This is a genomic window from Reyranella sp., from assembly GCF_030651995.1.
Lineage (GTDB): Bacteria > Pseudomonadota > Alphaproteobacteria > Reyranellales > Reyranellaceae > Reyranella.
On the sequence record NZ_JAUSBN010000018.1, the window covers coordinates 1 to 55,921 of the forward strand.

At 64.9% G+C, this 55,921-nt stretch carries 42 protein-coding genes and 2 pseudogenes; 18 read left to right on the forward strand and 26 right to left on the reverse strand.

Annotated features, from left to right (window positions below):
* Nucleotides 1-133: 133 nt before the first annotated feature.
* The 4 genes from Q7V45_RS04100 to Q7V45_RS04115 form a co-directional block, all read right to left on the reverse strand.
* Complete coding sequence (locus tag Q7V45_RS04100) at nucleotides 134-937, reverse strand: SDR family NAD(P)-dependent oxidoreductase (RefSeq protein WP_304847407.1); 804 nt, start codon at nucleotides 935-937, stop codon at nucleotides 134-136.
* Nucleotides 938-960: 23 nt separating this feature from the next.
* On the reverse strand, nucleotides 961-1,323 hold the full coding sequence (locus Q7V45_RS04105) for a hypothetical protein (protein ID WP_304847410.1): 363 nt from the start codon (nucleotides 1,321-1,323) through the stop codon (nucleotides 961-963).
* 137 nt (nucleotides 1,324-1,460) lie between these two features.
* Nucleotides 1,461-1,979 carry a DUF1993 family protein gene (locus tag Q7V45_RS04110; RefSeq protein ID WP_304847413.1) on the reverse strand — a complete coding sequence of 173 codons (519 nt, stop codon included), beginning with the start codon at nucleotides 1,977-1,979 and terminating at the stop codon, nucleotides 1,461-1,463.
* Between the two features lie 78 nt (nucleotides 1,980-2,057).
* Nucleotides 2,058-3,197 carry an aromatic ring-hydroxylating dioxygenase subunit alpha gene (locus Q7V45_RS04115; protein ID WP_304847416.1) on the reverse strand — a complete coding sequence of 380 codons (1,140 nt, stop codon included), beginning with the start codon at nucleotides 3,195-3,197 and terminating at the stop codon, nucleotides 2,058-2,060.
* Between the two features lie 196 nt (nucleotides 3,198-3,393).
* On the opposite strand from Q7V45_RS04115, the gene Q7V45_RS04120 reads away from it, so the two are divergent.
* The gene (locus tag Q7V45_RS04120) at nucleotides 3,394-3,627 is read left to right on the forward strand and encodes a hypothetical protein (RefSeq protein WP_304847420.1); all 234 of its coding nucleotides are present in this window, start codon (nucleotides 3,394-3,396) and stop codon (nucleotides 3,625-3,627) included.
* Between the two features lie 48 nt (nucleotides 3,628-3,675).
* Here Q7V45_RS04120 and Q7V45_RS04125 read toward each other — a convergent pair whose 3' ends face one another.
* Both Q7V45_RS04125 and Q7V45_RS04130 read right to left on the reverse strand, forming a co-directional pair.
* Nucleotides 3,676-4,362, reverse strand: coding sequence for an endonuclease/exonuclease/phosphatase family protein (locus Q7V45_RS04125; protein ID WP_304847424.1), 687 nt, complete (start codon nucleotides 4,360-4,362; stop codon nucleotides 3,676-3,678).
* Nucleotides 4,359-6,590, reverse strand: a complete 2,232-nt coding sequence (locus Q7V45_RS04130; RefSeq protein WP_304847427.1) for a VTT domain-containing protein — start codon at nucleotides 6,588-6,590, stop codon at nucleotides 4,359-4,361. The genes Q7V45_RS04125 and Q7V45_RS04130 overlap by 4 nt, the downstream gene beginning before the upstream one ends.
* 230 nt (nucleotides 6,591-6,820) lie before the next feature.
* On the opposite strand from Q7V45_RS04130, the gene Q7V45_RS04135 reads away from it, so the two are divergent.
* The gene (locus Q7V45_RS04135) at nucleotides 6,821-7,594 is read left to right on the forward strand and encodes a YggS family pyridoxal phosphate-dependent enzyme (protein WP_304847431.1); all 774 of its coding nucleotides are present in this window, start codon (nucleotides 6,821-6,823) and stop codon (nucleotides 7,592-7,594) included.
* 13 nt (nucleotides 7,595-7,607) lie between these two features.
* The gene (locus Q7V45_RS04140) at nucleotides 7,608-8,600 is read left to right on the forward strand and encodes a Gfo/Idh/MocA family protein (protein WP_304847434.1); all 993 of its coding nucleotides are present in this window, start codon (nucleotides 7,608-7,610) and stop codon (nucleotides 8,598-8,600) included.
* On the opposite strand, the gene Q7V45_RS04145 is transcribed toward Q7V45_RS04140, so the two are convergent.
* On the reverse strand, nucleotides 8,588-8,941 hold the full coding sequence (locus Q7V45_RS04145; protein WP_304847437.1) for an SET domain-containing protein: 354 nt from the start codon (nucleotides 8,939-8,941) through the stop codon (nucleotides 8,588-8,590). The two genes, Q7V45_RS04140 and Q7V45_RS04145, sit on opposite strands and share 13 nt — an antisense overlap.
* Nucleotides 8,942-9,229: 288 nt before the next feature.
* Here Q7V45_RS04145 and Q7V45_RS04150 point away from each other — a divergent pair, with 288 nt between their 5' ends.
* Both Q7V45_RS04150 and Q7V45_RS04155 read left to right on the forward strand, forming a co-directional pair.
* Entirely contained in the window at nucleotides 9,230-11,143 is a 1,914-nt protein-coding gene (locus tag Q7V45_RS04150) for a diguanylate cyclase domain-containing protein (RefSeq protein ID WP_304847440.1), read from the forward strand.
* 24 nt (nucleotides 11,144-11,167) lie between these two features.
* Nucleotides 11,168-12,322 carry a GGDEF domain-containing protein gene (locus Q7V45_RS04155; RefSeq protein ID WP_304847443.1) on the forward strand — a complete coding sequence of 385 codons (1,155 nt, stop codon included), beginning with the start codon at nucleotides 11,168-11,170 and terminating at the stop codon, nucleotides 12,320-12,322.
* Between the two features lie 32 nt (nucleotides 12,323-12,354).
* On the opposite strand, the gene Q7V45_RS04160 is transcribed toward Q7V45_RS04155, so the two are convergent.
* The 5 genes from Q7V45_RS04160 to Q7V45_RS04180 all read right to left on the reverse strand — a co-directional run bounded on the left by Q7V45_RS04160 (nucleotide 12,355) and on the right by Q7V45_RS04180 (nucleotide 21,513).
* Nucleotides 12,355-13,548: an EAL domain-containing protein gene (locus tag Q7V45_RS04160; RefSeq protein ID WP_304847446.1), complete on the reverse strand. Its 1,194-nt coding sequence runs from the start codon at nucleotides 13,546-13,548 to the stop codon at nucleotides 12,355-12,357.
* A 132-nt stretch (nucleotides 13,549-13,680) separates the two neighbouring features.
* Entirely contained in the window at nucleotides 13,681-14,742 is a 1,062-nt protein-coding gene (locus Q7V45_RS04165) for a glycosyl hydrolase family 8 (protein WP_304847450.1), read from the reverse strand.
* A 2-nt stretch (nucleotides 14,743-14,744) separates the two neighbouring features.
* The gene (locus tag Q7V45_RS04170) at nucleotides 14,745-15,233 is read right to left on the reverse strand and encodes a hypothetical protein (RefSeq protein ID WP_304847453.1); all 489 of its coding nucleotides are present in this window, start codon (nucleotides 15,231-15,233) and stop codon (nucleotides 14,745-14,747) included.
* Nucleotides 15,234-15,256: 23 nt separating this feature from the next.
* On the reverse strand, nucleotides 15,257-19,246 hold the full coding sequence (locus tag Q7V45_RS04175) for a cellulose biosynthesis protein BcsC (protein WP_304847456.1): 3,990 nt from the start codon (nucleotides 19,244-19,246) through the stop codon (nucleotides 15,257-15,259).
* Nucleotides 19,247-19,353: 107 nt separating this feature from the next.
* A complete protein-coding gene (locus tag Q7V45_RS04180; protein WP_304847459.1) occupies nucleotides 19,354-21,513 on the reverse strand; it encodes a cellulose biosynthesis cyclic di-GMP-binding regulatory protein BcsB in 2,160 nt (719 codons plus the stop codon).
* A 40-nt stretch (nucleotides 21,514-21,553) separates the two neighbouring features.
* Here Q7V45_RS04180 and Q7V45_RS04185 point away from each other — a divergent pair, with 40 nt between their 5' ends.
* On the forward strand, nucleotides 21,554-21,925 hold the full coding sequence (locus tag Q7V45_RS04185; protein ID WP_304847462.1) for a hypothetical protein: 372 nt from the start codon (nucleotides 21,554-21,556) through the stop codon (nucleotides 21,923-21,925).
* Between the two features lie 163 nt (nucleotides 21,926-22,088).
* On the opposite strand, the gene bcsA is transcribed toward Q7V45_RS04185, so the two are convergent.
* From bcsA to Q7V45_RS04205, 4 genes are all read right to left on the reverse strand, one after another.
* Nucleotides 22,089-24,254 carry a UDP-forming cellulose synthase catalytic subunit gene (gene bcsA / locus Q7V45_RS04190; RefSeq protein ID WP_304847465.1) on the reverse strand — a complete coding sequence of 722 codons (2,166 nt, stop codon included), beginning with the start codon at nucleotides 24,252-24,254 and terminating at the stop codon, nucleotides 22,089-22,091.
* Nucleotides 24,251-25,027 (reverse strand): cellulose synthase operon protein YhjQ/BcsQ, encoded by a 777-nt coding sequence (locus Q7V45_RS04195; protein WP_304847468.1) that lies wholly within the window; start codon nucleotides 25,025-25,027, stop codon nucleotides 24,251-24,253. The genes bcsA and Q7V45_RS04195 overlap by 4 nt, the downstream gene beginning before the upstream one ends.
* Complete coding sequence (locus Q7V45_RS04200; RefSeq protein ID WP_304847471.1) at nucleotides 25,027-25,467, reverse strand: hypothetical protein; 441 nt, start codon at nucleotides 25,465-25,467, stop codon at nucleotides 25,027-25,029. The genes Q7V45_RS04195 and Q7V45_RS04200 overlap by 1 nt, the downstream gene beginning before the upstream one ends.
* A 280-nt stretch (nucleotides 25,468-25,747) precedes the next feature.
* Nucleotides 25,748-27,070: an aspartate aminotransferase family protein gene (locus Q7V45_RS04205; RefSeq protein WP_304847475.1), complete on the reverse strand. Its 1,323-nt coding sequence runs from the start codon at nucleotides 27,068-27,070 to the stop codon at nucleotides 25,748-25,750.
* 142 nt (nucleotides 27,071-27,212) lie between these two features.
* Here Q7V45_RS04205 and Q7V45_RS04210 point away from each other — a divergent pair, with 142 nt between their 5' ends.
* The gene (locus Q7V45_RS04210; RefSeq protein ID WP_304847478.1) at nucleotides 27,213-27,761 is read left to right on the forward strand and encodes a cupin domain-containing protein; all 549 of its coding nucleotides are present in this window, start codon (nucleotides 27,213-27,215) and stop codon (nucleotides 27,759-27,761) included.
* A gap of 72 nt (nucleotides 27,762-27,833) precedes the next feature.
* Here Q7V45_RS04210 and Q7V45_RS04215 read toward each other — a convergent pair whose 3' ends face one another.
* From Q7V45_RS04215 to Q7V45_RS04225, 3 genes are all read right to left on the reverse strand, one after another.
* The gene (locus Q7V45_RS04215; RefSeq protein ID WP_304847481.1) at nucleotides 27,834-30,212 is read right to left on the reverse strand and encodes a molybdopterin-dependent oxidoreductase; all 2,379 of its coding nucleotides are present in this window, start codon (nucleotides 30,210-30,212) and stop codon (nucleotides 27,834-27,836) included.
* Nucleotides 30,213-30,493: 281 nt separating this feature from the next.
* The gene (locus tag Q7V45_RS04220; protein ID WP_304847484.1) at nucleotides 30,494-30,694 is read right to left on the reverse strand and encodes a cold-shock protein; all 201 of its coding nucleotides are present in this window, start codon (nucleotides 30,692-30,694) and stop codon (nucleotides 30,494-30,496) included.
* Nucleotides 30,695-30,894: 200 nt separating this feature from the next.
* The gene (locus tag Q7V45_RS04225; protein ID WP_304847487.1) at nucleotides 30,895-31,461 is read right to left on the reverse strand and encodes a hypothetical protein; all 567 of its coding nucleotides are present in this window, start codon (nucleotides 31,459-31,461) and stop codon (nucleotides 30,895-30,897) included.
* A 311-nt stretch (nucleotides 31,462-31,772) separates the two neighbouring features.
* Between Q7V45_RS04225 and Q7V45_RS04230 the strand changes: the two genes are divergently transcribed.
* Nucleotides 31,773-31,970, forward strand: a complete 198-nt coding sequence (locus Q7V45_RS04230; protein WP_304847491.1) for a hypothetical protein — start codon at nucleotides 31,773-31,775, stop codon at nucleotides 31,968-31,970.
* Nucleotides 31,971-32,017: 47 nt separating this feature from the next.
* On the opposite strand, the gene Q7V45_RS04235 is transcribed toward Q7V45_RS04230, so the two are convergent.
* The 3 genes from Q7V45_RS04235 to Q7V45_RS04245 form a co-directional block, all read right to left on the reverse strand.
* Nucleotides 32,018-33,481, reverse strand: a complete 1,464-nt coding sequence (locus Q7V45_RS04235; RefSeq protein ID WP_304847494.1) for a calcium-binding protein — start codon at nucleotides 33,479-33,481, stop codon at nucleotides 32,018-32,020.
* Nucleotides 33,482-34,100: 619 nt separating this feature from the next.
* A complete protein-coding gene (locus tag Q7V45_RS04240) occupies nucleotides 34,101-34,400 on the reverse strand; it encodes a hypothetical protein (RefSeq protein ID WP_304847497.1) in 300 nt (99 codons plus the stop codon).
* A 107-nt stretch (nucleotides 34,401-34,507) separates the two neighbouring features.
* On the reverse strand, nucleotides 34,508-39,265 hold the full coding sequence (locus Q7V45_RS04245) for a Calx-beta domain-containing protein (protein ID WP_304847500.1): 4,758 nt from the start codon (nucleotides 39,263-39,265) through the stop codon (nucleotides 34,508-34,510).
* A gap of 499 nt (nucleotides 39,266-39,764) precedes the next feature.
* On the opposite strand from Q7V45_RS04245, the gene Q7V45_RS04250 reads away from it, so the two are divergent.
* From Q7V45_RS04250 to Q7V45_RS04260, 3 genes are all read left to right on the forward strand, one after another.
* Nucleotides 39,765-40,910 (forward strand): TAXI family TRAP transporter solute-binding subunit, encoded by a 1,146-nt coding sequence (locus Q7V45_RS04250; RefSeq protein ID WP_304847503.1) that lies wholly within the window; start codon nucleotides 39,765-39,767, stop codon nucleotides 40,908-40,910.
* Between the two features lie 14 nt (nucleotides 40,911-40,924).
* The gene (locus Q7V45_RS04255; RefSeq protein ID WP_304847506.1) at nucleotides 40,925-43,156 is read left to right on the forward strand and encodes a TRAP transporter permease; all 2,232 of its coding nucleotides are present in this window, start codon (nucleotides 40,925-40,927) and stop codon (nucleotides 43,154-43,156) included.
* 701 nt (nucleotides 43,157-43,857) lie between these two features.
* Nucleotides 43,858-44,247 (forward strand): DUF262 domain-containing protein, encoded by a 390-nt coding sequence (locus tag Q7V45_RS04260; protein WP_304847509.1) that lies wholly within the window; start codon nucleotides 43,858-43,860, stop codon nucleotides 44,245-44,247.
* A gap of 524 nt (nucleotides 44,248-44,771) precedes the next feature.
* Here Q7V45_RS04260 and Q7V45_RS04265 read toward each other — a convergent pair.
* Genes Q7V45_RS04265 through Q7V45_RS04275 form a run of 3 tightly spaced genes read right to left on the reverse strand, consistent with a single transcriptional unit; the run spans nucleotide 44,772 to nucleotide 46,316 of the window.
* Nucleotides 44,772-45,056 carry a hypothetical protein gene (locus tag Q7V45_RS04265; protein ID WP_304847512.1) on the reverse strand — a complete coding sequence of 95 codons (285 nt, stop codon included), beginning with the start codon at nucleotides 45,054-45,056 and terminating at the stop codon, nucleotides 44,772-44,774.
* A 21-nt stretch (nucleotides 45,057-45,077) separates the two neighbouring features.
* Nucleotides 45,078-45,515 (reverse strand): FKBP-type peptidyl-prolyl cis-trans isomerase, encoded by a 438-nt coding sequence (locus tag Q7V45_RS04270; RefSeq protein WP_304847515.1) that lies wholly within the window; start codon nucleotides 45,513-45,515, stop codon nucleotides 45,078-45,080.
* 33 nt (nucleotides 45,516-45,548) lie between these two features.
* Nucleotides 45,549-46,316 (reverse strand): SDR family NAD(P)-dependent oxidoreductase, encoded by a 768-nt coding sequence (locus Q7V45_RS04275; protein ID WP_304847518.1) that lies wholly within the window; start codon nucleotides 46,314-46,316, stop codon nucleotides 45,549-45,551.
* Between the two features lie 420 nt (nucleotides 46,317-46,736).
* Here Q7V45_RS04275 and Q7V45_RS04280 point away from each other — a divergent pair, with 420 nt between their 5' ends.
* The 4 genes and pseudogenes from Q7V45_RS04280 to Q7V45_RS04295 form a co-directional block, all read left to right on the forward strand.
* Nucleotides 46,737-49,085: a DNA topoisomerase gene (locus tag Q7V45_RS04280; protein WP_304847521.1), complete on the forward strand. Its 2,349-nt coding sequence runs from the start codon at nucleotides 46,737-46,739 to the stop codon at nucleotides 49,083-49,085.
* A gap of 105 nt (nucleotides 49,086-49,190) precedes the next feature.
* A complete protein-coding gene (locus Q7V45_RS04285) occupies nucleotides 49,191-49,853 on the forward strand; it encodes a lipocalin family protein (protein ID WP_304847524.1) in 663 nt (220 codons plus the stop codon).
* Between the two features lie 253 nt (nucleotides 49,854-50,106).
* Nucleotides 50,107-51,714 carry a gamma-glutamyltransferase gene (gene ggt, locus Q7V45_RS04290; RefSeq protein WP_304847527.1) on the forward strand — a complete coding sequence of 536 codons (1,608 nt, stop codon included), beginning with the start codon at nucleotides 50,107-50,109 and terminating at the stop codon, nucleotides 51,712-51,714.
* Nucleotides 51,715-51,896: 182 nt separating this feature from the next.
* Nucleotides 51,897-52,046 (forward strand): annotated as a pseudogene (locus tag Q7V45_RS04295) (NAD(P)-dependent alcohol dehydrogenase); the annotation flags it as partial.
* Between the two features lie 18 nt (nucleotides 52,047-52,064).
* Here Q7V45_RS04295 and Q7V45_RS04300 read toward each other — a convergent pair.
* Nucleotides 52,065-53,285, reverse strand: a complete 1,221-nt coding sequence (locus tag Q7V45_RS04300; protein ID WP_304847530.1) for an MFS transporter — start codon at nucleotides 53,283-53,285, stop codon at nucleotides 52,065-52,067.
* Between the two features lie 375 nt (nucleotides 53,286-53,660).
* Between Q7V45_RS04300 and Q7V45_RS04305 the strand changes: the two genes are divergently transcribed.
* The 3 genes and pseudogenes from Q7V45_RS04305 to Q7V45_RS04315 all read left to right on the forward strand — a co-directional run.
* On the forward strand, nucleotides 53,661-53,999 hold the full coding sequence (locus tag Q7V45_RS04305; RefSeq protein WP_304847533.1) for a hypothetical protein: 339 nt from the start codon (nucleotides 53,661-53,663) through the stop codon (nucleotides 53,997-53,999).
* Nucleotides 54,000-54,260: 261 nt separating this feature from the next.
* Nucleotides 54,261-54,470 (forward strand): hypothetical protein, encoded by a 210-nt coding sequence (locus tag Q7V45_RS04310; RefSeq protein WP_304847536.1) that lies wholly within the window; start codon nucleotides 54,261-54,263, stop codon nucleotides 54,468-54,470.
* A 147-nt stretch (nucleotides 54,471-54,617) separates the two neighbouring features.
* Nucleotides 54,618-55,289: pseudogene (locus Q7V45_RS04315) on the forward strand (tyrosine-type recombinase/integrase); the annotation flags it as partial.
* Nucleotides 55,290-55,921 lie beyond the last annotated feature (632 nt).

A 55,921-nucleotide genomic window follows, 5' to 3' on the forward strand; every position in this document is an offset into this window, starting at 1 on the left:
CTGAGGAGCGTCCCATCGGGACGCGTCTCGAAGCATGGGCACGAGCACCGAGCCTGTTGCCGATCCTTCGAGACGCGGCCTGCGGCCGCTCCTCAGGATGAGGGCGTGCGGGTCGACTTGAAGCGGAAAGCCGCTACGCCAGCCCCAGCCCCATGCCGCCGTCGACGCGCAGGATCTCGCCGGTGATGAACTGCGCCTCGTCTGAGGCGAGGAACAGCGCGGCGTAGGCGGTGTCGTGGCCGGTGCCCATCTTGCCCCGCAGCGGCACCATGGCGTTGCGCTGGGCCCGGACTTCCGCCGTCGGGCGGCCGGTCGCCTGCGCGATGCCGGTGATGGCCATCGGCGTGTCCATGAAGCCCATCATGATGGCGTTGGCACGGATGCCGTAGCGGGCGTTGGACTGGGCTACATGGGTCGTGAGGCGGTTCACCGCCGCCTTCGACACTTCATAGGCCATCTGCGTCGCGCCGCTGGTGGCGGCGAGCGAGGAGATGTTGACGATCGAACCGGACTTCTGCGCCCGCATCACCGGGATGGCCGCCTTGATCGTATGCCACATGCCCTTGAGATTGACGTCGAGGATGCGGTCCAGCACCTGCTCCTCGATGCGGTGGGCGGGCGCATCGCCGCCGCCACCGATGCCGACATTGTTGATCAGGATGTCGACGCGGCCATAGCGCGTCACGGCGAGCTTGACGATGCGGGCGCAATCGTCGGCGACCGTGATGTCGGCCTCCATCGCCGAAACGACGGCCCCGGTGGACGAGATGTCCTTGGCCGTCTTCTCCGCGCGCTCGCCGCTCCGGTCGACGCAGAGCACCGTCGCGCCCTCGCGCGCGAGCAGGCCGGCGATGGCCGTTCCGTTACCGATCGTTTCGCCCGGTGTCTGTCCCGCGCCGACGACGACGGCGATCTTTCCTTCAACACGCTTTGACATGTCTTGCATCCTTTGGAGATAACCTAGAGCGGACGGCAGTTGACCGCGACGGTCTGCATGCCGCGGCCGGCCTTGCCGTCGCAACCCAGCCGCGCGCCGCGATTGTAGAACGGCGGATCGAGCGAATAGGAGAAGTCGTCGGTGTCCTGGAGATCGACGATCCGATAGAGCTTGTACGGACCGCTGTCGCAGATGAGCTGCCGTGCGTCGGCGAACAGCGATGCCGGCAGCACCAGCACGTGCTCTATCGTGGGATCGGCCGCGCAGAACTTCTCCTGGAGTTCGCCATGGCTGCTCGCCTCGATGATCGATGTCCGCTGGGCGACGGCCGCTTCCGCGAGCGCCAGCACGCTCACCATGACGATAGGAATGGTCGACCGCACCACCACCACGCTCCCCCGAGGCTCTGCCGTTCGCGAGTGTGACGGACGGACCGGTGCGGAGCCAGCCCCGGCAGCCCGAGGGCTCGGCCAATCGCGAGCAAGGTCCGCAGGGCAGACCGCTGCCCTGCGGACCGGGCCCGCTAGGCCGCTTCGCGATAGGGCATGTCGCCCAGATAGTTTCGCTTGCCGACCGGAACGCCGTTGTGGCGCAGGATCGCGTAGGTCGTCGTGACGTGGAAGTAGAAATTCGGAATGACGTGCTGGACGAGGAATTCCTCGCCCGAGAGCGACTTGCCGTTCCAGCGCGGCTGGGTGATGCGCCGCTCGGCCGCCCCGGCGAACGACTGGGCCGTGAAGCCCTTCAGATACGCGACGGTGCTTTCGATGCGCGCCTTGATCTCGCCCAGCGTCGCTTCGGTATCGGCCTGCGCGGGCGCGTCCTTCTCGGTACCCGCCAGACGCGCGGCGCCGAGCTTGGCGGTGTCGCAGGCGATCTGGACCTGCTTGATCAGGTTGAACTGATCGGGCGCCAGGCGCGCCTGCAGCAGGACGGCGACATCGAACTTCTTCTCGCCGGCATACTTCTCGGCCTCGTTCAGGATGGCCAGCAGGTTGCCCAGCATCTTGCTGAACTGGGAGACGACGAGCGTGTGGATCATGCGAACCTCGGAGGGGGTTGGTGGATGTGCGCGCAGGCCCTACGCGATTCCATCGGCTGCCGCCAGAGCTCGGGCTCTTTAGCTGCGTCCCGCCTTCAGCATCTCGACATGTTCCGTGAGGTGCTTGTGGAAGTGGCCGATCGCCTGTTCGTAATGGCCGAAGGTGAAATGGGTGTTGGCGCCAGATGCCAGGCCGGCCTGGATCTCGCGGGCGGCGTGGCGGTCTTCCAGGATGCCGCTTTCCTGCACGAAGTTCGCGTCCTTGCGCGCCTGCTCGATGTCGAGCGGCTTGCCGTTCTTGAGGCGCGGCGCGAGCTGGTAGACGACCCAGTGCGTCTCCGAAGGCGACACCGGTTCGAGGATGATCAGGATGGCGTGGCTCGACAGCACGCTGACATGGGTGTTGGGAAAGAGCTGGTGGACGTCGGTGATGCGCCCCTGTGTGCTCCACTGCTCGCGCGGCACGGTGCGCAGCTTCTCGATGCGGCGGAACGGGAAGACGATGCGCGAATTGCGGCCGTGCAACTCGACGACATTTAGGTTGTCGTAGCCGTAGGGAAAGAACGACTGATTGTGCAGCGCCTTGATGTGGTAGCCCTCCATCGAGGTCTCGCCCAGCACCTTCCAGTTGGCCTTGTCGTCGAACTCGATCTTGTTGAACAGGACGTAGTCGTCCGTCAGCACCTCGGGCAGGTCGCCCAGCGGTCCGTCCGACAGCGGCTCGTCCTGCGTCACGAAGACGATGCCGTTCCGCTCCTGCACCGCTGCCACCGGCACCAGCCCGTGCGCTTCCTTGTCGAGGCCGGGGAAGCCGTCCTCGCCCGGGATGTGCCGCAGCGAGCCGTCGAGACCGTAGGTCCAGGCGTGATAGGGACAGGCGAAGGCGCGCTTGCAGCCCTCGCCCTCCTCCAGCTTCATGCCGCGATGACGACAGGCGTTGCGGAACCCGCGCACCACGCCGTCGGTGCCACGCACCACCAGCAGCGGCGTGCCGACCGTCGTGCGCGCGATGTAGGAGCCGGGCTCGGGCAGCGCCGCCGACGGACAGAAAGCCATCGGCACGCGCCGCAGCACCTCGAGCTCGGCCGCGAAGCGCTCGGGCGAATGATAGTTCTCGACCGGCTCGCGCCAGACCACGCTGCCCTTGTCCGTCGTCTTGCCGTCGATGTGCGCCAGGATGCGATCGATCAGGTCGGTTTCGTTCAGCAGCGCGGCCATTCTTCGTCCTCTGCAAGCGGGCGGAGCGATACTATGGCCCGCGCCTTCGGCGACGCAACAAACCCAGCCGCGCAGCGAGACGGCGCAAGTGGATGGTGAATGCAGGCGGGCGCGCCCTGCCCCAGCGCCACCTCACCAAGGAGTCGGGCGCGGTGGTCAAGCTGGCGCCGGCGATCGTGGCGTCGCTGACCTCGCTGTGCTGGCCCTCATGCTGTCGGCGGCCAACGGGGCCTACTCGGTCAACGCCGGCACCGTGACCAAGCTCGGCGCCGACATCGTCCAGCTCGACCATCTGCTGCGCTCCTACGGGCCGGAGGCGACCGAAGCGCGCGCCAAGGGCAAGAAGGTGCCGGCGAAGAAGAAGACCGCCGCCAATAAGGAAACCAGCGCCAAGCGCAAGTCAGCGACAAGGGGCAAGAAGAAGGTCTGACGCACCCGGACCTGACGCCGAGCACAGGCGTTGCCGTTGCAGGCCACGCTAGACCGCTATATCGGCGATCACCGGCAGGTGATCCGACAAATCCCGCGCGCGGTAGTCGGTGCAGCTGCCGATCAGGGCCGAGGCTGGCGACAGATAGATTCGGTCGAGCTGGAAGAGCGGCAGTCGTGCGGGAAAGGTGCGATGCCGGCTGAAGCCCGGAAGGGCGCGCGCGAGGCCGCGGCGCACCGAGCCCGCCCACAGCCAGTCGTTGAAGTCGCCCAGCGCAACGGTCGGGCGGTCGAGCCGGCCCAGCATGCCCAGCAGCGCGATCGCCTGGCTTCGCCGCTCGCGCAACGTGAGACCGAGATGCGTGGCGATCACGCGCAGCGGCCCGAAGGGAGTCGCCACGTCGGTGCAGATGGCCCGCCGCGGCTCGCGCTCGGGATAGGAGAGATCGTGGATCTGCGTGTTCTCCAGCGGCCACCGGCTGATCAGCGCCTGGCCATATTCGCCGTCCGCCGTCACCACCGTCCTGGCGCCGATTCCGTGCGAGCCCAGAGCGGCCTGGAGCACATCGAAGGGATTGCCCATATGTGCCCGAACGCTTCGCGAGTCGATCTCCTGCAGGGCCACGATGTCGGGCGCGTGGCTCTTCACCAGGGCGATCACGCGATCCAGGTCGAAGCGCGGATTGCGACCGAACGCGCCGTGGATGTTCCAGGTCATCAGCCGGACGGAATTCAAGAGGTCCGTTCCCCGAGCCGTGACACGATGGCCTGTGCGCCGAAGGAGAGGCCGATCCAGCCGACGACGCAGAGCACCAGCACGCCGATCTGGCCGGCGCTGGGATTGGCCAGCAGCTTGGCGATGCGGTCGCCCATCAGCGCAATCGCCGCGATGCCCGGTCCCATGCCGATCAGGGTGCCGAGCCCGAAGTCGACGAAGCGGATCGAGCCTGCGCCCGCCGCAAGATTGACGAGAGAAAAAGGGGCCACCGGCACCACGCGCAGCGCGACCATCGCGAGCAGCCCGCGCCGCTGCAGACGGTCGCGCAGCCTGTCCCAGCGCTTGCCGAGCAGGCGCTTGGGCACCTCCTGCCCGAAGCGGGCGCCGACCGCGAACATCAGCCCCGCACTCGCCGCGACGCCCGCGCTGGCATAGAACATGCCCCACCACGGCCCGAATACCGCGGCCGTCGCCAGGATCAGAATGGTGACGGGAAACGCCACCGCGCCCCCCAGCAGGAACAGACCGACGACCAGGCCCAGCGCCCAGGGCTCGCCCTCGGCGCCCTCGAGTAGCTCACGGATCCGGTCGGGCTGCGCCAGCTCCTTCAGCCCGGTGAATTGCCAGGCGAGCGTCAGCAGGACGATCAGTGCGAGAGCGGCAACCACCAGGACTCCCGCTCTTCCGAGGATTCCCTCCTGCGCCGAATCCTCGTCGTTGTGCGAGGGCTCTCGCGCGGCTTTGACTTCCCTCTCCCTGGCAGCGCGCCGGTCCTCTCGCTTCGCCAGACGCCGCCCGACGGTGCGACTGCCATGGAACAGCAGGCGCGGCAGCAGACGCCCCGCCAGGCGACCCAGCCGCAGCGGCCGCGCCGGATCGGCAACCCGCTCGGCCAGGCGCGCCAAGATGGTACGGTCGGGCTGGCCATCGTCGATCGGGCTGAGACAGTGACCGTTGCCGCAGAGCTGGTCGGCCACACGCACCAGCGAGCCCTGCTCGGCTACGGCGGCCGCGACTTCTTCCGCGGAGACGCCGCAATGCTCGCCGAGAAGTCGATTGCGCAGCCTCGTGATGGTGGTGCGCTCCCGGTCCGTCGCCGCCTCGATGGCGAGGTCGCACTCGGTGTCGGCCCCCATCGAGCGGTTGTTGAGGTTGGCCGAGCCGACCCTCAGAAACGAGTCGTCCACCACCATGATCTTGGAATGGATCATCGTGTAGGTGGATTGGCCGTTCTCTTCGATCGACGGATAGAGCAGCCGGACGCGGTCGCCGCCCGCCGCCTTGACGGTACGCCAGAAGCGGATGCGGCCGTTGCGCATGGTGCGCCGCTCGACGAAGGAATCGTGGCTGCGCGGCGCGACCATCACCACCTCCAGCTCGGGCCGCTCCCGCAGCCGGCGCGCGAGCGCGGAGGCCATCACGCCCGAGGTCATGAACTGGTTCTCGATATAGATCGTGCGCTCGGCGCGCCCGATGCTCTCGATGAACAGCGCTTCGGCTTCGCGCACTTCCTCCTCGCGATGGTAGCGCGGCTGGGTGCGGGTGATCGCGACCTCGACGTCGGTGAAATCGGGCTCGAAGCTCTCTGGCCAGGGCTGCCCCTCTGGCCGGACCTCTGGCTCGCCGCCGTTGGCGTGGCACCAGCGGGCGCGGGCCAGCAGCGCCAGTGCCCGCGCCGCCTCGCCGTCGACCATCATCTGAACGTCGTGAAACGGCCGGTAGGGCTCGCCGGCCGGATCGACGCGCCGGGGGTTGTCGGGCTCGTGGCGGCTGGTGTCCCAGCGGCGGATGGTGAGGTCGAGACCGCCCGAGAAGGCCAGCGCATCGTCCACCACCACCAGTTTCTGATGCTGGGAGGAACCGAACGGCACGGTCGAGTCGAGGCAGAGCGTGACCTGTGGCGGCATCTGCCAGTTGAGGGCGAGCCGCGGCAACGGCTCGCGTTCGTGCGCGTAGACCAGGGAGTAGTCCCAGAGCAGCAGATGGATCTGCAGTTCCGGCCGCTGCGCCGCGAGTTCCGTGAGGAAAGCCGCGAAACTGGTCGGAAACCCGTCTGTGGGCGGCTGCTCGCCCACCAGCTCGGTGCGGCTGTCGATGTCCCATCCGACGATGAAGATGGTGCGCCGCGCCTGCAGGAAGGCCTCGCGCACGGCCGCGAAGAAGGCCGCACCGTCGATCAGTACGACCGCCCGGCGGGCGCGTTCGACCTTCCACACGGTCCGTCCGGGCTGAAAAAGAGGCGACATGGCGCCTATAACGCGGATCGCCTCGCAATGATCCGCAGCGCAGAGCCAGGAAAGCAGGAACGCACTGCCGCGGCGCTCGTTCAGCCCCCATGTTGGATTTTCTTGGCAGCCTCCTATGGCCGGTCGTCATCGTGGTGTCGACCGCGTCGATCGCCGTCGCCGTCGGCGTGTTCATAGCGACGCGGAAGCTCGACTAGGGTATCTCTGCCGGACGACCTAGCCGGATACTCATGCACGTTCCTTCAGTCAGCCTGACCGCCGAAGACATCACGCGCTTCGGCCCCGACCCTCTCGCCCTGTTCAGCCGCAACCTCGCCTCCGTGGAGGAGCGGATCCTGCGCGCCTGCGCCCGCACCGGCCGGCCGCGCGAGACGGTGCGGCTGCTGCCGATCACCAAGACAGTGCCGGCCCACATCCTACGCTTCGCCCACGCGGCCGGCATCCGCGACTTCGGCGAGAACAAGATCCAGGAAGCGGTGGCCAAGCGGGCCGAACTCGCGGACCTCGACATCGGCTGGAGCATCGTCGGGCACCTGCAGACCAACAAGGTCAAGTACCTGACCCGCTTCGCCCGCGAATTCCACGCGCTCGACAGCGTGCGGCTGGCCGAGATGCTCGACGCGCGCCTCGACCGGGAGGACCGTTCGCTCGACGTCTATGTGCAGGTGAACACGTCGGGCGAAGAGAGCAAGTACGGCCTGCAGCCCGACGAGCTGCTCCCCTTCCTCGATGAACTCCGGCGCTGCCGGCGGCTCAAGCCGCGCGGGCTGATGACCCTGGCGGTGTTCAGCACCGACCTCGACAAGGTGCGCCCCTGCTTCGACCGCCTGCGCGACCTGCGCGATACGGCCGGCCGGCACGATCCCGCGATCCGGGAACTGTCGATGGGCATGTCGAACGATTTCGAGGAAGCGATCGTCCAGGGCGCCGACGTGGTGCGCGTCGGCGAGGCGATCTTCGGCAAACGCTCGACTCCCGACGGCCATTACTGGCCAAAGGCCTGACTGGGTGAGTGACATGACCAATGACAGCGTGGCGATCGGCATCATCGGTGCCGGCATCATGGGCGAACGCCTGCTCGGGGCGATCCTTCAACAGGATCCCGCTCTGGTTCATGCGTGCGGCCTCTGGGACCCCTCGCCCGACGCGATGCGGCGCATGGAGCAGAGCTTTCCGAAGGTGCCGCGCATGCCCGACGCGGCGGCGGTGATCGCGGCGAGTGACTGCGTCTACATCGCCTCGCCTCCGGCCTCTCATCTGGGTCACGCGCGCGCAGCCCTCGCCGCCGGCAAGAGCTTCTTCGGCGAGAAGCCGCTTTCGGTCGATGTCGCCGACGCGCGGACCTTCGTTGGCGAGGCCGGCGACCGGGGCGCGGTGAACTTTCCCTTTGCCTCTTCCTTTGCCGTGGCCGCCCTCAGGGACTGGATCGCCAAGGGTGAGATCGGCACGCCGCAACGCATCGATATCGAAGTGGGCTTCAAGGTCTGGCCGCGGCCGTGGCAGGCCGATGCGGTGACGTGGCTCGACAAGCCCGTGCAAGGCGGTTTCACGCGCGAAGTCGTCTCGCACTTCCTCTTCCTGGCGCGGCGGCTGGTTGGGCCGTTGCACGGTCTGAACGGCGAGGCCTGGCTTCCCGAGTCCGGCAAGTCCGAACGGCGCATTGCGGCCACGTTGCTCGCCGGCGATCTGCCGGTGACGCTCTCGGGCGCCGTCGGCGCGACGGCGAAGGACGATCATAATGTCTGGACGCTGGAAGGCGACCGGGGCGCCGTACGCCTGTGCGACTGGTCGATCGCCGAGCGCCGCCTGCCCGACGGCACCTGGCAGCCCGCACCGGATGCCATGCCCAACGAACGGGCCCGGCCGCTGGCGCTGAAGCGGCAGCTCGAAGGCGTGGCCCGGCTGGCGCGCGGCAAGGCCCATCACCTCGCGACGCTCGAGGAAGCGTTCAACGTCCAGGAAATCGTCGAGGGGATTCTCGCCGGGTCGCTCTCCCGTCACCGCGGATAGAACGTGGATCCGTAGTCGAAGGTGATCTCCTCTCCCTTCGCGATGCCCTCGATTCCGGCCACGATCCAGATCCGGCCCTCGTCGCGAAGAATGAAGGCGTTGGGGGTCCGGCGGCGGTGATTGGCATAACGCGCTTCGTTGCCGCCGGAAGAGCCGTCGATGTTCGCGTTCCTTGCCAGTTCGAAGATGCTGTCGGCCCCCGCCGCGATCCGTGCCAGGGCGACCCCATCGGGAATCCGCTCACCCTTGTACTCGATGATCTTCGTGCCCCATGGAATCTCCTCGGCGGCAAAGAGACCGTTGCCGTGAATTCCCGACTTTCTGACGACTACTTTCGCCACGTGACTCTCGTCGTTGACCAGTAGGCCCCCTTAGCATCTGGACGACACGGCGAGAACACGGTCATCCGCTGACCGGGATGGCATCACGGGTGAAGAACTCCGAAATTGCCTTGCCGCTGCGACTATTCGAGTTTGTTTGCCGGCGACGATGGCCTATGCTCGCTTCGTGTGGGGCTAATCAGTTTTTTCGTCATACGATTGGGAAATTTGGGATGGATCCGACCGCCCTCTCGGTGCGACGCCATCTAGGACCGCGTTCCCGGGCATGCGTTCTTGCGGGTTCGTGAAATGAGCGCGAGTCTGCGCAACGCCAGTCTGCGCCAACTGGCCTTCCTGGCCGGCGGCTTCGTCGCCCTCATCTGCGTGGCGCTCCTCACCCTCAGTTCCCTGCGCGAATTGGGGTTGCGGCACGAAGCGCTGAAAGCCGCCGAAGTCGACGTCGCAAACATCGCCCAATCGCTCGTCCAGCATGCCGACGATTCTTTCGAACTGGCCGACAGCCTGGTCATTGGCCTCGTCCACCGTCTGGAGACGGACGGCATCGGGCCTGGCGCCGTCCAAAGGTTGAGAGACGACATCGACCTCCGGAAGGGCACGATGGGGCGCGTCCGGGCTTTGTTCGTCTATGACGCAGCCGGCCGCTGGCTCGCGACGTCGGAGTCCGTCAATCCCGCCTTGTTCAACAACAGCGATCGCGACTACTTCAAGCAGCATCGCGCATCGCCGGACAAGGGTTTGCTGGTCGGCAGCCCCATCAGGAGCCGCTCCGGCGGACAGTGGGTCATCACGGCGTCGCGCCGCTTCGATCACCCGGACGGGTCCTTTGCCGGTGTCGTGCTGGCCACCATCGACGCGAGCTACTTCGCGAACTTCTACAAGCGCTTCGACCTCGGCCCGACGGGGGTCATCAACCTGATCGACAAGAGCGGTATCATACTGGCGCGAAGCGTCGACAATGAAACCTCGGTCGGCCGCGATATCTCGAGCACGCCGCTCATCCGCGACATGGACGCCCGCCGACCGGCGGGTCTCTACTATTTCAGGTCGCCATTCGACCAGACGATGCGCCTGAGCTACTATAGGTTGAGCGAGCGCTTTCCGCTTCTCGTCCTTGCGACAGAAGCAAAGGACGAAGTCCTCGCGCCCTGGCGCCAGGAGGCAATCATCCGAATGGCCCTGGTCCTCGGCCTGGTGGCATTGATTGCCAGCACGGGCATCTACCTGGTGCGCCAGTTGCTGAAGGGGCAACGCGTAGCGGCGGTGCTGGCTGCCAAGGAGGCGGACTTCCGGCTGTTGGCCGAGGAGTCGAGCGACATGGTCATGCGTATCGGCTTCGACGAGCGCGTGATCTACGTATCACCCTCGTGCGTTCGCCTCCTGGGGTGGAGCGCCGAGCAGCTTTGCGGGACGCTCGCGCTGGCGGGCGTCAATGACGAGGATCTGCCGCATGTGCGCGAAACCGTGCGGGCCCTGAAGGAGGGTGAAATCGAGGAGACCAGGCTCGTCTACCGGACGCGGCACCGGCAGGGCGGTGAGATTTGGCTCGAGACCGCCCTGCGCGCGACCCGCGATCCGAAGACCGGCAAGGTCAATGGCGTCGTCGCGATTTCGAGAGACATGACGGAGCACAAGGACCTCCAGGAAAGGCTGGCGACCCTGGCGACCAGGGATGGCCTGACGGGGCTCGCCAACCGGCGTCACTTCGACGACATGTTGCAGCAGGAATGGCGCCGGGCCGAGCGCGACGGCAACCCGGTCTCGCTGGTGATGATGGACGTCGACAATTTCAAGAAGTTCAACGACCAATACGGTCATCAGGCCGGCGATACGTGCCTGAAGGCCGTTGCCAAGGCGATTGCAGCGGAAGCGCGTCGCCCGGCCGATCTTGCCGCCCGCTATGGCGGCGAGGAATTCGTGCTGCTGCTTCCCAATACCGACGAAGTGGGCTGTACGCTGGTCGCAGAGCGGATCCGCGCGGCCCTGGAAGCCCTCAAACTGCCGCACGCCCTGAACCCGCCGACGAAGCGGGTGACGATGAGCATCGATGGTGCGACGGGCTGGCCGAATGCCGAAACCCAGGGCAACCATCCATCGCTGATCGCAGCAGCAGACCGCGCGCTGTATGCCGCCAAGCATGCCGGTCGCGACCGTTTCGTCATGTCAGGCCAGGTCGTTGCCTGGCGGGACGCCGATAGCGCCTGACCGGGCCCCGCCGCAAAAATGTCGATGTCGGTCGACGTCCTGACGCTCTATCTGCTGAACTTCGTGGTCGCGTTCGTGATGGCCGGGATCTACTTTTTCTCCTGGTCGCATCATCGCGACGTCCCCGGCGTGCGCGGCTGGGCCATTGCCCTCGCGCTGGGAGCGTTGGGATCCCTGGAGCTCAGCCTGCGGACCACCAGCTCGCCCCTTCCGATGGTCATCATGGCCAACTCGCTGGTCGTTGCAGCCTATGCCACCCTGTGGATGAGCGTGCGGCGGTTCAACACCGGGGAGCTTGCCCTCAACCGTGCCGTCATTCCCACGGTCCTGTTCTTCATCATCTTCTCCTCGGCCCTGGCGGGTGGCACCGATGTCAATGTTCGCGTCGCGCTCTGCTCGTTCGCGATCGCCATCCTGTCGCTGCTTGCCGGTTGGGAAGTCCTCCGGGCCAGGATCAGCGAGCCGCTGATCAGCCGGATTCCCACGGCGCTTGCGCTTCTGATCACGGCCCTTGCCATGGTCGTGCGCATCGTCTTCTCCCTCCTCGAAGATCCGCCGCAAGAGCCGACGACGCCTTTCTACGACCCGACCCAGGGCATCACGCTCCTCGTCAATACGATCTGCGTCGTGGCCATGACGCTCGGGTTCCTGATGATGACCCACGAGCGGCTGAGGCATCATTACGAAAGCCTGGCGAGAACCGACGAGTTGACGGCCCTGCCAAATCGCCGCTTCCTCCTCGACGAAGGGAAGCGCCTGAGGGACCCGGCCTGCGTGCTGATGATCGATCTGGACCACTTCTCCGAGGTCAACAGGACGTTCGGGCATGCCGGCGGCGACCAGGCGCTCATCGCCTTCGCGAACCTGGCACGCAGCCAGCTACGCCCCGGCGACCTGGTCGCCCGCTACGGCGGCGAAGAATTCTGCGCGCTGCTGCGCGATGTCGACGAGCCGGAAGCGCAGCGGATCGCGGAACGGCTGCGCTCCTCCATTGCCGACCTGTCGATTGACGTGGACGGCCGACCCCTTCGCATCACCGCCAGCATCGGACTGGCGAGGCTCGACGGAGACCTGGAGACGGCGATGCGCAACGCCGACGCTGCGCTCTACAGTGCCAAGGCCCTGGGCCGCAACCAGGTGCAGAGCGCGGGCGACGTTTCCGAGACGGACGCTTCCTGAAGGAAGTTCATCGGAGCGCGCCGGTCCGGAGGTCAGTCCGCCGCCTGCGGCGGCCAAAATCGCCCGGCCTTTGCCATGCTCCCGATCCAGCCCGCCACCTCGTCGGCAGGCATCGGCCGGGCAATCAGAAAGCCCTGTGCGAAGTCGCAGCCGATCGCCTCCAGGGCATCCCATTGCTCCTGCGTCTCGATGCCTTCACCGGTCAGGCTCACCCCCTCGCGAGCCGCAAGGGACGCCAGCATCGAGGCGATGTCCCTGCCCTCCTGGTTGCCGGGCAACCGCGCCACCAGGCCACGATCCATCTTCAGATCGCTGAAGGGGTAGTATTGCAGCCGTCCGAGATCGGAATAGCCCACGCCATAGTCGTCCATCGATATCCCGACGCCCGCCGTGCGCAAGCGCGTCAGCAGGCTGCGGGCGACGGCCGGATAGCGCGCCCTCTCCGTTTCCGTGATCTCCAGGATGAGAGAGCGCGGATCCATTCCCCGAGCGTCGAGCAGGGCCAGAATATGCTCAGCGGTCTCCAGCGTGGTGAGCATGAGGGCCGAGATGTTCACGGAGACCGAAAGGGACAGCCCCTCCTTCCTCCAGGCCACCTGTTGATCGACGGCCCGCGTCAGCACTTCCCATGTAAGGGGGACGATGGCGCCGGACTGTTCGGCAAGGCCGATGAACTGGTCTGGCCCGATCAGGCCAAACTCGGGGTGTCGCCATCGCACCAGCACCTCGATCCGGCTGACCACCCGATCCTGAATCGAAACGATGGGTTGGTACTGGACCTCGATCTCGTCGCTTGGGATCGCCTCGAGTTCGCGCGCAACCAGGTCGTCGTGCGGAACCTGCTCCCCCCGGGCGACAAGGGAGGACAACGTCATGGACACATTGGCAAAGAAGGAAGGCTTGGCGAGAACGTGGACCACGTCGAGGCCCGCGCGAATGGCGCTCCGTCTAACGACTTCGCCGTCCACGACATCGATGGAACCGACCAGGACGGTACGCGGACGCCACCCGGCGCCCAGAGCATCGATGATCCAGAGGCACTGCTCACGCCCGAGATCGACGTCGAGGAAGAGCCAGTCGAAATGCCGCCCCTGCAGAAAGTCCGGAAGCTCCTCCGCCGAGCGGATGGCTCGGACGGAAAAATCGAGAGTGGTCGCCCTTTCGACCAACTCCGCCTGGAATTCATCATCACCGCTGACCACCAGAGCGCGGAACTTGTTCGGCATCAAACGGGTCCGACGGGGATTGGCCAGAAGGTGGCCTCTGGCCCGCGCGCACAAACGCATCGGACGGGAATGTCCATGTCATGGCCCCTCGCAGTCCGATGGACTAGGCAACCCGCGGTCGAGCGCGGCCGGCTAGGAACGTTTTGCACGGGGCGCTTCTTGGCCTGCCAGGTTCGAGAGCAGCTTCAGGCTGGCCGAATAATAGTCGTCGTCGTCGCCGATTGCGGCGACCGGCACCGTTCCCTTGAACTCGTCGGCCACGAACCGCGTGACCGCCGCGACGGCGGCGTAACCGCCGCTGGACGGGTACGGCGCCACGGAGCCGTCGTCGAGGTTGATCCAGGCCGGGGGCCGTCCTGCGAACCTCGGCGTCCGCCAGGCCGTCACGAACCGGCCGAGTCGGGAGGCCTGATTGTGCCACGCCAGGTACAGGGGAATGCGAATGGCATCGAAGCCGAAATACGGCTTCCAGTCGTCGGCGACCCGGAACGCGTGCTGCCCGACCAGCAGCCAGTCCGGCGGGAGCTTGTAGTCGCCGAAGGCCGCATTGTCGCAAAGCCAGAGCCCGTCGGCTTCGAGACGCCGCCATTTCCCCCGGTCACCAGCACCCTCGGCAAAATCATGGATCGCGGGCCATACATAGTAGGAAAGATTGACCACGTATCGATTGCCGCGCGCAAAACCCTGAAGGCCCGGCAGCAGGATCAGTCGCCCCTGGAAATCGACAGCCAGCCGCTCGAGGACTGCCGACTGGATGCGCCGGGAAGGCTGCAGCCAGCGCGGCTCGTTCCATTTCGCGGCGGCGCGCATGAGCGCCCAGGCGATCAGGATGTCGCCGTCGGCCGCGTTGTTCTTGTCGGGAACGGGGTCGGACGTATTGGGCGACCACCGCCAGGAAAAGAGGCCGTCGCCCCGCTGCAGCGATCTGGAGGTCCAATCCCAGATCCTCCCGAAGGACTCCTTGTCGTCATAGCTCTGGGCAAACAGTAGCCCCCAGCCCTGGCTCTCGGAATGGCTGACATTGTTGTTGCCGCTGTCGATCACCCGCCGGCCGTCGACGATGAAGCGGCGCTTGAAAGTCTGCCAGTTCTGGTCCGCCCTGGCGGCCGTGGGAAAAAGCGAAAGCGCCGCAAGGCCGATGCCCGCTTTCAGGAGCCGCCGGCGCGAACGATCGGTTCCCCGATCCGGGTTCATGGCTAGAGACCGGTCCGTTCGTAGCGGAAGACCAGCGGCGGATAGGCTCCGCTGCCACGTTCGGCGAGGCGCATGGCAAGGCCGGGCCGCGCCGCCTGCTGGGTCAGCCAACCCTCCAGAAGCGCCTCGAGGATCGCCGCAAAGGCCGTCTGCGCCTCGACCCCGTCGAAGCACGGATAGCCGACGACGACGAACTCGAGCGCCTTCTCGGCCTCGTAGACATCGACCTGCCCCCAATCGAGAGCCTGCAACCCGGCATTCATCGCCGCCTTGAGTTCGGCGAGGGAGTTGGAGGCCTGGATGGCGTGTTCCCTGGCGATGGCCGAACCGGCGCCGGCCAGAATGCGCAGCGCCTGTTCGTCTCCGGCGACCTGGGAAAGCGCTGTCGCCAGCCCCTCCATCAGCCCCCGCAGGGATGCCGGGCAGGAGCGGCGGGCGGCTACGCCCAAGGTCAACGGATCGAATGAATTGTTTGCCGGGCGGACAGCCATCGAAAGTCCGTTCTGAACCAAGGCTAGTTAAACGAGCTTTTCAGGAATAGCAGAATTGTGCCCTGGTCGTACTGATAGGCGTTGTCGAAATTCGCCTTGGCGCCGATCGAAGTGCGCTCGGTCGCTGCATATTCGAATCCGAGGCGCAGGCCGAAGGCAATGCCGGTGTTGCTCTGCGCCGGGAAGAGCGGTGCAAACGCCGCCGCTCCGGACGAGGCCAGGATGTTCGCCGCGTTCTGGAAGTAATAATTCGTGGGGAAGAACAGCGACGAACTCTGCTGGATGCTCTGCACACCGAGGGTCGCCCCGGCACTGTAGGTGAACTTGCCCGAAGTCTCCCTCCAGTCGATGGGGAATGTCAGGCTGTAGAAGCTCTGCGGGCTGAAGTAACCGCCCTGGCCGTAGGTGAAGTAGCTGTAATTCTGGTCATAGCTCAGGTAGGTCGCCGAGATGCCGACCTTGAGTTCCTGATTCTCGTCTTTGATGGGACGGAAATAGGCGCCTGCGGTGAACTCATAGGACTGATTGTCCGCCACGTTGGTGCCCATGTAGTAGCCGTAGGCGAACTTCGAATAGAGGCCGAGCGTCTGGTCGTCGTAGCTGATGATCGCTTCGCCGCCGTTGCGCGTCACCCCACCCCAGGTCAGGCTGGTGATCGGGTCGGTCACGCCGGCATAGGACAGGACCGAATCGGTGACCGACCGGCGCGACGCTTCGAGCTTTATGTTCATCTTGTCGCCCAGAGGCTGGTTCCAGGCGATGCCGCCGACGATGGTGGTGAGCGGGAAGCCAAGCGGCGTGCTGCCGACGTCGATGGTGAGGCGTCCCCATTCGAGGCCCATGCCGAAGGCGATGCCCGTGGCCTGCGAGTTGTTGGGCTGCAGTACGCCGGCCAGGCCTGCAAGCGCGTTCGCGCCGTAACGCGACAGGGTCGACGGATCGCCCCCGATGGTCCCGGCGTTGATCGTCACCGGCATGATCGTCGGAACGAGGGCGGCGTTGCCGATGGGAATGCGGGCCTTGACCGGCACGTTGATCTCGTTGATGCGGCCGAGACCCGATTCGCCGGACCGGCCGCGGAAGCCGATCCCGCCTTCCACGAGGATCGCCGTGGACTTCTTCAGCGCCGTGAGTTCGCGTTCGATTTCGCGGCTGAGCGGATCGGTGTCGCTCATCGAGCCCGAGGGCGCGCCCGGCGTTCCCGGCAGCGGCGGCGGCGTCATCGCCGTCACCGAGGTGCTCGCGCTGGCCTCGCCGCCCGGCCGACGCAACGGCACCAGGGGATTCTGTGCCACCTGGACCGGCGGTGCGGCGCGGACCGGGCCCGCCTGCGCCGTCAGGACGGCGGGGGTCGCCAGAGAGGGCCGATCCAGCGACATCACGTCGGACCGGCTCGGCGCGCCGTCCGTAGTGGTGACCGAAGCCTTCTTTGCGGCAACGCGTCGTTCGAACTCGGCCATGAACTCGGCTTCGGCGCTGCCGGCGGAGGGCCGCAGTGAAGCGGCTTCCGGCGCTCTGGCGCCGGTGTTGCCGGGCGACACGACCGCCGCTCGTTGAACGGGAGCCTTGTCGACCGATGCGGGTGACGGCACCGGAACCAGCTCGGTCTGCCCCAGGCCACGGTTGAGCTGCTGGGCGGTCTCGAGCGCGCGTTTGGCGCCCGTGCTGTCCCCCTGCGCCCGCAGCAGGCGCGCCTGGACCATGTACAGGCGCGGATTCTGCGGTTGCAGGCGCAGCGCCTCGGCGAGCCACACATCGGCCCGCTCGTATCTCCTGAGATCGATGGCGATGTTCACCGCCTGCTGCAGCGTGTCGGGATCCGCCGGGGACGACACCATGATCCCGTCGAGAACCTGGATCGCCTGCTCGCCGAAGTTGGAATCCTTGTACACGCGCGCCAGCGCCAGCCGGGCACCGACGCTGGGCGATGGACCGGAGACGTAGGGCAGCAAGGCGTCGTAGGCAGCGGTAAGATTCTTCTGCGTGCGCAGGCGGTCGGCTTGCTGGATCGCCAGCGACTCCTGGAGGCTGGCGACGTCGCGGCCGCCCGTGCTCTTGGATATGCGCGCCAGCAGCGTGCTGGCCTCGGCGTCCTGGCCCGCCTCCGACGCGGCGTAGAACATGGTGCGCAGCGTATCGGCGCTGAGGTCCTTGCGGGCCGCGAGGCGGCGGACGACCGCCATCGCCTGCGCCCGGTCGCCGATCTTGGCCAGGGCCAGGGCCGCATTGGCCTGCTGCGACGGCGTCGCGTTCGGGGCGTTGGCGCGCGCGGCCAGGGTGGCCCGTGCGCCGGCATCGCCCGCCTTCGCCGCGGCGATCAGCTGATCGGTATCACCGGCGTTGCGCAGATCGTTGCGCAGGGTGTTCATGCGCGCCGAACGCTGGTTGACCGGAATCCGGTCGAGCAAGGCCACGGCTTCGCCCGTACGCGACTGCTCGGAATAGTAGACGGCCGCCGCGTAGAGGCTTTCGGGGCGTCCGCTGGCAACCAGTTCGTCGATCAGAGGCTGCGCCTCGGCGACCTTGCCCTGCCTGGCCAGAAGCTTCGCGAGGTCGTAGCGGATCCACGGGCTGGACGGATCCATGCGCATGGCCTCGCGGTAGAGCTGTTCGGCCCGCTCGGGCTGCGAGCGCTCGAGGCCGGCCGCCTGGACCCGCAGGCGTTGCGCGGCCTGCTGGGCACCGTCCGACTGGATACGGGTTCGCACCGACGGATCGAGATTGGCGAGCAGCGGCTCGCTGCGCGTGTCGCGCCCCTGGGCCGTCAGCACCTGATAGAGGCCGGCCTGCGCTTCCTTGTTCCCCGGATCGCGGCTGAGGGCCTCGCGATAGTAGCTTTCGGCCTCGCGCTGCTTGCCCTGGCGGCGCAGCAGGTCGCCCATCAGGGCCTGCGCCGTGCCGCGTTCCCTGGGTGTGCCGGCATGGTCGGCCAAGGGCCGGATGATCTTCTCGGCCTGGGTCAGGTCGCCGCGATCACGCAACGCGACGGCCTCGCGGTAGGATAGCCAGAAATTCGCCGCTTCGAGCGCCGGTGCCCAGTCGGCCGCCCGGCTCGGGGCCATCTTGATCGCCTTGTCGAGCTGGTCGCGGGCGTCGCTGAACCGTTCCTGGCGCAGACGGACGATACCGATGCCGGCCACCGCATCGACGTTGGTGGGGTCGGCCTGCAGAACGCCCTCGAAGCGCGCGACGGCCTGGTCGTTCAGACCCTGGTCGGAGAGGCGATAGGCCTCGGCCAGGGCAGCGCCCAACGGGTCCTGTCGCACCGGCCGTTGAGCATCGATGAGCTTGTCGCGCACCACCGTGTCGCCGGGGAAGCGCTGCAGATAGGACTCGAAGAACGGCTTGTCCTGCGGCCCGACCGTGAGCCAAAGCATGGCTTGGCGCATGGCCTCGAACGAGGCCTGTCCGACTGCCGGGTCGCTGGCAAGTTCTGCAAGCAGAACAATGCCTTCTCGTCGTGTCTGCTCGTTGTAGCTGAGGATGCGGGCGTAGGCGAACTTGGTCCGTGACGTCGCATAGCTGCGCTCGGCCAGGGCCTTGAGCCGGATCCTCGCCTCGTCCCAGCCGGCCCCCGTTCCCGCCAGCGTCTCGTAGTACTCCACGGCGAGGTCGAAGGGCGGCGGCCCGCCCCGGAAGGCCCTCTGATACTGCGCGATCGCGCGATCGTAGGCGCCGGCCGCGGCCAGCCGGCGGGCTTCGACCAGGGCCACCTCGTCGGTCTGGCCCAGCGCCATCGCACGTTCGAGTTCCGCAGCACGTGCGTCGTTCGGATCGATCTGGCGCAGGCGCTGGATCGTGGCCCGGACCTGATCGAAGCGCTGGCTCTGCAGTTCGATGGAGCCGAGCTGGAACAGCGCCTCGGTATTGTCCGGCTGGCTTTCCAGTATCTTCCGCAACGATTGCGCGGCGAGGTCGGGACGGTTGCGCTCCCGCCACATCGACGCCTGCTCGAACAGGAGGCCGTAGATCGACGATGACGACGGATCGGCCGTCGTCGGCGGCGCCGCCAACCCCGGACTCGAAACGGACAGGACGACGACGGCGCTGGCAAGAACGCTCTTGATGGCCCCGCTACGCCCCGATCGCTCCGACCTTGCCATAGGCCCCCAAAACTCGATCAGCTTCCGTCGGACGACGTCCGGGAAAGAAGCCGGTTAGCCCTGTTTGCCGAGAATCGCTCGATCGCCACGGCAAGAACCAATATAACACAAACCAAGCAAATGAATGCAGCAAGTTCAAAAGATCCGGCAAGCCATTGAATTCTCCACCAGATTGGAAGTCCACCCACGAACTTCCTAATACCTGAGGTGTAGAATTCCCCCTTACTGCCTGACAGATAATAGAAATCGCCCTGGACGTTGGTCGCCCTCTCCGGATCGCCGAGATGATCGCTCAGATCCACCAGGGCTGCGGGCTGAGTGCCGCCGACCACGACCACCAGCCGGTTGTCGTTGAGCGGTGACCAGAAGCTGGAAAGGTAACCGTAGGGCTTGCCGAGATTGGCCTTGGCAAGTTCCGGCGCGGCGCCGCGATAGTAGGGCGCGCGCGGATCGGTCGGCTGGAACTGGCGCTGCAGGAAAGAGAGCCCCGGCGCGGCCGTCACGCTGGTCGGCGTGATATGGACCGAGTTGTGGGCCTCCCACTGCTTCAGCAGCGGCTGGTTCGACGGCAGACCGATCACGATCAGGTCCCGGTCGGCCACCTCTTCGACCTTGGCCCCATCGACGACCACGTAGCGGGACGGCGCCACGCCCGTCGCATCCGCCATCATGCCCAGCAGGTTCAGGAGCGCCTGCACTTCTTGCGGTGACGACGTCTCGGGCATCACGAACGCGGTGGTCGCGAGATCGGCATGGCGGGTGAAGGGAAATCCGGCATTGGCGAACAGCGCCAGGTTGGGGAAAGCGGCGAAATGGGCAACGCGACTGAGGTCGATCGTCGAGTCGGGGTCGATGCCGGTACGATCGCTCCAGTCGAGCATCTCGCAATCGGCATCCGTCTTCGCCCGCAGCTCGAACAGGAAATCGAGCTGGTTCTGGCTGGCGAGCTGGAACCCCGGGAGAAGCACCTGGCTGACGCGATCCTCGGCCTTTCCCGGGAACAGCCATTCCTTGAGCTGCGACAGCACCTTCAGCTTGGGTTCGAGGGGGATCTCGCCGACGGTGCGCTGGTTGAGATCGACGAAGACCCGCGAATTGCCGGGATCGACCCAGCTGTCGTCGGCACGACGGATGTGCACGTACATCTTGCCGCCCGACAGGGCACCAAAGAACAGGTCGGGCGCCGTGCGGAACGACACCTTGGGTGTATCGAGGAGCCGGCGGCCATTGATCGCGCCACCGCCGGCCAGTTCGCCGAGCCTGACCGGCCGATCGCTCGGAATCCATTTCGGCGCGTCGTAGGGTCGCCGCGGCGCCGGCAGCGGCTCGCTCGCGGCCGACCATCCGCCGCTCAGGCGTGAGGGGGAGGTCGCCAGCGTCCTCGCCGCCGCGTGCAGCTGCTCGGCGTCGTCGCCGATGATCAGCAGGAGCTTGCTGTCGACCTGGGCAGGATTGGCGACCACCGCCACGCGCGGTCCTTCGCCCGGAATGGCCGCGACACCGGGCGGATAGTTGCCACCTACCACCAGGACGACGGCGCTGCCGGCCGGCAGGCCGGTATATTGAACCGGAAACGTCGCACCCTTGTTGCCCGCGACCAGGCCGAAGTAACCGGCCACCATGCCGGCCGCCTGCAGCACCCCGGGCTCGGGGTCGGGCGGCAGCACGAAGGGCAGGTTGAGAGGCAGCGGATCCTTGGGATCGGCGAAAGGACGCGGCAGCGATGCCAGGTCGTCGGCGACCGGCAGCCGCGTCGTGCTGAGATAGATGAAAGTCGCCGGCTCGATGTTCACCCAGATCGCCCTGTCGCGATCGAGCGTGCAGGCCTTGGCCCCCTGCCCCTTGAGGGTGAAGCGAAAGTGCAGTCGGTTGTCGGTCGACAGCAAAGCCGGCGTGAAGGTGAACTCGGCCCGCGCCTTCGGTCCGCTCGCCTTGCCCAGCGTGACCGAGCCGATCGGCTCGTTGTTGAGGAACACCTGGAGCACGCCGTCATCGCGGGCAACGGCGTTGGAATAGCTGAAAACGAGGCTGATGCGCGCCGCGATGAAAGCATCGTCCTGACGGGTCGTGAAGACAATGCCGGTCTCGGCCGTGGCGCCTTCGAGATGCAGGGCTTTGCTCCGCAGGTCGCGCAGACGGATCAGCTGGCTGCGACCATCCGCAGTCCCGGTGAACATCGGATAACTCGCCATCGGAAGCGGCGAAGGGGTCGGCAATATGTCGGGCCGGTTCGCACCGGGCGGCGGAACGGGCGTCGTCGTCACGGTGGGAGCCACCGGCGGAAGGCTCGCCGGCGGCGGCGCCATGGCCGGAGCCGGCGCTGACGGCGCTGGAGTCGGCCCCGGTGCGACGGGTGGAAGCGCCTGGGGTGGCGACGGCCGCTGGGCTCCCGCCGGCACCGGCGGATTGGAGCCCGGCGGTATCGTGGGCGGTACGATGGGTGTCGCGACATTGGCCGGCGGCATCGGCGTGGTCGTCGGCAAGGGCGTCTGCAGCCGCGGGCTTTGCGATTCCGGGGGTGGAATGACGGCGACGCCCGACGGGATGGACGGCAGGCTGGACGGCAATTCAAACTTCGGCGTGAGCTGAGTCGGCTGCGTGAGCTGGACCGCCGGGCTGTTGGCCTGCGGCGGGAAGAAGGTCATCGGCTGCGAGCCGGCCCCCGTCCGCGGGCCGACATCCTGTTGCGCCGCGGCAGGAGCAATGATCGCGAGAGCCAGAACCAGCGCGGCGCGACGGACCGCTGCCGACCTCACGTCGGCCTCGGCGCCGCCGGTAGCGGTTGCTGCACGGGCTCCCGGGGCCGGCGGAGATTGCGGGCCGCCATGCCGGCCAGGCCACGGATGGCGCCGGAGAGATCGATCAGTGACTTGCCGACGGTGTCGGGCGGCCGGTCGTCCCAGTTGAGCCAGGCATCGGCGCGGCCGAACACGGCACTGACGATCGTGCGCTCTTCCTCGAGGTTCGTCGGCATGAACTCGAGGCGCACCTCGCGGCCGTTGACGGCAACGACCCGGGCCGGGACGGCGGAGATGTCCTCGATCTGCTCGAAGTTGATGACGACGTCCTCGTTCACCGTCACGTCGGTCGCGAGGTCGTCCATCCGCAGCAGCCCGCCGCCGAGGGACAAATCTTCGGTGCGCCCCATCAGCGAGCGCCTGCCGTCGAAATAGAGCGCGATCGGTTGCCGGATGCGGACGCGCGGCTGGGCCCTCACCTGCCGCCTTTCTCGACCAACCGCGAGGGCGGCGAACACGGTGAAGGCGCTGTAGAAGCACCAGAACAGGTTCATCCAGAGCACCGGCGCGTCGCCGGGGAACAGCTCCGTGAAGAGAAGACGATAGAAGCCGACGCCGATCGCCGCCAGCAGCACCACGGCCAGGATCATCAGCGGCCGCATGATGGGCGTATCGTAGAGTTCCTTCTCCAGAACACCGCCCTTGCTGGTGACGTTGAAGCTGCCGGCCTTGGGATTTATCAGCGCCAGCAGCGTCGGTCCCATGATGTGGAACAGCAGCACGTTGTCGTAGATCTCGCCCCAGAACGAATAGCGGTAACGCCCGTCGAGCCGCGACTGCGTCGCCAGGGTATGGAACAGGTGCGGCCCGGCATAGGCCATGACCATCAGGGCGCTCGCCACGATGATGTTCTGGGATGTCACCAGATAGGCCACAGGCGCCGTCAGGAAGACGAAACGCGGCACCGGGAACAGGAAGTACATCATCGCATTCAGGTAACAAATGCGCTGACCGAAGCTCAGGCCCCGCCCGAGCAGCGGATTGTCGGTGCGGAAGATCTGGATCATGCCGCGCGCCCAGCGCATCCGCTGGCCGATGTGGATCGAAAGCCGCTCGGTCGCCAGGCCGGCGGCCAGCGGCCACCGCAGGTAGGCCGTGTTCCAGCCCTTGCGGTGCATGCGCAGCGACGTGTGGGCGTCCTCGGTCACGGTTTCCACGGCGATGCCGCCCACCTCGTCGAGCGCCTCGCGGTTCAGCACCGCGCACGAGCCGCAGAAGAAGGTCGCGTTCCAGAAGTCATTGCCGGGCTGGATAAGGCCGTAGAAGAGCTGGCCTTCATTGGGCACCCGGCCGAAGGTGCCGAGATTGCGCTCGAACGGATCGGGCGAATAGAAGTGATGAGGCGTCTGCAGCATGCCGAGCTTGCGGTCGCGCAGGAACCATCCGACGGTCATCTGCAGGAACGCGCGCGTCGGGATGTGGTCGCAGTCGAAGATGGCGATCAGCTTGCCCTTGGTGATCGTCAGGGCGTGATTGATGTTGCCGGCCTTGGCATGCTCGTTGGACGGCCGGATCAGGTAGCCGCACCCCGCCTCCTCGGCGAAGCGCTTGAACTCCGGCCGGCGCCCGTCGTCGAGGATGTAGACCTTGAACTTGTCGGCCGGGTAATCCATGACCATCGCCGCCAGAACGGTCGGCTTAACGACGTCGAGGCTTTCGTTGTAGGTCGGGATATAGACGTCGACCGTCGGCCATTCCTGGACGTCGGCGGGAAGCGGCGCCGGCTGACGGTCGAGCGGCCACAGGACCTGGAAGTAGCCGATCATCAGCACGATCCAGGCATAGACCTCGGCGGCATAGAGGCCGTAGCCGAACATCATGTCGAACGGGTCGACGAAACCCAGCGTTTCGGTCGTTCGCCACCACAGGTACCGGGTCGACACGAGAGCCGACAGCACGACGATGATCAGGGTCGCCATGCGGCTCTTGAAGCGGTTCACGACCAGAAAGATGAAGGCCGTGAAGACCGCGAAGATGGCCTGAGTCTGCAGATCGAAGGGCGTGATGATCACGAAGGCCGCCGGCCCGAGAGCGACCATCGCGACGAACAGGTAGAAAAGCCTCGTGGCGAGCGGGACGCGCCGGTTCGGCGTTAGCTCGACGTTGCCTGCAGAGGTCATGGCTGCCCGGGTTCCATGCCGTCGAGAAGCAGTCCCTGGACCGAGGCGGCCAGGCCCCGCACATCGGCCGCCGCCTTGCTGGTCGGCGCACGATCGATCACGAGCTGCTGGTGCGCTACGGCCTCACCGAAGCTGTCGTCATAGTTCACGATGCCGATCATCGCCTGCCCCAGCCTGCGCCGCAGCAGGGAGACGACGTCCCGCGTCAGCTTTCGACGCATGTCGACGAGGTTGAAGACGTATCGCACCTGACGTCGAGACCCTTCCGGCACCCGCCCGAGGAAATTCTGCGATTCGACCGTCGACAGCAGCGATACGGAAGTGGCATCGGCCTGCAGGACGACGATGTCGAGCGTCGAGATCGGACGCGTCTGATCGAGGAAGACCGAGGGCCCCGGCGGCGTATCGACGACCACGACGAAGCCACGCTCGATGAAGGGCGCCAGCGTGTTCGCGAGCCAGTTCTCGTTGCGCGCCAGATGATCCGACACGGCGTGAAGCTGGGCCCCATTGACCTGCCCGAACGGCAGGACGAGGAGATTGGCGCCGCCCGGCAGGACACCCTCGCGAACCGAGCGCCCATAGACCAGGCAGTGCGCCCAGCCACGATCGTCGGCAAGCTGGATGCCGGCATGCAGCCGCATCGAGTTCTGGACGTCGAGATCGACGACGAGCACCCGCAGGCCGGAGCGGGCCAGCACGCCTGCAACGTTGATGCTGAGAGAGGTCTTGCCCACGCCGCCCTTGGGTGAGCAAAAGCAGACGACCGACATTAACGTGCCAGTCGGTCGAAGAGTCCATTCAGGCCGCCGGTCGAGGGCGCCTGCACCGCCGGGCCGACTGGCTGGCTGATGATGCGACGAATGTCGGCCAATGTCCTGTGGGGTCCGCGCGCCGCCGGCGCAGGCGACTGCCCCACGCCCGCGGCGTGCTGGAACGCCTCGTTCCGCCATGCCCCGCGGTCCGCGGGCCGTGCTTCGCCGATGCCCGGCGAACGGTCGAACACGTCGGCCAACAGGTCGTTTCCCGATGTCGCCCCGACCGCGAGCGGCATTTCCTGCCGCTCGGACGGGGGCAGATCCTTGCCAAAGATGGCATCTATCAAGGGTGCCGACATTTGATCCGTCGTGCTGTCGAATTCGCGATAGGGCGTGCCGGTACGGCCTGTTGCACTCAGGAGATGGGCGACATCGTCGTTGTTCTTGATGGCCATGTCCGTACTCCACCCACTACGTCTGATACACTATCGGTCGCGGCCCGTCATCTCTACACGCACAATATAAGCTTTCAAACTGTCGGGGTTAGCGCCCGCTTTTCATCCACCAGTTCCGTCACCGATCTGCAATTCACTGAGATGTCCGAGTTCCGAATGTAATTCCAGATCACTGGATGCGGGCAGCGTCGGCCCTGCGGCCCGGACATGAAAAAGCCGGCGACCAGGAACGGCCGCCGGCTTCATTCAGAGACAGTCGATGCGAAAGTCGAACCCGCCGCTAGGCGACGGCCTTGATGGTCCTGGCGGTGATGTCGACGATCTCGTCGATCTGCGCCTTCTCGATGATCAGCGGCGGCGACATGGCGATGGCGTCGCCGGACTGGCGCACCATCAGGCCGAGCTCGAACGCCTTTGAGAAGGCCTTGTAGCCGCGCGTGCCGACGGGGCCTTCCGGCGCCAGGTCGATCCCGCAGGCCATGCCGAGATTGCGGATGTCGGTGACGTTCGGCAGACCCTTCAGCGAATGGATGCCTTCCTCCCAATAGGGCGCAAGGTCGGCCGCCCGCGCGAACAGCTCCTCGTCGCGATAGATGTCGAGCACCGCCGACGCCGCCGCGCAGGCCAGCGGATGCGCCGAGTAGGTGTAGCCGTGGAACAGGTCGATCGCGTTCTCCGGCCCGTTCATCAGCCCGTCGAAGACGTGCTTGCGCACGAACACGCCGCCCATCGGCACCGTGGCGTTGGAGATGCCCTTGGCCACCGTCATCAGGTCCGGAACCACACCGAACTTCTCGGCGGCGAAGCTGCTGCCGAGGCGGCCGAAGCCGGTGATGACCTCGTCGAAGATCAGCAGGATGCCGTGCTTGTCGCAGATCTCGCGCAGGCGCTTCAGGTAGCCTTTCGGCGGCGGCAGGAAGCCCGTGGAACCGGCGCACGGCTCGACGATCACTGCGGCGATGTTGGACGCGTCATGCAGGCCCACGATGCCCTCGAGCGCATCGGCCAGATGCGCGCCATTCTCCGGTTCACCCTTCGAGAAGGCGTTCTCCGGCAGGTGCGTGTGCGGCAGGTGATCGACGCCCGGGAGCATCGCGCCGAACCACTTGCGATTGTTCACCATGCCGCCGACCGAGATGCCGCCGAAGCCGACGCCGTGATAGCCGCGCTCGCGGCCGACGAAGCGGGTGCGGGTGCCCTGGCCGTTGGCGCGGTGGTAGGCCAGCGCGATCTTCAGCGCGCTGTCGACCGCCTCGGAACCGGAGTTGCAGTAGAATGCATGGTTCAGGTCGCCCGGCAGGAGGGCGGCATGCCGCGCCGCCAGTTCGAACGCCTTGGGATGGCCCATCTGGAACGACGGTGCGTAGTCCATCTCGTCGAGCTGCTTGGCGATCGCCACCTTGATCTCCTCGCGTCCATGGCCGGCATTGACGCACCACAGTCCCGCCGTGCCGTCGATGATCTGTCGACCTTCCGGCGTCCAGTAGTGCACGCCCTTGGCCCGGGCCAGCATGCGCGGGTTCTTCTTGAACTGCCGGTTCGCGGTGAACGGCATGAAGAACGCTTCAAGGTTGTTCGCGGCAGGCGCGCTGTTCGACGACATCCCCATAACTCCTCTGAAATCTGGAGCCCTATACTGAACCGCTTTCTATCCAGAACAAGATGATATCTGCCAAAGGTGAAGTTTACGGTAGTCTGCGCACAAGCGGCCCGATTCGCTCACTATACTGAACACAGTAAGCACCATGGACATCACCACCGGCGAGAGACTGAAGATCGCACGCCAACGGGCCGGGCTCTCCCAGCGCGCGCTGGCCAAGAAGGCCGGCGTCGGCAACGCCACCGTGTCCCTGATCGAGAGCGACCGGATCAACCCGTCGGTCAGCGCACTCAAGCGGATCCTCGATGCGATCGCCATGCCGCTGTCCGACTTCTTCGCGATCGACGAGAAGGCGAGCGAGGAGAAGGTCTTCAAGGCGAGCACCCTCACGGAGATCGGCCGCGGCGGCATTTCGTTCCGGCAGATCGGCAAGGACCTGTCCGGTCGCGCCCTGCAGCTTCTGTACGAGACCTACCAGCCGGGCGCCGACACGGGGAAGATCATGCTCCGCCACGAAGGGGAGGAAGCGGGCTTCGTGATCTCGGGACGCATCGAGCTCACGATCGGCTCGACGCTGCACATCCTCAACGCAGGCGACGCCTACTACTTCAAGAGCATCGAGCCCCATCGCTTCAGGAATGCGACGACCAAGCCGGCCGTGATCGTGAGCGCCTGCACCCCGCCGACATTCTAGCAAGCAGAAGAAAGATCTCGCGGGCCGGGCCCCACTGCCCGCCGTCATGACTGCGGGAGGCGCCAAGGGCCATCACCCCGCTGGCGGCTCGCTCGATATCTTCTCGATCTCGCACCACGAGCATCGTAGCGGTATCGAGCCGCTGACGGGGTCGGCCCGATCGGTGCCGATCGCGCCGTTCAGGTTGGCTGCCAGGGGATGGCGGCGATCGTAGGGCGTGCCTTCACCGCCATCGACCCACCAGCCGTGCTGGCCGAACACGGCACCGGGTGCGAGGCCCGGCACGAGGACGGCACGGGCGACCGCATCACCGCTCTGCGTCCGGATGCGCACCCAGTCGCGCTGGACGATCGAACGGGCGGCCGCATCGGCCGGCGAAATCTCCACGATCGGGTCAGGCACCAGCCGGCGCAGCGAGGCGATGTTGCGATGCTGGCTGTGGCAGTAGGCGACGCTCTTGGCGCTGCCGAGGCGCAACGGGTAACCCGCTTCGGCGGGCAGGAGATCGTCGGGATCGAGGTCGGGTATCGGCCGGTAGCCGGCGAGCAGCAGCCGCTCCGAGTAGATTTCGATCTTCCCGGTCGGAGTCGGGTAACCGCGAGGGTGGCCGTCATGCGTTATCGCTTGGCCATCGACCTGCGCCGCTCCCTCGACCGCGATACCCGCCGGCGAACGGCGCAACATCTCGACGGTCAATCCGGTCTTTGCCAGGACCGCATCGTGCCCGCGGTCGGCCTCGAGATCGAACATTCGATCGCCGAGGCCAAGTTCGGCGGCAAGCCCCATGACGATGTCGGTGTCGGAGCGGGCCTCGCCGACGGGCGCGACGACAGGGGGCCGGAGTTGGACGTGGCGCAGACCCTCGAGGCTGCCGTCGAAACCGGTCCGCAATCCTTCCCGCTCCCACGAGGTCGCGACGGGCAGGATGATGTCGGCGTAGCGGGCCGTCGCATTGACGAAGAAATCCGCATGGACGTGAAATTCGAGCGCGGACAGCGCCTTGCGCGCCGTTTCCGTATCCGGCTGCGACACCAGCAGGTTGGTGCCGAACGACATCAGCATGCGCACCGGATAGGGCGCTTTCGTCAGCACCGCCTTGTACATGTCGCGTGCCGTCACCCAACCTTGAAGGCCGGGACCAAGGGGCCGCTCGGCAAGACCGAGCGCCTTGTCGCGCTGTGTCGCGGGCAGCAGATCCTGTCCGGAAATATCGACGAAGGGCGCCGCGCCGCCGGGCACGTTGCCACCCTTACGGCCATAGCTGCCGGTGAGCGCGTAGAGGATCGAGATCGCGCGATCGGTCTGCGTGGCCGTGACGCTCTGCCCGACACCGTTCCAGGCGTAGTAGGCAACCGACCCGGCGCCGGCAATGATGTCGGCCGCCTTTGCGAGGTCGCCGGGCTCGATGCCGCTCACCTCGGCAACACGCTCCGGCGGGAATTCGGCAGCGGCCCTCGCGAACAACTCCAGCGCGGTGTGACATAGGACCGGGCCCGACAGCGTCTGGACAGTGCCCTGCCAGCGCAGGGCAGGCTTGGTGCTTCCCGAGGCCCAGCCTCCGCAGGTCGGATCGAACGGCAGCAGGTCGCCACCGTCGCCATCGCCGGTGTGGGAAAACAAAATGTCGGTCCGGCCGTCGGCCCGAAGGTCGCTCTCGCGCAGGAAGCGGCCGGTATCGGAGCGCACCAGCAGGCTGGCGTTCGTCCAGGTCGCCGCGAAGGCGCGATCGAAGCGTCCGCTCGAGACCAGCAGGTTCGCCAGCCCGAGGGCGACCGCCTGGTCCGTGCCGGGGCGCACCCGCAACCACTGGGTCGCGCGCTTTGCCAGCGCCGTCGGCCGCGGATCGATCACGATCATGCGGGCACCGCGCTTCAGGCCCTTCTGTATCTCCACCTGCCGCGCCAGCCAGGTGGCCGCGGGATTGTTGCCCCACAGCACGATGCAGTCGGTGTTGGCGAAATCCGGTGTCCCGATATCGTGGCCGTAGGTGAAGCGCGAGGCGTAATCCTTGTGCCAGTTGCAGATTTCGGTTCCGTAGACAGTGTTCGGGCTGCCGTAGGCGCGGATGAAGCGCTCGACCCACGAGATCGAATCCGAAATGTGGGAACCACTCGGCGTGGTGACGGAGAAGGCCACCTGTTCGGCGCCGTGCGTCGCCCGGATATCGGACAGGCGCGCAGAGATTTCGGCCAGAGCCTCGTCCCAGCCGATCGGCTGCCAGCCGGGATCGGAGGCGCCCTTCGGTTGGGTGCGGCGAAGCGGGCGCGTCACCCGTTCGGGATGATAAACGAGTTCCGGCGCCGCCCGACCCTTGGGACAAAGCGCCTGGCCCGTGGGATGATCCGGCAACGGCTCGATCCCCAGCAACCGCCCGTGTTCCACGACGGCGACGCAGCCGCAGCGCGACCGGCATTGCGTGCAAAAGGCCGCCATCTTCTGGGGTCCCGACATCTGCACTCCCCTGCTCGACGTCACGATGGTCTCTTTCGCCTCGCGATGGCAACCTCGATGAAACTCGTCCAGCCGTCGGGAAACGGCACGGGTGAGGACCAGAAGACGTTCACGACGGGCGTCGCCCTTGCACTCGGGGCGGCCGACTCGTCGTGGCTGCAACGCCTGCGGAAACCGGAGGCGAAGGCTTTCGCGCTTCGCGGCCGCCTCCCGCCAGCACCTGGCACGAAGAAAACCCCGCGCCGGGTCGCCGGGCGGGGTTTTCGCGGTGTTCGCCCGCGTTATGCCTTGAGGTTTGCGGCGGCGTCCTTGCCGCGCTCGTTCACGACATCATACGTGATCTTCTGACCCTCGTTGAGGCCGTTCAGGCCCGCGCGCTCAACAGCGCTGATATGGACGAACACGTCCTTGCCGCCGTTGTCGGGCTGAATGAAACCGAAACCCTTGGTGGCGTTGAACCACTTAACTGTGCCTGAAGCCATCGAGCATATCCTGAATTCGAGTTGCTGCCGCGGGAGGGCGACCCCCTCTAATGCACGCCATCAGGCGGGGTGGCAAGGCGGGCAGCCCTCCCAATATCCGCCTCGTCGCCCCACCAACCACCGGAGCAGAAGCAGAACAGGCCCATCCTGCCGACGTATGAAGCGAAGTGCAGGCCCGCAAAATCGAACGCCCGAGACGATCAGGACTTAATCGGGTGCGGCGCCAGCTTCGTCGCTTCCTTCATCTCAAAATCGAAGACGCGGAGCTCGACGATGGCGAAACAGCCGATCCAGAGCGCGGCGTCATAAGCACTGACCAGACTGTCGGCGTCGTCCTCGGTAACGCCTTGCCAGCCCCACAGCCCGACCAGGCCAACCACGACGGCGTACAGCACCACCTTCGCCACATTGCGCGCCCGCCATTCGAGCCCGCCATTCGAGCCCGGCGCGTAGACGTCGTAGGCCAGCAAGGCACAGATCGCCAGCCAGGCTGCCGAATTGACGAAGCTCGACGTGTCGCCAGCCGCCCAGTAACCCCAGCACGTATAGATCGCCAGGCCGTAGCCGACGGTCTGGGCGGCGTGGATCCCGAACTGCTCGAACCGCGACGCGTAGGCCAGGTCGAGGTCCAGAGAGTCATAAAGAAAAGTCGCGAGCAGAATGAGCCAGGCGATCTGTTCCAGCGCCTCATTCGCCGTGCCGTAACGCAAGTAGAGTCCCACATCCACCGAGAGCAGCACGAAAAAGCCGGTCTTGATAAACTGCATCCCACGTCATCGCCTGCCTTGATGACGCAGATATGAACAGCCAGAAGCGAGCCGCCAGCCGTGCCTTGCGGCCGCCGCTGACGGACGGAACCTTCGGCCGCATGGCCAACAAGTTGCCGTTTAGCGAGGGTGGAGACGCTGTCCTTGCTGGCAGTCCGTGCCTGAGTGGCGGTGTCGCGCCCAAGCTCCGACAAACGTGGCTCGAATTTCATCCAGAAACGGAACGAGACCGTCGGCAACCGAAGGCACCAGACGGATCAGCTGAATCGCACCCGACACCACTTCTTGGAGCGCCCTTGCTGGAGCCCTCGATGGAGGCAGCGGTATCATGCCAAAAACAGCGATCGGCCAAATTCCGCGAGGCCGCGCGACGGCGGTTGGCGAAACAGGGCCTCGCCAACCCGAACCTTGCCCCGTCCGACGCGCGTCTGCCGCATATCGGCGACCGGATGGCCGCCGGGCTTTTCCGCGAGCTCGGGGCCGAGCCGGAATCGGACCCCTCGCGGTAGGCCGATATCTGAAACCGAACCGGTTCTGCCCTACACGCGACGTGCGGTCACACCATCCAGAAATCCGCGCTGTTCAGGTTATGTTCGCCCACGAGCATGATCTGAAAATCCGCGGCTCCATCGCCGTCGACGTCGCCGGCGACAAAGGTATTGCCACTATACGTGCCCTCGCGAACTTCGCCGGCCGTATTCGAGAATCCGGCCGTCTCGATAAAGGTGAACGCCACGCCGGCATTGGTCGCCATCAGGGAAAGGTCGATGTGATCTTCGCCGGAGGTGAAATCGGTGATCCGGTCGCGGTCCGAGCCGACCGTCGTTTCACTGGCTTCAGAAAAGATGAACGCGTCGTTGCCGGCGCCACCCTCAAGAACATCGCGGCCCAACCCGCCGAGGAGCTGGTCGTCGCCGCCATCGCCATAGAGCGTGTCGTTACCCGCCGAACCGTCGATCCAATCGTTGCCGTCGCCGCCCCAGACAAAGTCGTGGCCGGAGCCGGCGTCGATCGAGTCGTTGCCGGCGCCGGTTGATATGTGGTCACGATAGGCGCCGGTGGTGATGTCGTCGTCGCCGCTGCCCGTCAAGATACGAAACATTTCAGTTTCCACGAAGTCGACAACATTCGCAGCGCCATCGTCGAAACGTCCGGTGTAGCCTGCCAGGGCATCGCCGCCAGTAACGCCGCCGGTGACGTTGGACGCCAGGGCCGAGTAGGAAACGGTCAGCTCGTCGAGCCCGGCGCCAGCGTTGACTGTGTCGGCGCCGCCTCTGACCGTGATGAAATCGTTGCCGCCGCCGGCGACGATGGTATCGGAGCCGATGCCCGTTGTAATGATATCGGCGCCGCCGCCGGTGGTGACGATATTGGCGCCATCACCCGCCATGACGCGATTGCCGCCGTCGAGCGCCGTGATGGTGTCGGCGCCACTGCCGCCCACGATCGTGTTGGCCCCCTGCCCCGCGGTCACCGTGCTGGCACCTTCGCCTGTGCGGATGATGTCGTCGCCGGCGCCAGTCGTGATGGTGTCGACACCCGAGCCGGTCAGGATTGTGAAATGCTCGATGGTCCCGTCGACGATCGTAACCAGCCGGCCACCACCGCCGGCTTCAGACACGCTCGACGTTGAATCGCCTGTCACCGCGCCGGTGGCAAGGCGGTAATCGACCATCAACCGGTCATTGTTGCCCAAGCCGCCATTGACCGAGTCGGCGCCACCCGTGACGGTGATGATATTGTTGCCGTCGTTGCCGACGATGGCATTGCCGTCCGCGGCATCACGAATCTTGATCGGCGCGGTGCCGGCCAGAAAGACCGACGGGATGCCGGTGTCCATGCGGAGCAGGATTCCCTTCGACGTCGCGCCACCGGTTATCGTCATGCCGTTGTGCGTGACCCACGCGGTCTCGTTGCTGTAGCCGGCCTCGAGAACGATCTGGTCGTTCGGGCCGGAAGCGGCCATGGCGGCTGTGATGGTCGGAAAGGTCGAAGTCGGACCTACGGTTCGGATGGCCATGTTGAATGAATCCTGAGGTTGCGACGCGCCCATGAGTGGATTCACGCGCGCACGTGCGAAGCTGACTGTCCGCCGCCCTCCACTGTAGAACGCGGCTGCGACAAGCCGGGGAACGGGGCGAGGCCGGACAGGTTCCGCCTGAGAGGATGTTTTCCGGTCGTTCGGTCTGATGCGCCGGAGAGTCACTCCCGGGTGAAAGACCACGTTGCAGCCCTCATCCGGTGTCGGCGGCATGAAATGGCGTGCAAAAGGTTCGCAGTCGGAGTCGCGTGCCTGAAAGAGATGCTCGCGGGTGGCGTTGCGCTCGCGGAGCGGATGCATGCATGTCGTCCGGGATGTCGAGGACGCGCAATTCTTGGGCGGCATTCGCGATATCGAACATCCCCCCGCATCCAGCCTCGGCCGACAGGAAGTTAGCCTGAACATCGAGCATTACTGACAAGGGTCGGCTTTCAGCAAACACGCGTTATGCGCCACCACGGAAGCGCGCAGACGGCTCGAATAGCTGCGGAGCACCCAGCCTAACTTCCGAACTCAGACGGCCGCTTGAGTTCCCCGCATCGAAGAACCAATGGCCGTGAAAAATCATCAGCTATGTGGCCATCCCGCAGATGGCCCTTCAACGTGCCCAGGGCGCCCTGCGATTCTCCTGGAGCACGCTGCTCGCCTTGTCGCGCAGCATGTCGAAAATTTCCTGCGTACCGATCTCGCGCCGCAGCTCGTCCTCGTTGGCGATACCGACGTCGTGCACGCGATCCACGATGCTCGTGAGGATCGGGGCGGCGGCGAGATGAAGCTCATTCCTATCGGAGAGCCATAGCCCATGAGCAATCCGGCCAGCGTGATAATCGCGATGCTCACCAGGCCGGGGATCAGCAAGGTCTCGCTCTCGAGCGAAACAAGGAGCGATGGCGTCCACAATATAGCGGCGGACTCCATCGGTGCCCCGCGCCCTTTGCCCTAGGCATGCGCCCCACAACGATTGCGGGGAACCGGGTTCGCTTCCATCGCCGCCTGCGTCCTCGCTCAGACGATCAGAAAATGCCCGGCCGTCAGATCGCCGACCACTCCCTGCAGCGTCGCGAACTGCACCGCCGCTTGGCCGCCCATACCATCGGCGTCGTACAAGAGAGCACCGTCCGTGACATTAAAGATCAGATGCATATCAGCTGTAGTCGCCGCGGTACCGGTCCCGAAGGCTGCCTCTTCGACGCCCCATGCCGTCGAGAATGCGGTGAAGACCGAATTTTCCAACTGGATTAGGTCGACCGCCACGTCGAAGTCGACGACGGTATCGACATTGCCTGGAAGCAGCGGCGCCGAGAAAGCAAAGGTATCCGCGCCGTTGCCACCATTCAGCTGGTCGTTGCCGGTTCCACCATCGACGAGGTCGTCGCCGTCACCGCCCATAAGCTGGTCATTGCCTGCCCCCCCAAGCAATGCGTTTGTCAGGCTGTCGCCCAGCAGGGTGTCGTCGAAGGAACTGCCCGTCAGGTTCTCGATGCCAAACAGGGTATCGCTGCCGGCGCCGATTGTATTCTGCGGCCCAACGCTGGCCAGATTCACCGTCACGCCAACTTGCGCACTGGCATAGGAAGCGACATCGGTGCCGCCACCGCCGTCGAGCGTGTCGTCACCGCCTGCCCCTTCGAGCACGTCGTCGCCCGCGCCTCCGTTCAGTTGATTGGCTGCCCTGTTGCCGACAAGCCGGTTGTTTCCATCGTTACCGGTGGCGTCGATTGCCAAGGTGCCCAGCAGGGTCATGTTCTCGACGTGCTGAGACAGGCTGTAGGTGACGGTGGTGAATACCGAGTCGTTGCCGTGCAGGGCGTCGACTTCGATCACGAAGTCGCCCGCCTGGTCTACGTAGTAGCGATCGTTGCCGGCGCCGCCGATCATGACGTCGTCGCCTGCTCCGCCATCGAGTATGTCGTTGCCGTCGCGGCCAAGCAGCAAGTCGACTCCGCCCAAACCGAAAATGCTGTCATTGCCAGAAAGGCCGTCGATATAGTCCTGCCCAGCGGTTCCGGTAAGCGGGTTATGGCCGTTTGATGCGTCGTCATTGCGAATCGTCGCAATGGCGCTCGACCGGGCAATAGCGGTGCCCGCGCCGGGATTGAGCAGGCTGACGGTGAACCGCTCGTTGCCCTCGGCCAGCGTGTCTCCCGCCACGTTGACGGTGATGAGCTTCGAGGTCTCGCCTGCCGCGAAGCTCACGGTGCCCGCGGGAAGGATCCCTCCGGCGAAGTCCGCACCGTTCACCGCCGCGCCGGAGACCGACCAGTCGGCCGTGCTCGTCGAGGCCAGGTCGCCGCTGCGGGTGACGGTGAAGGTGAAGGGTGTCGTGCCCGACTGGCCTTCCGCCGTGTCGGCCACGGTCGCCGCGATCGACAGGCTGGCGTCGTCGTTGCGGATCGTGGCATTGGCGGCGGCGGTGCCGATCGTGGCGCCGGCGCTGGGGTTCGACAGGGTAACGGTGAACCCCTCGTCGGCTTCCAGCAGCGCCTCGCCCACCACATTCACGGTGATGACCTTCGAGGTCTCGCCTGCCGCAAAGGTCAGGGTACCCGATGGCAGGACGCTGCCCTCGAAATCGGCGGCGCTGGCGTCCGCGGAGCTAACCGCCCAGTTGACGTTGTGGGTCGTAGTGGTCTGCCCGCTGCGGGTGACGGTGAAGGTGAAGGGGGTCGTACCCGACTGGCCCTCGGCTTTGTCGGCCGAAGTAGCCGCAATCGACAGGCTGGCGTCGTCGTTGCGGATCGTGCCGGTGGCGCGGGCCGTCGCGAACGTGATGTCCTCGGTCGGATCCGACAGGGTCACGGCGAAGGACTCGTTGTTTTCCACGACGGTGTCGCCGGCGACATTGACGGTGATGACCTTCGTCGTCTCGCCGGGCGCGAAGGACACGGTGCCGGTCGGCAAGGCGCCGCCCGTGAAATCGGCGCCATTGACCCCCGATCCGGACACCACCCAGTTCGCGTCTTGCGTCCATTCCGTGTCGCCGGTGCGCGTGACGGTGAAAGTGAAACCCGTGCTGCCTGAATGGCCCTCGGCCTTGTTGGCGCTGGTCGCGACGATCGATACGCTGACATCGTCGTTGAAAATGGTGCCGGTTGCGGTGTTGGCCGCGATGGCGGTGCCGGCCGAAGGATTCGACAGGATGACGCTGAAGGTCTCGTTTGCCTCGATCGCCGTGTCGCGATTCATCACGACGTCGATGAATCCGAACAGGCTGCCGGCCGGGATAATGAGGGTGCCGGCCGCCGTCGTGTAGTCGACATCCGCAGACGCAGTACCAGCAGCGGTCGCGTAGTCGACCGACGAGTCCGTTGTTGCGACTTCGGACAGGGCGACCTGGAAGCGCAGGATCGACGTGCCATCACCCGTGCCCTCGACCTGGCCGACGTCGACGATGCGGAAGGACGGCGGCGGTCTCGTGTCGTCGTTGTTGATCGAGACCGTAGCACTAGAATCAACAAGGGCGCTGCCGTTCGGCGAAGACAGCAGCACGCGGAAGGTTTCGTTGCCTTCGAACTGGGTGTCACCATTGATGGTGACTTCGATGGTCTTCGAAGTCTCACCGGCTGCAAAAGTCAGCGTACCGCCTGTGGCGACGTAGTCCACGCCCGCCAACGCCGTGCCATCCTGGGTCGTGTAGTTGACCGTCACCGGTCCGGCGGCGGGCGCGCTCAGGGTTATCGTTACCAGCACCGTGCTCGTACCGCTATTGCCCTCGGTGAGCGAGGCGTCGCCTACCGAAAAGCCATCATCGTTGAAGATGGTGCCTGTTGCAGATCCCTGCCGGATTCCGGCTCCGACCGAGGGATTGCTGAGGTTGAGGGTCATTGTCTCGTTGTCTTCGGGAGAGAGATCGCCATTGACTGCGACCGTCACCGTCTTGGAGACCTCGCCGGCCAGGAAGGTGACCGTGCCCGTCGCCCCGACATAGTCGGTGCCGGCCGTTGCCGTTCCGTCCACTGTCGCGAAGTCGACCGTAGCGGTCTGGGACAACGCCGAACCGAGGGTCACCGTAAAGGTCAGGGCGGTGGTACCCGCATTGCCTTCTGCCGCCACTGCAGTGGAAACCGAGAAGCCGTCGTCATCGGCGATCCGCACTTCGCCCGTGCCGTCCACGATCGCCGTACCGGTCGCGTTGGAAAGCACCACCTGGAAGGCTTCTGTCCCTTCGATCAGCGAATCGCCAGTGACAGGAACAATGACCGTCTTGACCGTCTCGCCCACGGCGAACGTTACGGTGCCGTTGCTGGTCGAGAAATCCGCCGGTGTCGTGGCTGTTCCGGGTGCCGTTGCCCAGTCGACACTCACCGGCGTCGTGGCCGGCGTCAGCAGCCGTATGGTGACGGCGGCGCTTGTCGGTGTCGCGGACGTGCCCTCGATTACGGCCAGGTCGTCGATCACCAGCCCATCATCGTTGCGGATGGTGCCGGTTCCGATAGCGTCAGCGATCGTGGCCCCACTGGCTCCGGACAGATTGACCGTGAAGGTCTCATCGGCCTCACTTAGGGCATCGGCAGAAACCTCGATCGCTATCGTCTTGCTGGTCTCGCCGGCGGCGAAGGCAAGGGTTCCATTCGTTGGCGAGAAATCCGTGCCGGAAGCCGCACTGCCGGCTGCAGTGGCGTAGTCGACCGTCACCGGGCTCGTGGCTGCGGTCAGCAGTGAAACGGTGAAGGTGAAGATGGTGGGACTGCCGGATGTTCCTTCCATCACCGATACGTCCGAAATGACGATCCCGTCATCATTAACGATGGTCGCGGTGCCGTTGGCATCGGCAATTGGCGCGCCGGTCGAATTGAACAGCTGGATGCCGAAAGTCTCATTACCCTCAATTGCGGTATCGCCGATCAACTCGATGAACAGGTTCTGTTGGGTGACGCCAGGTGCAAAGGTCAGCAAGCCACCCTGCGTGACATAGTCCTGACCGGCCACGGCGGTACCGTCGCTGGTCGCGTACTGGACAGTGATGGTCTCGCCGGAAGGCGCTGCGAGAAAGACCGGTACCACGATGTATTTGCTGTTCGGTCCGTTACCCTCAGCCAGCGAGGCATCTCCTACCGAGATCGCAGGAGTCGCCGAACCACTCCGCACGTTGAAGACATAGGTGCCAGCGACACCGACATTGCTGGCATTTTCGAGGTCAAGGAGGGCTGTCTGATTGCCTGACTGGGGCAATTCGAAGAAATCGACGCCGTTACCCGAACTGTACCCTGCTCGCGCCGGCACGCCGCCGAGCCCTCCTGCCCCCCCGGATGCGGACCCGGTCGTCCAGTCGACGTTCTCGTAGCGGAACACGATATCGAAGTCGCCACTCGTCCCGATCTGAGTGATCGAAATCTGAAAGGCATTGAGCTTGTCGGTGCCGTGCGAGTAATAGCCGACGTCATCCCATGTGGCCGTAAAGGTGCGGTTTGCAGGATCGAAGTCGTACCAAAGCAGGTTCGAGCCGGTCGAGGTCCCGCCTTGCGTCGGTCCGACGATGCCGGCGCGTGTGTCCACGTCGGCCCAATAGGCAGCAATGATCGGGTTGGAAGTCGAGCCGGTGATCGCCGACGGCGTGTAGGTTCCGGTCGCTGAGGCGAAGGTGATGCTGCCGTTGTTGTTGAGGTAGAAGCCCGTGTACTCGCGGCCGAAGAAGTTGATGCCCTGGGTACCGAACACCGACCGCAAATCGAGATAGCCCGTGTACGAGTCATCGTTACGGTCGAGAAAGTTCTCGCCGAATCCGGCGTTGCCCCCGAGATTGTTGATGAGCGATGTGGACATTGTGCGATTCTCCCAAGCGACTACGGCAACTCTCGCTGTAAAGACGTCGCCGCCCCACTGATCGGCACTCTCCCAAAGTGCCATTCTTAATCTTCAATGCTTTTGACGACGTTGGATTTGACGCAGGTCAAATCCGCAGCACCATTTTGTGGTGCGTCAAGCAGGCCGCGAGTGGCTTTGCTTTTGCGTCGCATGAAAAGTTTCGAGTCAGGCCGCCGAGACGAAATTCAACTGCCCCTTGAATCCGCGAAACATGAGAGTTGGAATTCTTTGCAAGATGCATCGAGACGGCAGTGCCCGCACTCCGAGGCAATCCCTGTCCTGAATTGTCCAGCCGTGCGTCCGAGCGGCCATATGACTTGATCAGCTGAGGATGGCAGCGACAGGGCGTGGGCCGCCGCTGCGGCAGGAATGTTGGTTGAATAGCGACCGCCGCCCCGGCAACATGGCTCCAATTCGGACGCCATAAAAACAAGGCGCCGTATCCAGGGAGGATTTCATGTACCGACGCACCATGGCAGCGGGCGCCGCATTGGCGTTGCTCGTCGCTGTCCCAGCCTTCGGCCAGGCCATTCCGAAAGAGATGTCCTGGACCGCCTACGATACTGGCTCTTCCGGCTTCAACATCGCCGTCGCGATCGGCCAGCAGTTCAAGAACGTGCTCGGCACCGACGTCCGCGTCCTGCCGTCGGGCAACGACACCGGACGCCTGGCGCCGGTGAAGGCGAACCGTGCCGTCATCTCGCAGATGGGCATCGGCACCTACTTCGCGCAGGAGGGCGTCTTCGAGTTCGGCACCAGGAGCTGGGGGCCGCAGGCAACCCGCCTGATCATGGCGGCGACGGCGTGCAACGGGCTCGGCCTGGCCGTGGCCAAGGACACCGGCGTCAAGGAGGTCAAGGATCTCAAGGGCAAGCGCCTCGGCATCGTGGTCGGTTCGCCGGCCCTGAGCCAGGGTGTCATCGCCCTGATTGCTTTCGGCGGCCTGACCGAGAAGGACATGACGCCGGTGCAGTTCTCTTCGAACAACGCCATGTGGAAGGGCCTCATCAACAACGAGGTCGACGCCCTCCTGACCTCGACGATCTCGGGCCAGTCGAAGGAGGCGGACAATTCTCCACGCGGCATCATGTTTCCCCCGATGCCGTCCACCGACAAGGACGGCTGGGCCCGCGTCCACAAGAAGGCCCCCTATTTCGTGCCCGTGAAGGCGACATGCGGCGCCGGCGGCCTCTCGCCGCAAACGCCGGTCGAGATGGCCGGCTATGCCTATCCGATCTTCATGACCTATGCCGACCGCTCCGCCGACACGATCTATGCGATCACCAAGGCGATGATCGACACGTTCGACGCCTACAAGGGCGGCGCGCCCGGGGCCGAGGGCATGGCGCTGTCGTTGCAGAACCTGACCTGGGTCGTGCCCTATCACGACGGCACCATCCGCGCCTTCAAGGAGAAGGGCGTGTGGACGGACGCGGCGCAGAAGCACAACGACAACCTGGTGAAGCGCCAGCAGGTCATGATCGATGCCTGGAAGGCCTATGCGACCGGTGCACCGTCGGATGACAAGGCCTTCGCGGAGGGCTGGCTGAAGGCACGCGGCGCCGCTCTCCAGAAAGCCGGGATGGACGTCATCTTCGAATAGAGGGCACGTCCGTCATGACAGATCAGGCGGTGCGGGTCGTCCTGGACGACCCGCACAAGACCGGTCCGGCCGAAGCCGAGACCCTGCGCACCCGCACGCTCTCCGGCGTGTGGCGGTGGCTGCTCGTGGCATTGACGGCGGTCACCATCTTTCTCTGCATCAACCAGCAGTTCACCCTGCGCTTCTTCGTCGGATTCACGCCGCTCAACACGGAGTACTTCTACCTCCTGATTCTCTGCATGCTGCCCTTCACCTTCGTTATCTTTCCGGGCAGCGCCAGGGCCTCGGTCGACCGGGTCGCCTGGTACGACGTCGTGCTGTTCGCGGTCACGGCCGTCGCCTCGTTCTACCTGATGATCAACATCCGCAAGGCGGCCGAACTCGGATGGGAGTTCGGCGATCCGCCCGAACCCGTGATCTGGGCGGGCTACCTGATGTGGATCGTGCTCATGGAGGCACTGCGACGGACCGGCGGCTGGAGCCTGCTCCTGAGCATCCTTCCGTTCACGCTCTATCCGCTGTTCGCCGGCGCCTCGTGGCTCGGGCCGCTCAAGGGCAACCAGTCGACGCTCGATCAGACCACCGCCTACCACATGCTCTCCACGGAAAGCCTGCTCGGCATCCCGATCCAGGCCTTCGCCGATGTCGTCATCGGGTTCCTGGTGTTCGGCACGGCCCTCATGATGACCGGCGCCGGCAAGTTCTTCATCAACCTCTCGTTCGCCCTGTGCGGTACGTTCCGCGGCGGCGCCGCCAAGGTCTGCATTTTCGCCTCGGGCCTGCTCGGCATGATGTCCGGCAGCATCGTCAGCAATGTCCTCACCGCGGGCACCATGACGATTCCCACCATGAAGCGGACCGGCTTCAGCCCCTCCTACTCCGGGGCCATCGAGGCCTGCGCCTCGACGGGCGCAGTGCTGGCGCCGCCGGTTATGGGCGCCACGGCTTTCGTGATGGCCCAGTTCCTCGGCACGACCTACTCCGAGGTCGCCCTTGCCGCCATCATCCCGGCCTTTCTCTTCTACGCCGGCCTGTTCATGCAGGTCGATTCGTATGCCGCACGCCGCGGCCTCAAAGGCCTGGAGCGGCGCGAACTTCCCAGCGCCTGGCAGGCTTTCAAGGAAGGCTGGTACTACGCTTTCGTCATTGCCCTGCTGATCGTCATGCTGCTGTACTTCAAGCGCGAGAGCCATGCGCCCTTCTATGCGACGGCGCTGCTGCTGGTCCTGAACCAGTGGTCGCAACGCGGCCGATGGAAGATCGCCAACACGATCAACATCGCCATCGCCGTGCTTGCCGCTGCCGTGATGACGGTCCGCAGCGAAAGCTATCCCAAGGCGCTGGCGGCCTCCGGACCCGGCACCTTCGACGCCTGGATGAATGCGATACTGCTGCCGGCGCTGGGCGGGATGGTGCTGTTGCTGGTGCTGAACGAGATCTGGGGAGACAAGCGCTGGGGTCTGCGCAAGTACATTTCCTTCCTCGAGGCGAACGGCCGGACCTTTGTCGAGCTGGTCGGAATCCTCGCAGGCTGCGGCCTGCTGATCGGCGCCTTCTCGCTGACCGGCGTCATCGCCTCGCTGGCCAACGATCTGCTCAACATCGCCGGCAGCAATGTCCTTCTGCTCCTGGTCATGTGCGCCTTCACCAGCCTGATCCTCGGCCTCGGGCTGACCACGACCGCCTGCTACATCTTCCTCGCCATCCTGATCGGGCCGGCCCTCGAGAAGCTCGGCCTCAACAAGATGGCCGTCCACATGTTCATCTTCTACTGGGGCATGCTGTCGTCGATCACGCCGCCGGTTGCCATCGCCTCGTTTGCGGCGGCCGGCATCGCGGGGGCGCCGGCGATGAAGACGGGATGGGAATCGATGTGGGTGGGAAGCATCATCTACTTCATACCGTTCTTCTTCGTCGCCAATCCGGCTCTGGTGCTTCAGCCGGCGGCTGGCGGCGGCATCCCCTATTTCGAGGCGATCTACCTCGCCGTCACCGCCCTCGTCGGCATCTCCTTCATCTGCGGCGGCATCCAGGGCTATCAGGTCGGCGTCGGCGATCTCCGGCGCACCGGTATGCTCGAATGGCCCCTGCGCGTGGCGCTGGTGTTGGGCGGTCTGGTCCTCGCGACGCCCGGCGGCGGCATCATGCCGCTCAGCAATACGACGATGGAGCTTACGGCCGCCGCCATTCTCGTTCCCACCATCCTCGTCGCGCTCTTGCTCGTCCGCCGCCCTCGGGCGGCCTAGGAACGGGAAGGGAGCGGGCCGGCGGCGGGCATTCTGGACTGCTTGGCAGTCGACTTCCGTTGAGGCGCGGTCGCGCGCCCTATGCGCTGAGGTCCGGCACGTGCCGAAGGACGACAGAGCACTCGCCTGCTCCTACGTAGCGACAAAGGCGATGCGGGGATCGATTTCGCCAATCTTGAAAATGAATGGTGCCCAGGGGCAGAGTCGAACCACCGACACTGCGATTTTCAGAGGTCTTCTTAGTCAGTTAAATCAATACTTTAGCCCCGAATACCCTGCAAAACTCCTCGGATGCACGGAAGCGGGGACAAGCTCGACACGTGTTTGACAAGCGCGTTTGCGCTGACCTGCCCATGGGCTGACGTAACTTTCGTAGCTATTGGCCCGCGGGATGTCGCTCTCTTCTACTTCCGATGGTAGCACCGTCACCAACCCTTGGGGATGCTGCAGCAGGTCGGTTGAGGCCAACGTGCTGCACTCAGCATCATTCCGACCCAGCAGAATTCTTGCGACGGGCACTGAGTCTGATCGACCTGTGCTCAGAATCACGCCTTAGTCGCAGTGACACCGGCAAGCAAAACGTCATCATACAATTCAAGGACCGTACACCATCTCGTCTCGCTACTGGTCAGCGCGCACAACTTGCGTATCATGCTCGTCATGGTCGACACCTAGAAGGCCGCTTCCAAGAAGGACTGTGTATGGCTGCCACCGATGAACTGGAATTCGAGACGCCGTCCGACGGAGACGCCGAAGTAGTCGATGTTCCAGCTGGCAAACGATCTGTCTATACCGAGTCATCAGACCCAGAAATCGACTCTCTGCACAAAAAATTCCAACGCGGAAAGCTTGTCGTTCAACCAGAGTTTCAACGTGAATTCGTTTGGGATGTCACGAGAGCAAGTCGGCTCGTCGAATCGGCGCTGCTTGGCATTCCAATCCCAATTGTCTACATATCAGAGGAGCCGGACAACAAAGAGTACGTATCGAGCAGTATTGGGCCGGCGGAAAAACCATCCCTGAAAATGCTCGGCTCACTCACCGATACTGCAATTGGTCCAGGGCTCGGAAGGAATGATTATTTGTCATGACGATTTAGCGGACTCTCGCGACCAGGCCTGCAAAACTCGTTCGTATTCGAACGGTCAGTGATCGCTAAGTTATTGAGAACGAATGGTGCCCAAGGGCGGTGTCGAACCACCGACACGGCGATTTTCAGATGCGGGTTTTTCTCAATTTTTCAGTGTGTTGACACTATCGATTCCTGTCTAAAGCGCTCAAATGAGCCAATTTGGCTAACGCAACACGCTTGCTCCCAAAGAGCTGCCGGCCATTTAGCTCTTTCCTCCCAGAGCAGCAGGCACTTCTGTCGGCCTTCCTGGATGGCCTGCAGAAACTTCGGATGCCGCGGTCGCGCGTTGCCGGCTCGACGGTCCATGCGATCTACAAGTCCAGGAAGGGCATCCTCCGGGCCCTGATGGAATAATCAAACTCAAGCGGCCGGTTCCAGGCCGCGCAGCAGGCGATCGCGGGCAACGTCGACCCGATCGAGACGATCGCGCTTACAGCCCATGTCGCCCGCGCGGTGTATGAAGGCAAGAGCCACGATCTCGGTCTACTGCGCACGGTCTCCGGCTTCTCGCCCGCGTTCCGCAAGATCGAGGAAGAGTTCGCGCGCACCCGCTACCAGATGCAGAAGGAGCACCTGCGCCGCCTCTTCGACGCCGGCAGGGCCAGGAAGGGCATCGGCTTCGACGAAGCCCGCCACATCCTGTGGATGTACGCGAGCCGCGAGATCAATCGCATGCTCTTCAGCGAGGGCGGATGGACGCCCGACCGCTATCAGAAGTGGCTGTCGCAGACGTTGGCAACGGCGCTGGTCGAGCTTGACGACCAGCACCAGCCTGCCACGTCGCCAGGCTTACTTCACCGCCAGCAGCTCGACGTCGAAGATCAGCGTCGCGTTGGGCGGAATGACTCCGCCGGCGCCGCGCGCTCCGTAGCCGAGCTCCGGCGGAATGATCAGCGTCCGCTTGCCGCCGACCTTCATGCTCGCGACGCCCTCGTCCCACCCGGCTATGACGCGCTGCTTGCCGATGGGAAACTCGAAGGGCGACCCGCGGTCGACCGAGGAATCGAACTTCTTGCCCTTCTCCCCGCCGTTGGAGAGCCAGCCGGTGTAGTGCATGACGCAGGTCTGCCCCTCCTTGGGGCTGGCGCCCGTGCCGACGGTCGTGTCGATGAATTTCAGTCCGGTCTGGGTCGTCATGGTTTTTCCCTGGGGTTGCGCCGCCGCCGGACAGGCGGCGGCGAAAGTTGCGGTTGCGGTGGCGAGCAGGACACGGCGGGTTACTGGCATATCGTTTTTCCTTATGGAAGTAGCGTGGATCCCTCACATCGCCGTCATGCCGCCGTCCACGAACAGCAGCGCGCCGGTGACGTAGGAGGCATCGTCGGAGGCCAGGAACAGGATCGCGGCGGCAACCTCCTCGGCCCTGCCGGGGCGCTTCAGCATGGTGCCCTGGGCAGCACTGGCGTTGTACTGCGCCACCGTCTCGCCCGCCGCTTCGATGCGACGCTGATGGAACGGCGTGAAGATCGGGCCGGGGCCGACGGCGTTCACACGAATACCCTCCGGCGAGTGGTCGGCGGCAAGCGCCCGCGTCAGGCCCGCGATCGCGGCCTTGGTCGTGTCGTACTGAAGATTGCCGCCGCCGGCCACCACGGAACGGACCGAGGCGACGTTGACGATGGCCCCGCCTTTGTCGCGGCGCATCAGCGGGATCGCGGCCTTGGCACAGAAGGCGTAGCTCATCAGGTTGACGTTGAGAATCTCGTTCCAGCTGGCCGCGCTCGCCTCGTCGATCTTCTCGTATTTGCGGATACCGGCGTTGTTCACGAGGATATCGAGCCGACCGAACCTGTCCGCCGCCCCGTTGACGAAGGCAAGGCAGGCGGCCTCGGTCCCGACGTCCGCCTCCGTGAACGCGACCCTTCCGCCGGCGGCCTCGAGTTCGGCCGCCACGCATTGGCCGCGCGCGCCGTCCCGATCACAGAAGGCCACGCTTGCCCCTTCGGCCACGAAACGCCTGACCGTCGCCTCCCCGATCCCGGAGGCTCCGCCTGTCACTGCTGCGATCTTGCCGTCGAGCCTTCCCATGTCCGCTCTCTTTCATTGAATTGCGATGACGCAGGGTCCCGATACGTAGCACCTCTCCGGCACGCCCCGCGCTCGTTCGGACGAAAAAATTCGTCACCGGCGCTTCACGTCGTGGCCGACACTCTGATCCATGTTGAGTCTGCTCTTCCGCTTCTCGACCAACCTGACTGCAGGATGGCGCAGATGCGTGCATGACGCTGAACCGCCTGGGCGGCTTACCGACATGTATGCAAAACGCGGCGGACCAGCAGCGTCCGCAGCGCGGCCGAGATCCGTTTTGGGCGATACCGCCAGCCAGGAGGAAAGCCTGTGGCCTTCTGTCGATTTTTCGGCTGCGAGCGCGACGGCTTGTGGTCTTCGCATGTTCTTGATATGTTCTTATCGGTTCGGAGTCGAATCGATTCGTCAGATGAGCCCCAAATGGCCGACCAGATCGTCATCACCGAGAAGACCAGCCAGGCGAAAGATGTTCGCGCAGCCGTCGGCGCCCGGTACGGCACCATCCTTCCGGCCGAAGGCCATTTGATCGACCTGCAGGAACCGGAGGAAGCCGATCCCGCATGGAAACGCTGGACGCCAATCCTGCTAAGGCCTGAAGGGCTCTACGGCACGCGGCCGGCGATGGGTGGCAACAAGGCCGCCAAGCTGGCAGCGATTCGAGAAGCGCTGCGGACGGCCAGGAGGGTCTGGCTCGCCACCGACTGCGATCGCGAAGGCCAGCTGATTGGTCAGGAAATCCTCGAACACTACAATTATCGCGGTCAGGTGATGCGGGTGCTGTTCACGGCGCAGGATTCCCAGACCATCCGCGATGCCTTCGGTCACGCCAAACCCAATTCCGAGTATGCCCGCCTGTACGCTGCCGCGGTCGCACGCCGGCAGGCCGACCAGATTTACAATCTCTCCCTCACCCGTACGGCGACCGTCATCCTGGGACAGGGCGCCCGAGGCGTGATCGGTGTCGGGCGCGTCAAAACGCCGACGCTGGCGATCGTTTGCAGGCGCGAACTGGAGATCCGGAACTTCGTGCCGGTGACGTATTACGAGATTGTCGCCACGGCGACGGTCGCCAGCGGCGAATTCAAGATGCGCCATGCTCCGAATGAAAGGATCCTCAAGCGCGAGAATGCGGAGACCGTCGCCAAAGCTGCTCAGGGTTTCGAGGGGCCGCTCGGCGTGCGCGTCGAAGACAAGAAGCAAAGTCCACCCAAACTGCATGATCTGCCTTCCCTGCAGAAACTCTGCTCGTCGCGGTTCGGCTGGTCGGCGGCCAAGACGCTGGAAGTCGCGCAGGAGCTCTATGACGGCCAGGGCAAGAAGATCATCACCTATCCCCGCGCCGAGGTGCGCTACCTGCCCGAGAGCCTGATCGCGGACGTGCCCAAGGTCGTCGCCGGCCTTCAGGTTGGCCAATCCTTCAAGGCCATTCCCGTACCCGATCCGCCGATCATCCGTCGCGGTGCGAGCGGTACGTTCCATGAGAAGGGACTCGAGGGCGCCAGCCATCACGCCGTGATCCCCAACGCCAATACGGTCGACACTCTCCGCGAGGTCTGGCCGCGCCTTTCGATCGACGAGAAGAAGCTCTTCGATGTGATCGCACGAGCCTATCTCGCCGCTCTGATGCCTGACTTCCGTTACCGGCAGACGACCGCGACGCTCGACGTAAAAGGCTTCCCGTTCAAGGCTATTGGTCGCCAGCCCATCGATCTCGGATGGCGCGCGGCATTCCCGGAATGGCAGCCGGCCGACGAGAAGGGCGATGGCGGGCAACTGCTTCCTGCGATGCGCGACGGCGAGACGGCACGACTGCACAATCCGGCCGTCGAGACCAAGGAGACCAAGCCCCCTCCCCGTTACAATGAAGGCACGCTGATCGAGGCGATGCAGAATGCCTGGCGCTTTGTCGATGACGAGGTCCTGCGGGACCGACTGAAAGAGGCCAAGGGCATCGGCACGCCGGCGACCCGCGCCGAGATCATCGGCGGGCTGAAACGGCAGGACTTCCTTGTCGCCCAAGCAAAGAACATCGTTCCCACCGAGACCGGGCTCAAACTGTTCGGCGTCCTCAAGCAGGCCGACCCGGCCCTGGTCGATCCTGGCGTGACGGCTCAGCTCGAATGCCTTTTGGACGATGTCGTGGTCGGCAAGCAGGAGATGATGGGCGCCATCGATGCCGTGTGCGACGTGGCTCTGCGGATTATCGGCAAGCTGACGCACGGTCCTGCGTCCGGCGGGCCTCCATTGCTTGGCCCGGCACGCGGCGGCAGCGGCGGCGAACGTCCACCGACGCCGGCGATGAAGCAGTTTGCCGTGGTGCTTGCTCGTCAGAAGCGTATCAGCCTCCCCGTCGGCTATGGCACATCCGGATCCATCTGCCGGGCGTTCCTCGAGCAACATGCCCCCAGGAAGGCCGGCGGGGAGACTGCAGCGGCACCTGCTTCCAGGGCGACAAGCCCGGCGCAAGCCTCGAGGGCCGAGGGCGCCCAACCCACCCGAAAACGTCGCCGCGTCAAGGACTCGACAGCCCCTGCTCCGTCGCCAACGAAAGCGGTACGGGGCAAGAAGCCCCGAAAGCCTACGTTCGGTAACCCACCGTTAAAGGCGCCCGGCCTTCACCTGCATGATGTCGGCCGCAACACTCCGCTCAGAATTCCTTACGGCAACAAGGACGTCGCGCAAAAACTCGGGGCTCGCTACAGCGCCGATGGGTGGTATGCACCTCCCGGCGTTGATCTCTCTGCCTTCAAGGAAAACGGCTGGCTATGAGTTCCCGGCGTCTGCTTTGACGTTGCGACCGACCGGTCCGACGGTCGACACTCCATCGAGAAGGCAAGATGCGATGCGCGCGCGACCGACGCGGAGAAGTGACGCGTGACCAACTGCTTCGTGTCGACTTGGAATCCGTCCCCGACCGCGGGATCGCCCGGCGGAGATGCCCTGGGATTGGCGCTCAAGGAGAGCAAGACATTGAATATCCTGTCCAGGCGGCCACTTCTGTTTCTGCTGCTGTCCGCACTCGTCTGTGGCTGCACCGGACTTCCCGAGGGCGTCGAGCCCGTTCGTCCCTTCGACATTCAACGTTACAAGGGCGAGTGGTTCGAGATTATGCGCCTCGACCACAGCTTCGAGCGCGGGCTGACGAACGTGACCGCAACCTACACGTTACGCAACGACGGCTCCGTTGGCGTTCTCAACAAAGGCTTTGACCGCAAGAGCTGCCGCTGGAAGGAAGCCGATGGTCGCGCCGTGTTTCAGGGCGCGCCAGACACGGCCAGCCTCTCCGTAACCTTCTTCTGGCCGTTCGCCGGTGGCTACCATGTCGCTGCGCTCGACCAACAGGACTACAGCTGGGCTCTGATTTCGGGCCCGTCAAAGACCTATCTCTGGATCCTGGCGCGCCAGCCAGACCTCTCTGCCGATATCCGGAACCGCCTGGTCGATAAGGCCCGAAGCATGGGCTTTCCGGTCGACGATTTGATCCTGGTCGACCATGGCATGCCGATCTGCGCCTCCGATCAACCTCTCCCCAAGTGATCCTTTTTCCTCGCCCAATACAGACTAGCCGATCGCAATTGTTGCGGTAAGCAAAGCGCAATCCGCACAGACCCGCTTGCACCGGCCGATATGTTCCGGAGACCAATTCTCTCGATGGATTTATCGCCGACGCAATTCGCGGCGCGATCACGATATCTCCTCGTCATCCCGACGACTCATCTTTCCGGTTCAGTGCCATTCGCGGATAATAGTTAGTTCTTGCGGTCTGGAGAGTGTCGGCTAAAAAATCTTCATGGTTGATATTCGCACCGGCCGTCCGGCCACCCTCGCTCCCAACGGCATGGTTACATCCCCGCATTCGCTGGCGTCACAGGCCGGCGTCGATGTGTTGAGAGCAGGCGGATCGGCGGTCGACGCCGCCATCGCCACCAGCGCCGCGCTTTCAGTGCTCTATCCGCATATGACGGGCGTAGGCGGTGACGCGTTCCTGCTTGTCCATGAAGCCAAGACCGGTGCCGTACGCTACATCGACGGCGGCGGACGCGCTACCGCGGCCGGCACGATCGACGCCTTCGCCCGGCGCGGCCTGACCGAGATACCCTATCGCGGCGTACTGCCCGGCACCCTCACTGTTCCAGGCGCGGTCGCAAGCTGGGGCATGGCTCACGCTGCCTATGGTCGCTTGCCTTTGAAGCGCTGCCTGGAGAGCGCCATCGGCTACGCTCGCCATGGCTTCCCGGTGACGGCGCGGCTGGCCTACTGGCGCGAATTGGCGCGTGAGGAATTGGCGAAAAGCCCCGAAGCGGCGGCCATCTTCCTGAAGGACGGTGCGATTCTCACCAACCTCGATCTCGCAAGGACCCTGGAGGCGATCGCCAGTGACGGCTGGCACGGCTTCTATGAGGGTGAAGTAGCGGGCGAACTGGCGCGTTGGTCGAAAGCCAACGACGGCTTCTTTACTCTGGACGACCTAAAGACGCAGAACGCGCACTGGGGCGAACCGCTGAAAGGCAGCTACCGCGACGTCACGATCTACGAAACGCCGGCACCCACGCAGGGCTTCGCTGTGCTGGAGATGCTGAACCTGCTTGAGCCAATGGAGATGCACAAGAAGCCCTTTCTGGGCCCTGATTATGTGCATTTGATGGTCCAGGCCAAACAGCTTGCCTATCACGACCGCGACCGTCATCTCGCCGATCCACGCTTCGCGTCTGTACCGATGGAGCGCCTGATATCAAAGAAATATGCTGATGAGCGGCGCGCTCTGATGGGCCCGGCCCGAGCCTTGCCGTGGGACAAGATCCCCTCCTACGGCAGCCTGGCCGGTGACACGGTCTACATCGCCGTGGTCGACGCCGAGGGCAATGCGGTGTCGATGATCCATTCCCTTTATGGCGGCTTCGGCGCCGCGGTCGTGGCGGGTCGCACCGGAATTGTCTTACAGAATCGCTCGGCCTATTTCTCGCTCGATCCCAAGAGCCCCAACCGGGTCGAGCCTGGCAAGACGCCACTGCACACGCTAATCGCCTCGATGGCGTTCCGCGACGAGAGGCTGTGGGCTGTGGTGGGCTGCATGGGCGCCGACGGCCAGCCCCAGATCCACCTGCAAGCCTATCTCGCCCTGATCGACCACGGTCAGGATATCCAGGAGGCGCTGGAGACGCCACGCTTCCTGTCCGGCCGCTTCGCCATCGGTGAGCCACGCGACACGCTGCACGTTGAGGGACGCATTCCGGCCGAGACTATTGCCGAACTCGAACGACGCGGCCACATGGTCAATCGCTGGGGCGCATGGAACGAACTCGCAGGCCACGCCCACGGCATCACCGTGGACCCGGTCAGCGGCCTGCGCGTCGGCGGCTCGGATCCGCGCAGCGATGGCGCCGCGATCGGGTATTAGCGGGCTGTGGCTGCGTACTACAGAGACACCGCTGGGAGCTGCCCGCCTCGGACCCGCGCAATCAGCCGACGCCTACCGGTGTGCTTTACCTGTTCCCTGCCAGCCAGCCGCTACGCGATGACGCCGAGCGCGTAGAGCGAGTTCTCGTGCGCCGCAGCCTTAGAAAGCCCGGACTGGTTTTGAAACGCATGCGCCGTTTGGTGGACGTGGTGGCCTCGGGCCGGGTCGATCTTGCGCCCATGGTCACGCATCGCTTCACGCTCCACCGGATCGAGGAGGCCTGCGACCTGTTTTCCCATCAGCGCAACGGCGTACTCAAGGTGACCATCACGATCTGGCGAAAATCCTTCTCAAATCCTCCGCCAAAGCGGCCAGGTCGCGGCGAGCGCCAGCAGGCCCATAACGCCGGTGATCGCCGTGGCCTCGGGCGCTCCGATGAGATCGGCGAGCCAGCCCAGCCAGACGAAGCCGATCGGGCCGGTGCCGATGCAGACCGAGAGCACCCCCAGGATGCGCGAGCGCATTTCTATCGGCGCCGCGAGATAGACGAGCGTGGCCTGCAGGGTGGCGAAGGTGGCGCCGGCGAGGCCGGTCACCAGCAGCGCCACACCGGCCAGCAGCGGCGTGGGCGCCGCCGCAAAGCCGATCAGCCCGACCAGGTAGGCCGCCGTGCCGCCGACATAGGCGCGGGCATGCCAGCCCGGCGTCAGCCACAGCGCCAGCAGGAAGCAGCCGGCGAAGGCGCCGACGCCGTCGATGCTGGTGAGCAGGCCGACGCCTTCGGGGCCGAGCAGCAGCCGGTCGGTGCCGATCACCGGGATCATGCTGGTGAAGGGCCAGGCGAAGACATTGTAGATGACGGTGACCGCCATGATCGCGCCGAGGCGGCGGTCGGAAAAGATGAGCGCCACGCCCTCCCAGGTGCGGGCGAGCACGGCCCCCGCACCGGGCGAGGACGGGATGTGGCTCTGCACCATCAAGGTGGCGGCGACGGCCGACGTGTACAGTGCCACGCTCAGCAGGAAGGCGCCTTCGATGCCGACGCCCGCCAGCAGCAGGCCGCCGACGGCGGGCCCTACCATGCGGCTCACATTGCCGGCGCCGACATCGAGCGCCATGGCGATGGCCATGCGATCGCGGCCCATGACTTCGCCCATCATCACGCGCCGGAGCGGATTGTCGGTGGCCCAGCCGCAGCCGTTGATGAAACTGGCGATGGCGAGGTGCCAGACTTCCAGGGCTCCCCTGAAAGCGACGACGGAGAGCAGGGCCGAGGTGACCATCATGAGGCCGACGATGCCGGCCAGGGTCAGGCGGCGGTCGAACCGTTCGGCGAAGGCCCCGAGGAAGGCGCCGAACAGGCCCATCGGGACCAGGCGGAGCATGGTGATCATGGCGACGACCAGGGCGGAGCTGGTCTGCTGATAGACGACGATGCCCATGGCGACCGTTTCCAGCCAGCGCACGGTGGTGACGACGAAGCCGACGTACCACAGGCGCCAGAAATCCATCGGACTGGTCCGCAGCACCTGCCGGAACGAACTCGCCGTGTTCTTGTTGTTCTCTCCCATGCCGGCGCCGACTGTCGCGCACGGCCGCGCCAAAGTCTCCTGTCCTGACTCGGTAGTACTACCAGATTCTCCGTAAATGTGACGTAGCCTTGAACATCCTCGTCACGCACCCGACTCATGCGACACTTTTCGGAAGTCCGACCCACTACGCAGGAGGCCCGCTGACGGCTCCAAAGCGGACCCGCGCGATCAACCGCCGCCTGCCGAGCTGCTTCAGCCCGCTCCTACCGTTCAGCCGCCACGCGATGACGCAGTGCATGTATAGCCGGTGCTCATGCGCCGCGGCCGTGCCAGGCCTAGCTTCCAGCAGATTTCTTTCCGGCGCGGGCCGCTGGCGCGTACGCTCGATGCCGCGCTGCGCATGCATGGCAGAAGATGTTGGAGACGGGTCGGTACGCGACCATCATTGAGATCGCCAGAGCCGAGATGATCAATCCTTCCTACGTCTCGCGGGTGCTCCCGCTGACGCTACTGGCGCCGACGACGGTGGAGGCATGCTGCAAGGGCGCGCGAGCGCCGGGCCGACGCTGGCGGAGGCGATGGGGGTATTTCCGGTGCAGTGGCAACGCCAGTGGGTCGACATCAAGGTTTCCCGACGACGCCTGCCGGATCGAATACGCGATCGACCTGACTGACTCGATGGTGGACGGCCACATCATCGACACCTTGAACGCGGCACTTCGGGTGCTGCGCAAGGTCCACGCCGACGCCTGATGCGCCCCGCAGCGCCCACCTCGCCAAAGCCCTGGGGGCTTCGTTGAGCCGCGATCCGATCCCCTTGGGCGAGTGCGGCCTGCTGACCCGCAACAACGCCATGCGCTACTGCGGGCAGCTCGGCGACGAGCGCTTCGACCGTGAGGTGGCGCTTCGCTGCCGCCCCCGCTTCATCGGCCAGGAGCGATTCTACCTGCGCGAGGATCTGGACGCCTGGACCCGGCTGAAGCGACCGCCAAAGCCAGCGACAAGCTCGATCCATTGCCGGCTCATCTGGGCGGCCTGTTCGCTCTGTACCGGGCCTCGCCTGAGTTCACCCAGCTCGAGAAGGTCACCCAGGGCGGCTACCAGCACGCCATGGACGCCCTGAAGACCTTCGACGCCAAGGTTCCGGTCAACATCGACCAGCCGTGGATCCAGAAGGTCCGGGACGAGGTCTATGACGCGCGCGGACGCTGGCTCGCCAACTAGGTCGTCGCCGTCCTCTCGATCGTGCTGGGCTGGGGCGTGCCGCGCGGCATCGTCACGAGCAATGCCGCCAAGGGCGTGCCGAAGATCCGGCGCCCGAAGAAGCTGGGCGTCGCCAACAAGGCGTAGCGCCCGGAAGAGGTCGACGCCTTCTTCAAGGCTACCCATGAGCTGCAAGGAGGCGGCAGCGGCCTGTGCAAGGCCGTGGCCCTCGCCTACTACGGCGGGCTTCGAAAAGAGGACGTCGTGCGCGTCCCCAAGACTGCCCGCGTGAATGGTTCAATCGACCTCGACATGATCAACAAGAGCGGGAAGGAGTTGAGCATCTTCGAAGCCAAGCGCCTGACCGCCATCCTGAACGAGCCCGACAAGATCCAGATGGGCCGCGCCGCCCAGCGCAACGGCCGCAAGGTTGGCGACAGGCTGGTGCTCAATCGGCTGGGCCAGCCCTACACGAAGGATGGGCTGGACTCGTCGTTTGACAGGATCAAGCGCCAGCTCGTGAAGGAGGGCAAGATTCGGCCCGGCCTCACCTTCCACGGCCTGCGGAAGAGCCTCGGCAAGGCGGCCGCCGATGCCGGCTTCAGCGAGAACGACATCGCCGGCGCGCTCGGCCAGGCCAACCCGGCCAGCGCCCGCGTCTACACACAAGAGGCGGCCCGCAATCAGGGAGCGCTAACACAACGACTTGGTCGAGCTCAGTGTCTCCGAATTTCATCGCCAAGAACGGGAACAGAACGAGATTTTGGAAAAACGGTGCGAAGGATCGTGGAAAAACGGCCTTCTCAGCACTCGATTTCGGAGCCAACGGCAGAGGTCTAAAACGTTGGCCCGCTTGAACTAGAAGCGAATGGTGCCCAGGGGCGGAGTCGAACCACCGACACTGCGATTTTCAGATGCGGGTTTTATCTCAATTTTTCAGTGGGTTAGCTTTATCGATTCCTGTCTAAAACCCTTGAAGCGGGGCGCCATTGTCTAACGTAAGGCAGGTACCCTGGGCCTATTGCGTACAGGCCCAAATCCTGGGCACCCCGATGGGCCGAACTCTAGCTCCCTCTATGCGGCAGGCCGCCAAGCCGCGATTCGAGCGCTCATTCCCCTCCCGTGACGACTTCTACTCTCCGCTCTTCCGCCATTCGCCGCCCCTTCACCCCATCACCTAAATCATTAAATTATATGCATTTTTCCTGATACCATATTTCGCACCATAAATTCGTCTGTATAGTACCAGCAGAGTCCCCGTAAATGTCCCCGCCTCTGCCAACCTTGGGCCCAGACAAAGGAGCCCATGATGATCAACCTTTCCCACCACGCTCGGATCCGCACACAGCAGCGTGGCGTCACAACCAAGATGGTTGAGGCAATTCTGGAAAATGCTGACGTCGAACAGCCTATCGGCAACGGCTGCACCTTGTTCCGAATGTCTCGTCGTCGTTCTCCCGCCCTACCAGGCG

Coding starts and splice junctions, on each gene's coding strand:
- Q7V45_RS04100 (WP_304847407.1), bottom strand. CDS start 937: ATGTCAAAGCGTGTTGAAGGAAAGATCGCCGTCGTCGTCGGCGCGGGA.
- Q7V45_RS04110 (WP_304847413.1), bottom strand. CDS start 1,979: ATGATCCACACGCTCGTCGTCTCCCAGTTCAGCAAGATGCTGGGCAAC.
- Q7V45_RS04115 (WP_304847416.1), bottom strand. CDS start 3,197: ATGGCCGCGCTGCTGAACGAAACCGACCTGATCGATCGCATCCTGGCG.
- Q7V45_RS04130 (WP_304847427.1), bottom strand. CDS start 6,590: ATGTCGCCTCTTTTTCAGCCCGGACGGACCGTGTGGAAGGTCGAACGC.
- Q7V45_RS04135 (WP_304847431.1), top strand. CDS start 6,821: ATGCACGTTCCTTCAGTCAGCCTGACCGCCGAAGACATCACGCGCTTC.
- Q7V45_RS04140 (WP_304847434.1), top strand. CDS start 7,608: ATGACCAATGACAGCGTGGCGATCGGCATCATCGGTGCCGGCATCATG.
- Q7V45_RS04150 (WP_304847440.1), top strand. CDS start 9,230: ATGAGCGCGAGTCTGCGCAACGCCAGTCTGCGCCAACTGGCCTTCCTG.
- Q7V45_RS04155 (WP_304847443.1), top strand. CDS start 11,168: ATGTCGGTCGACGTCCTGACGCTCTATCTGCTGAACTTCGTGGTCGCG.
- Q7V45_RS04160 (WP_304847446.1), bottom strand. CDS start 13,548: ATGCCGAACAAGTTCCGCGCTCTGGTGGTCAGCGGTGATGATGAATTC.
- Q7V45_RS04165 (WP_304847450.1), bottom strand. CDS start 14,742: ATGAACCCGGATCGGGGAACCGATCGTTCGCGCCGGCGGCTCCTGAAA.
- Q7V45_RS04170 (WP_304847453.1), bottom strand. CDS start 15,233: ATGGCTGTCCGCCCGGCAAACAATTCATTCGATCCGTTGACCTTGGGC.
- Q7V45_RS04180 (WP_304847459.1), bottom strand. CDS start 21,513: ATGTTCACCGGGACTGCGGATGGTCGCAGCCAGCTGATCCGTCTGCGC.
- Q7V45_RS04185 (WP_304847462.1), top strand. CDS start 21,554: ATGTCGGGCCGGTTCGCACCGGGCGGCGGAACGGGCGTCGTCGTCACG.
- bcsA (WP_304847465.1), bottom strand. CDS start 24,254: ATGACCTCTGCAGGCAACGTCGAGCTAACGCCGAACCGGCGCGTCCCG.
- Q7V45_RS04195 (WP_304847468.1), bottom strand. CDS start 25,027: ATGTCGGTCGTCTGCTTTTGCTCACCCAAGGGCGGCGTGGGCAAGACC.
- Q7V45_RS04200 (WP_304847471.1), bottom strand. CDS start 25,467: ATGGCCATCAAGAACAACGACGATGTCGCCCATCTCCTGAGTGCAACA.
- Q7V45_RS04205 (WP_304847475.1), bottom strand. CDS start 27,070: ATGTCGTCGAACAGCGCGCCTGCCGCGAACAACCTTGAAGCGTTCTTC.
- Q7V45_RS04210 (WP_304847478.1), top strand. CDS start 27,213: ATGGACATCACCACCGGCGAGAGACTGAAGATCGCACGCCAACGGGCC.
- Q7V45_RS04215 (WP_304847481.1), bottom strand. CDS start 30,212: ATGTCGGGACCCCAGAAGATGGCGGCCTTTTGCACGCAATGCCGGTCG.
- Q7V45_RS04220 (WP_304847484.1), bottom strand. CDS start 30,694: ATGGCTTCAGGCACAGTTAAGTGGTTCAACGCCACCAAGGGTTTCGGT.
- Q7V45_RS04225 (WP_304847487.1), bottom strand. CDS start 31,461: ATGCAGTTTATCAAGACCGGCTTTTTCGTGCTGCTCTCGGTGGATGTG.
- Q7V45_RS04230 (WP_304847491.1), top strand. CDS start 31,773: ATGGAGGCAGCGGTATCATGCCAAAAACAGCGATCGGCCAAATTCCGC.
- Q7V45_RS04235 (WP_304847494.1), bottom strand. CDS start 33,481: ATGGCCATCCGAACCGTAGGTCCGACTTCGACCTTTCCGACCATCACA.
- Q7V45_RS04245 (WP_304847500.1), bottom strand. CDS start 39,265: ATGTCCACATCGCTCATCAACAATCTCGGGGGCAACGCCGGATTCGGC.
- Q7V45_RS04250 (WP_304847503.1), top strand. CDS start 39,765: ATGTACCGACGCACCATGGCAGCGGGCGCCGCATTGGCGTTGCTCGTC.
- Q7V45_RS04255 (WP_304847506.1), top strand. CDS start 40,925: ATGACAGATCAGGCGGTGCGGGTCGTCCTGGACGACCCGCACAAGACC.
- Q7V45_RS04260 (WP_304847509.1), top strand. CDS start 43,858: ATGGCTGCCACCGATGAACTGGAATTCGAGACGCCGTCCGACGGAGAC.
- Q7V45_RS04270 (WP_304847515.1), bottom strand. CDS start 45,515: ATGCCAGTAACCCGCCGTGTCCTGCTCGCCACCGCAACCGCAACTTTC.
- Q7V45_RS04275 (WP_304847518.1), bottom strand. CDS start 46,316: ATGGGAAGGCTCGACGGCAAGATCGCAGCAGTGACAGGCGGAGCCTCC.
- Q7V45_RS04280 (WP_304847521.1), top strand. CDS start 46,737: ATGGCCGACCAGATCGTCATCACCGAGAAGACCAGCCAGGCGAAAGAT.
- ggt (WP_304847527.1), top strand. CDS start 50,107: ATGGTTGATATTCGCACCGGCCGTCCGGCCACCCTCGCTCCCAACGGC.
- Q7V45_RS04300 (WP_304847530.1), bottom strand. CDS start 53,285: ATGGGAGAGAACAACAAGAACACGGCGAGTTCGTTCCGGCAGGTGCTG.
- Q7V45_RS04305 (WP_304847533.1), top strand. CDS start 53,661: ATGTTGGAGACGGGTCGGTACGCGACCATCATTGAGATCGCCAGAGCC.